At 70.4% G+C, this 57,671-nt stretch carries 52 protein-coding genes and 1 riboswitch (2 of these 53 running past the window's edge); of the genes, 44 read left to right on the top strand and 8 right to left on the bottom strand.

Going from position 1 to position 57,671, the window contains the following annotated elements; genetic code table 11:
* The 8 genes from Q9G87_RS21150 to Q9G87_RS21115 all read left to right on the top strand — a co-directional run.
* A protein-coding gene (locus Q9G87_RS21150) for an NAD(P)/FAD-dependent oxidoreductase (RefSeq protein WP_305918138.1) crosses the window boundary here: on the top strand, positions 1-450 show its end. Its footprint begins 759 nt before the window's first position; only the last 450 of its 1,209 coding nucleotides appear in the window; the start codon falls outside the window, past its left edge; its stop codon occupies positions 448-450.
* Positions 451-459: 9 nt separating this feature from the next.
* Positions 460-1,245 carry an acetoacetate decarboxylase family protein gene (locus tag Q9G87_RS21145; protein ID WP_305918137.1) on the top strand — a complete coding sequence of 262 codons (786 nt, stop codon included), beginning with the start codon at positions 460-462 and terminating at the stop codon, positions 1,243-1,245.
* Positions 1,245-2,717 carry an aldehyde dehydrogenase gene (locus Q9G87_RS21140; RefSeq protein WP_305918136.1) on the top strand — a complete coding sequence of 491 codons (1,473 nt, stop codon included), beginning with the start codon at positions 1,245-1,247 and terminating at the stop codon, positions 2,715-2,717. Before Q9G87_RS21145 ends, Q9G87_RS21140 begins: the two co-directional genes overlap by 1 nt.
* Positions 2,710-3,621, top strand: a complete 912-nt coding sequence (locus Q9G87_RS21135) for a 3,4-dihydroxyphenylacetate 2,3-dioxygenase (protein WP_305918135.1) — start codon at positions 2,710-2,712, stop codon at positions 3,619-3,621. The genes Q9G87_RS21140 and Q9G87_RS21135 overlap by 8 nt, the downstream gene beginning before the upstream one ends.
* Positions 3,614-4,459 (top strand): fumarylacetoacetate hydrolase family protein, encoded by an 846-nt coding sequence (locus Q9G87_RS21130; protein ID WP_305918134.1) that lies wholly within the window; start codon positions 3,614-3,616, stop codon positions 4,457-4,459. The genes Q9G87_RS21135 and Q9G87_RS21130 overlap by 8 nt, the downstream gene beginning before the upstream one ends.
* Positions 4,460-4,558: 99 nt before the next feature.
* Entirely contained in the window at positions 4,559-6,007 is a 1,449-nt protein-coding gene (locus Q9G87_RS21125; RefSeq protein WP_305918133.1) for an APC family permease, read from the top strand.
* Entirely contained in the window at positions 6,004-7,497 is a 1,494-nt protein-coding gene (locus Q9G87_RS21120) for an aldehyde dehydrogenase (protein ID WP_305918132.1), read from the top strand. Before Q9G87_RS21125 ends, Q9G87_RS21120 begins: the two co-directional genes overlap by 4 nt.
* Positions 7,494-8,207, top strand: a complete 714-nt coding sequence (locus Q9G87_RS21115) for a gamma-glutamyl-gamma-aminobutyrate hydrolase family protein (protein WP_305918131.1) — start codon at positions 7,494-7,496, stop codon at positions 8,205-8,207. Before Q9G87_RS21120 ends, Q9G87_RS21115 begins: the two co-directional genes overlap by 4 nt.
* Positions 8,208-8,210: 3 nt before the next feature.
* On the opposite strand, the gene Q9G87_RS21110 is transcribed toward Q9G87_RS21115, so the two are convergent.
* Entirely contained in the window at positions 8,211-8,795 is a 585-nt protein-coding gene (locus tag Q9G87_RS21110) for a MarR family winged helix-turn-helix transcriptional regulator (RefSeq protein ID WP_305918130.1), read from the bottom strand.
* Positions 8,796-9,065: 270 nt separating this feature from the next.
* Between Q9G87_RS21110 and Q9G87_RS21105 the strand changes: the two genes are divergently transcribed.
* Positions 9,066-10,937 (top strand): amidohydrolase, encoded by a 1,872-nt coding sequence (locus tag Q9G87_RS21105; RefSeq protein WP_305918129.1) that lies wholly within the window; start codon positions 9,066-9,068, stop codon positions 10,935-10,937.
* A 37-nt stretch (positions 10,938-10,974) separates the two neighbouring features.
* Positions 10,975-12,792 (top strand): amidohydrolase, encoded by a 1,818-nt coding sequence (locus tag Q9G87_RS21100; RefSeq protein ID WP_305918128.1) that lies wholly within the window; start codon positions 10,975-10,977, stop codon positions 12,790-12,792.
* A gap of 32 nt (positions 12,793-12,824) precedes the next feature.
* On the opposite strand, the gene Q9G87_RS21095 is transcribed toward Q9G87_RS21100, so the two are convergent.
* From Q9G87_RS21095 to Q9G87_RS21085, 3 genes are all read right to left on the bottom strand, one after another.
* Positions 12,825-14,789 carry an FAD-dependent oxidoreductase gene (locus Q9G87_RS21095; protein ID WP_305918127.1) on the bottom strand — a complete coding sequence of 655 codons (1,965 nt, stop codon included), beginning with the start codon at positions 14,787-14,789 and terminating at the stop codon, positions 12,825-12,827.
* Entirely contained in the window at positions 14,786-16,210 is a 1,425-nt protein-coding gene (locus Q9G87_RS21090; protein ID WP_305918126.1) for an alpha/beta hydrolase domain-containing protein, read from the bottom strand. The genes Q9G87_RS21095 and Q9G87_RS21090 overlap by 4 nt, the downstream gene beginning before the upstream one ends.
* A 137-nt stretch (positions 16,211-16,347) precedes the next feature.
* Complete coding sequence (locus Q9G87_RS21085; RefSeq protein WP_305918125.1) at positions 16,348-17,559, bottom strand: MFS transporter; 1,212 nt, start codon at positions 17,557-17,559, stop codon at positions 16,348-16,350.
* Positions 17,560-17,774: 215 nt separating this feature from the next.
* Between Q9G87_RS21085 and Q9G87_RS21080 the strand changes: the two genes are divergently transcribed.
* The gene (locus Q9G87_RS21080) at positions 17,775-19,091 is read left to right on the top strand and encodes a ferredoxin reductase family protein (RefSeq protein WP_305918124.1); all 1,317 of its coding nucleotides are present in this window, start codon (positions 17,775-17,777) and stop codon (positions 19,089-19,091) included.
* 143 nt (positions 19,092-19,234) lie between these two features.
* On the opposite strand, the gene Q9G87_RS21075 is transcribed toward Q9G87_RS21080, so the two are convergent.
* Positions 19,235-20,083, bottom strand: a complete 849-nt coding sequence (locus Q9G87_RS21075; RefSeq protein ID WP_305918123.1) for a tryptophan 2,3-dioxygenase family protein — start codon at positions 20,081-20,083, stop codon at positions 19,235-19,237.
* Positions 20,084-20,568: 485 nt separating this feature from the next.
* Between Q9G87_RS21075 and Q9G87_RS21070 the strand changes: the two genes are divergently transcribed.
* The 21 genes from Q9G87_RS21070 (at position 20,569) to Q9G87_RS20970 (ending at position 41,774) form a co-directional block, all read left to right on the top strand.
* On the top strand, positions 20,569-21,081 hold the full coding sequence (locus tag Q9G87_RS21070) for a flavin reductase family protein (protein ID WP_305918122.1): 513 nt from the start codon (positions 20,569-20,571) through the stop codon (positions 21,079-21,081).
* A 14-nt stretch (positions 21,082-21,095) separates the two neighbouring features.
* A complete protein-coding gene (locus tag Q9G87_RS21065; RefSeq protein ID WP_305918121.1) occupies positions 21,096-22,007 on the top strand; it encodes a glutathione S-transferase C-terminal domain-containing protein in 912 nt (303 codons plus the stop codon).
* Positions 22,004-23,323 (top strand): NtaA/DmoA family FMN-dependent monooxygenase, encoded by a 1,320-nt coding sequence (locus tag Q9G87_RS21060; RefSeq protein WP_305918120.1) that lies wholly within the window; start codon positions 22,004-22,006, stop codon positions 23,321-23,323. The genes Q9G87_RS21065 and Q9G87_RS21060 overlap by 4 nt, the downstream gene beginning before the upstream one ends.
* Positions 23,320-24,486, top strand: a complete 1,167-nt coding sequence (locus tag Q9G87_RS21055) for an LLM class flavin-dependent oxidoreductase (RefSeq protein WP_305918119.1) — start codon at positions 23,320-23,322, stop codon at positions 24,484-24,486. Before Q9G87_RS21060 ends, Q9G87_RS21055 begins: the two co-directional genes overlap by 4 nt.
* Positions 24,483-25,517 carry an LLM class flavin-dependent oxidoreductase gene (locus Q9G87_RS21050; protein WP_305918118.1) on the top strand — a complete coding sequence of 345 codons (1,035 nt, stop codon included), beginning with the start codon at positions 24,483-24,485 and terminating at the stop codon, positions 25,515-25,517. The genes Q9G87_RS21055 and Q9G87_RS21050 overlap by 4 nt, the downstream gene beginning before the upstream one ends.
* A 64-nt stretch (positions 25,518-25,581) precedes the next feature.
* Positions 25,582-26,673: an LLM class flavin-dependent oxidoreductase gene (locus Q9G87_RS21045; protein ID WP_305918117.1), complete on the top strand. Its 1,092-nt coding sequence runs from the start codon at positions 25,582-25,584 to the stop codon at positions 26,671-26,673.
* Positions 26,670-28,265 carry an ABC transporter substrate-binding protein gene (locus tag Q9G87_RS21040; RefSeq protein WP_305918116.1) on the top strand — a complete coding sequence of 532 codons (1,596 nt, stop codon included), beginning with the start codon at positions 26,670-26,672 and terminating at the stop codon, positions 28,263-28,265. Before Q9G87_RS21045 ends, Q9G87_RS21040 begins: the two co-directional genes overlap by 4 nt.
* Entirely contained in the window at positions 28,262-29,167 is a 906-nt protein-coding gene (locus Q9G87_RS21035; RefSeq protein ID WP_305918115.1) for an ABC transporter permease, read from the top strand. The genes Q9G87_RS21040 and Q9G87_RS21035 overlap by 4 nt, the downstream gene beginning before the upstream one ends.
* Before the next feature lie 7 nt (positions 29,168-29,174).
* The gene (locus tag Q9G87_RS21030; RefSeq protein WP_305918114.1) at positions 29,175-30,077 is read left to right on the top strand and encodes an ABC transporter permease; all 903 of its coding nucleotides are present in this window, start codon (positions 29,175-29,177) and stop codon (positions 30,075-30,077) included.
* Positions 30,074-31,651 (top strand): dipeptide ABC transporter ATP-binding protein, encoded by a 1,578-nt coding sequence (locus tag Q9G87_RS21025; protein WP_305918113.1) that lies wholly within the window; start codon positions 30,074-30,076, stop codon positions 31,649-31,651. Before Q9G87_RS21030 ends, Q9G87_RS21025 begins: the two co-directional genes overlap by 4 nt.
* Positions 31,652-31,701: 50 nt before the next feature.
* Positions 31,702-33,321 carry a TIGR04028 family ABC transporter substrate-binding protein gene (locus tag Q9G87_RS21020; protein ID WP_305918112.1) on the top strand — a complete coding sequence of 540 codons (1,620 nt, stop codon included), beginning with the start codon at positions 31,702-31,704 and terminating at the stop codon, positions 33,319-33,321.
* Complete coding sequence (locus Q9G87_RS21015; protein WP_305918111.1) at positions 33,318-34,247, top strand: ABC transporter permease; 930 nt, start codon at positions 33,318-33,320, stop codon at positions 34,245-34,247. The genes Q9G87_RS21020 and Q9G87_RS21015 overlap by 4 nt, the downstream gene beginning before the upstream one ends.
* Positions 34,244-35,032, top strand: a complete 789-nt coding sequence (locus Q9G87_RS21010) for an ABC transporter permease (RefSeq protein WP_305918110.1) — start codon at positions 34,244-34,246, stop codon at positions 35,030-35,032. Before Q9G87_RS21015 ends, Q9G87_RS21010 begins: the two co-directional genes overlap by 4 nt.
* Positions 35,029-36,576: a dipeptide ABC transporter ATP-binding protein gene (locus Q9G87_RS21005; RefSeq protein WP_305918109.1), complete on the top strand. Its 1,548-nt coding sequence runs from the start codon at positions 35,029-35,031 to the stop codon at positions 36,574-36,576. The genes Q9G87_RS21010 and Q9G87_RS21005 overlap by 4 nt, the downstream gene beginning before the upstream one ends.
* Positions 36,573-37,577 carry a putative FMN-dependent luciferase-like monooxygenase gene (locus Q9G87_RS21000; protein WP_305918108.1) on the top strand — a complete coding sequence of 335 codons (1,005 nt, stop codon included), beginning with the start codon at positions 36,573-36,575 and terminating at the stop codon, positions 37,575-37,577. The genes Q9G87_RS21005 and Q9G87_RS21000 overlap by 4 nt, the downstream gene beginning before the upstream one ends.
* Positions 37,574-38,164, top strand: a complete 591-nt coding sequence (locus tag Q9G87_RS20995) for a CMD domain protein (protein ID WP_305918107.1) — start codon at positions 37,574-37,576, stop codon at positions 38,162-38,164. The genes Q9G87_RS21000 and Q9G87_RS20995 overlap by 4 nt, the downstream gene beginning before the upstream one ends.
* Complete coding sequence (locus tag Q9G87_RS20990; RefSeq protein WP_305918106.1) at positions 38,161-38,730, top strand: alkylhydroperoxidase domain protein; 570 nt, start codon at positions 38,161-38,163, stop codon at positions 38,728-38,730. Before Q9G87_RS20995 ends, Q9G87_RS20990 begins: the two co-directional genes overlap by 4 nt.
* The gene (locus Q9G87_RS20985; protein ID WP_305918105.1) at positions 38,727-39,347 is read left to right on the top strand and encodes a VOC family protein; all 621 of its coding nucleotides are present in this window, start codon (positions 38,727-38,729) and stop codon (positions 39,345-39,347) included. Before Q9G87_RS20990 ends, Q9G87_RS20985 begins: the two co-directional genes overlap by 4 nt.
* A gap of 16 nt (positions 39,348-39,363) precedes the next feature.
* On the top strand, positions 39,364-39,897 hold the full coding sequence (locus Q9G87_RS20980; RefSeq protein WP_305918104.1) for an OsmC family protein: 534 nt from the start codon (positions 39,364-39,366) through the stop codon (positions 39,895-39,897).
* Between the two features lie 93 nt (positions 39,898-39,990).
* Entirely contained in the window at positions 39,991-40,929 is a 939-nt protein-coding gene (locus Q9G87_RS20975) for a sulfite exporter TauE/SafE family protein (RefSeq protein WP_305918103.1), read from the top strand.
* 203 nt (positions 40,930-41,132) lie between these two features.
* Complete coding sequence (locus Q9G87_RS20970; protein ID WP_305918102.1) at positions 41,133-41,774, top strand: gamma carbonic anhydrase family protein; 642 nt, start codon at positions 41,133-41,135, stop codon at positions 41,772-41,774.
* Between the two features lie 137 nt (positions 41,775-41,911).
* On the opposite strand, the gene Q9G87_RS20965 is transcribed toward Q9G87_RS20970, so the two are convergent.
* The gene (locus Q9G87_RS20965; RefSeq protein WP_305918101.1) at positions 41,912-42,355 is read right to left on the bottom strand and encodes an MFS transporter; all 444 of its coding nucleotides are present in this window, start codon (positions 42,353-42,355) and stop codon (positions 41,912-41,914) included.
* A gap of 223 nt (positions 42,356-42,578) precedes the next feature.
* On the opposite strand from Q9G87_RS20965, the gene Q9G87_RS20960 reads away from it, so the two are divergent.
* The 5 genes from Q9G87_RS20960 to Q9G87_RS20940 all read left to right on the top strand — a co-directional run bounded on the left by Q9G87_RS20960 (position 42,579) and on the right by Q9G87_RS20940 (position 47,161).
* Positions 42,579-43,559 carry an ABC transporter ATP-binding protein gene (locus Q9G87_RS20960; RefSeq protein WP_305918100.1) on the top strand — a complete coding sequence of 327 codons (981 nt, stop codon included), beginning with the start codon at positions 42,579-42,581 and terminating at the stop codon, positions 43,557-43,559.
* The gene (locus tag Q9G87_RS20955; RefSeq protein WP_305918099.1) at positions 43,556-44,293 is read left to right on the top strand and encodes an ABC transporter permease; all 738 of its coding nucleotides are present in this window, start codon (positions 43,556-43,558) and stop codon (positions 44,291-44,293) included. Before Q9G87_RS20960 ends, Q9G87_RS20955 begins: the two co-directional genes overlap by 4 nt.
* A 62-nt stretch (positions 44,294-44,355) precedes the next feature.
* Positions 44,356-45,522, top strand: coding sequence for a sensor histidine kinase (locus Q9G87_RS20950; protein ID WP_305918098.1), 1,167 nt, complete (start codon positions 44,356-44,358; stop codon positions 45,520-45,522).
* A complete protein-coding gene (locus tag Q9G87_RS20945; RefSeq protein WP_305918097.1) occupies positions 45,519-46,124 on the top strand; it encodes a response regulator transcription factor in 606 nt (201 codons plus the stop codon). The genes Q9G87_RS20950 and Q9G87_RS20945 overlap by 4 nt, the downstream gene beginning before the upstream one ends.
* 158 nt (positions 46,125-46,282) lie before the next feature.
* Positions 46,283-46,418: riboswitch (cyclic di-AMP (ydaO/yuaA leader) on the top strand.
* A gap of 14 nt (positions 46,419-46,432) precedes the next feature.
* A complete protein-coding gene (locus Q9G87_RS20940; RefSeq protein ID WP_305918096.1) occupies positions 46,433-47,161 on the top strand; it encodes a glycoside hydrolase family 25 protein in 729 nt (242 codons plus the stop codon).
* Positions 47,162-47,226: 65 nt separating this feature from the next.
* On the opposite strand, the gene Q9G87_RS20935 is transcribed toward Q9G87_RS20940, so the two are convergent.
* Entirely contained in the window at positions 47,227-48,816 is a 1,590-nt protein-coding gene (locus Q9G87_RS20935; protein WP_305918095.1) for a hypothetical protein, read from the bottom strand.
* 277 nt (positions 48,817-49,093) lie between these two features.
* On the opposite strand from Q9G87_RS20935, the gene Q9G87_RS20930 reads away from it, so the two are divergent.
* The 3 genes from Q9G87_RS20930 (at position 49,094) to Q9G87_RS20920 (ending at position 52,155) form a co-directional block, all read left to right on the top strand.
* Positions 49,094-49,981 carry a Gfo/Idh/MocA family protein gene (locus tag Q9G87_RS20930; protein WP_305918094.1) on the top strand — a complete coding sequence of 296 codons (888 nt, stop codon included), beginning with the start codon at positions 49,094-49,096 and terminating at the stop codon, positions 49,979-49,981.
* A gap of 72 nt (positions 49,982-50,053) precedes the next feature.
* Entirely contained in the window at positions 50,054-51,061 is a 1,008-nt protein-coding gene (locus Q9G87_RS20925; RefSeq protein WP_305918093.1) for an NAD-dependent epimerase/dehydratase family protein, read from the top strand.
* A gap of 38 nt (positions 51,062-51,099) precedes the next feature.
* On the top strand, positions 51,100-52,155 hold the full coding sequence (locus Q9G87_RS20920; protein ID WP_305918092.1) for a dihydrodipicolinate synthase family protein: 1,056 nt from the start codon (positions 51,100-51,102) through the stop codon (positions 52,153-52,155).
* Between the two features lie 58 nt (positions 52,156-52,213).
* Here the strand turns inward: Q9G87_RS20920 and Q9G87_RS20915 are convergent, their stop codons facing one another.
* Entirely contained in the window at positions 52,214-53,419 is a 1,206-nt protein-coding gene (locus tag Q9G87_RS20915) for a hypothetical protein (RefSeq protein ID WP_305918091.1), read from the bottom strand.
* Positions 53,420-53,467: 48 nt separating this feature from the next.
* Between Q9G87_RS20915 and Q9G87_RS20910 the strand changes: the two genes are divergently transcribed.
* The 4 genes from Q9G87_RS20910 to Q9G87_RS20895 form a co-directional block, all read left to right on the top strand.
* A complete protein-coding gene (locus Q9G87_RS20910; protein WP_305918090.1) occupies positions 53,468-54,679 on the top strand; it encodes a DegT/DnrJ/EryC1/StrS family aminotransferase in 1,212 nt (403 codons plus the stop codon).
* A gap of 85 nt (positions 54,680-54,764) precedes the next feature.
* The gene (locus Q9G87_RS20905) at positions 54,765-56,012 is read left to right on the top strand and encodes an ABC transporter substrate-binding protein (protein WP_305918089.1); all 1,248 of its coding nucleotides are present in this window, start codon (positions 54,765-54,767) and stop codon (positions 56,010-56,012) included.
* 56 nt (positions 56,013-56,068) lie between these two features.
* Positions 56,069-56,935 carry a carbohydrate ABC transporter permease gene (locus Q9G87_RS20900; protein ID WP_305918088.1) on the top strand — a complete coding sequence of 289 codons (867 nt, stop codon included), beginning with the start codon at positions 56,069-56,071 and terminating at the stop codon, positions 56,933-56,935.
* Positions 56,935-57,671: the 5' portion of a carbohydrate ABC transporter permease gene (locus Q9G87_RS20895; protein ID WP_305918087.1), read on the top strand. Its footprint extends 127 nt past the window's final position; only the first 737 of its 864 coding nucleotides appear in the window; the start codon lies at positions 56,935-56,937; its stop codon lies beyond the right edge, outside the window. The genes Q9G87_RS20900 and Q9G87_RS20895 overlap by 1 nt, the downstream gene beginning before the upstream one ends.

Below are 57,671 nucleotides of genomic sequence, written 5' to 3'. Positions count from 1 at the left end.
GCCGACGGCGTGCGCACCGACGAGCTGCTGCGCGTGGGCGGTCTGCCGCACGTGGTGGCCGTCGGCGACGTCGCCCGCTTCCCCAACGCCCGCTACGACGGTGTGCCGCGCCGCATCGAGCATTGGTCGATGCCCGCCGACACCGCCAAGCGCGCCGCGAGAACCCTGGCCGCGCATCTCGCCGGTGCCGAGCCCGACCCTGAGCCGTTCGCGCCGCTGCCCACCTTCTGGAGCGACCAGCACGACTTCCGCCTGCAGTGCTTCGGCGCCCCGGCGCTCGGCCTGGACGACGTCCGCGTCCTCGAGGGCGAGCCCGGCGGTGACGTCGTCGCCGGCTACCACTCGGCCGGACGGCTGGTCGGCGTCGTCGCCCTGGGCGGCCCCGCCGCCACCGCCGCGGCCGCCCGTCACCGCTCCGGCCTGCTCAAGCCGCCCGCTCTCACCGCCTAGAGGAAACGCATGACCTTCTGGTATCCGCACACGGCCACTGGCCGGTCCTCCTTGATCCCCGCACCGCCGTGGCGCTACTCCGGCGACCTGCTCACCGTCGAGTACCGCACGGACCCGGCCCGGGTCCGGGAGCTGCTGCCCGAGCCGCTGGAGCTCGCCCCCGAGGACCCCGGCGCGGTCGCGCTCATCTGGGCCGACTGGCAATCCTGCTCCGCCTCGGGGGAGGAGCTGCTCGATCCGGTACGCGCCCAGTACAAGGAGGCGTTCGCGGTCGTGCGCTGCTCCTATCGGGGGCGTACGTACTCCCGCTGTGTCTACATCTGGGTGGACAAGGACTTCGCGATCGCCCGCGGCCTCCATCAGGGCTACCCCAAGAAGCTCGGCTCCATCCACCTGACCCGTCCCCACCCGTACGGGCCCGCGCCGCGCATCGAACCGGGCGCCCGTTTCGGCGCGACGCTCGCCGCCGCCGACCGGAGGCTCGCGCAGGTCGTGGTGACGCTGCGCGAGCCGGCGGAGAGCAACGGGTTCGTCAACGGCCATCCGATGGCGCACCACCGCCGGCTGCCCTCCGTCGAGAAGGGCGGCGGGCTCGCGCTCGACGAGCTCATCGAGTCCGGCGCGGCCTCCTTCGAAGGCGGGACGCCCTGGCGGGGAGAGGCCGACCTGGAGCTGTTCGAGGCGCCTACCGAGGAACTCGCCCAGTTGGAGATCCACGAGCCGATCGGCGCCTACTACCGCCAGGTCGGCGTCGTGTGGGACGGCGGCACGGTACTCGAAGGAAAGGAACGCTGATGACCGCGCACACCGCGACCGTCGCCGGGATCGCCGTCGACACCCGGCACTGGATCGGCGGCGCCCGCGTCGCCTCCGCCACGACCTTCACCGACGAGTCACCCATCGACGGCCACGTCCTCGCCGAGATCGCCCGCGGCGGGGAGGCCGAGGCCGAAGCGGCCGTCGCCGCGGCCCAGGCCGCCTTCCCCGCCTGGGCGGCCACGCCGCCCGCCGAGCGCGCCCGCCTCCTGCGCGCGATCGCCGACGGCGTCGACAAACGCCTCGAGGAGCTGGCGATCGTCGAGACGACCGACAACGGCGCGCTGCTGCGCTCGCACCGGCGCGGCGTGATGCCGCGGGTCGCGCACAACTTCCGCTTCTTCGCCGACTGGCTGGAACGCCTCGGGCACGAGGACTTCGACACCCGCGGCCACGCCAACCACGTCTCCTGGGACCCGGCGGGCCCGTGCGTCCTGATCACGCCGTGGAACGCGCCGCTGATGCTGTCCACCTGGAAGGTGGCCCCCGCGCTGGCCGCCGGGAACACCGTGGTGCTCAAGCCCGCCGAGTGGTCGCCGCTCACCGCCTCGCTGCTGGCCGACATCGCCTCCGAGGCCGGGCTGCCGGCGGGGGTCCTCAACGTCGTCCAGGGATACGGCGCGGAGGCGGGCGCCGCCCTGGTGGCCCATCCGGGCGTCCGCCGCATCAGCTTCACCGGCTCGGTGCCCACCGCCAAGCACATCGCCCGAGCCGCCGCCGCCAACCTCGTCCCCACCAGCTTCGAGCTGGGCGGGAAGTCGCCGCTGCTGGTCTTCGCCGACGCCGACCTCGACCTTGCCGTGGAGCTGGCGGTCGAGCAGTACGACAACGCCGGGCAGGTGTGCCTGGCCGCGACCCGGCTGCTCGTCGAGTCCTCGATCGCCGAGGAGTTCACCCGCCGCTTCACCGCCAAGGCGGCGGAACTGCGCCAGGGCGACCCGCGGGACGAGGCCACCGACATCGGGCCCAACATCCACGCCCGTCAGCTCGACAAGATCGACGGGTTCGTGCGGCGGGCGCTGGCCGCAGGAGCGCGAGCCGTCATCGGCGGCGGCCCGAACACCGGCCTCGGCGGCCTGTACTACCGGCCGACGCTGCTCACCGATGTGGCCCAGGACAGCGAGATCGTCCAGGAGGAGGTGTTCGGCCCGGTGCTGACCCTGCAGACCTTCGACACCGAGGAGGAAGCGGTCCGGCTGGCCAACGACACCCGCTTCGGCCTGGCCGCCACCGTCGCCACGGGCGACCGCGCCCGCGCCGAGCGGGTCACCGCCCGGCTCGTCGCCGGGACGGTCTGGGTGAACTGCTTCTTCGTTCGCGACCTGCAGGCGCCCTTCGGCGGCTCCCGCGCATCCGGCGTCGGCCGCGAGGGCGGCACCTGGAGCTTCGACTTCTACTGCGACCTGAAGAACACCGTCACCGCGCCGAAGGGATGGAACGGCCATGGGTGAGATCGTCGGGGCGGGCCTGCTGGCGCACGTCCCCACCATCGTGCTGCCGGAGGAGGAACGCAGGGAGCTGAACGAGGGCAAGGAGATCACCCTCGTCACCGGCCTGCGCGAGCTGCGCCAGGAGGTCTTCGAGACCCTCGACTACGACACCGTCGTGGTGCTGGACTCGCACTGGGCCACCACCGTGGAGTTCGTGGTCACCGCGCACGACCGCCGCGCGGGGCTGTTCACCTCCGAGGAGCTGCCGCGCGGCATGTGCCGGATGCTGTACGACTTCCCGGGCGACCCCGAGCTGGCTCACAACGTGGCCTCCTTCGCCGACAAGCACGGCACCTGGATCACCCCGATCGACGACACGTACCTGCCGATCTACTACGCCACCATCAACCTGTGGAAGTTCCTCGGCGAGGGCCTGCCGGACAAGCGGTGGGTCACGATCGGGGTGTGCCAGACCGGCGACATGGAGGACCACCTGCGCCTGGGCCGCGCCCTGGCCGACGGCATCGCGGCCACCCCCGGCCGCAAGGTGCTGATCATCGCCTCCGGCGCGCTGTCGCACACGTTCTGGCCGCTGCGCGAGCTACGCGACCACGAGGCCAGCGACCCGCGCCACATCTTCACCCCCGAGGCGCGTGCGGCCGATGAGCAGCGCATCGCCTGGTTCAAGCAGGGCCGCCACGACCGGGTCCTGGAGACGATGCCGGAGTTCTGGCGGTTCAAGCCGGAGGCCCGCTTCTCCCACTACCTCATGATGTCCGGCGCACTCGGGGAGACGGCCTGCACCGCGCCCGCCCGCCAGTACGGGGAGTACGAGAACTCCGTCGGCACCGGCCAGGTCCACCTCTGGTTCGACCGCCCCGCCGGCGGCTGGACCGTCCCCCGACAGGAGCACACCCATGCCTGAGTACCGCCGGATCCTGATCAACGGCGCCGTCGTCGAGACGGTTCGCGAGGGGGACGAGCTCATGGCCGGCGACGGCCGCCGTGTGAAGATCGACGACGCGGTCCATCTGCCGCCGGTCGTCCCCTCGAAGATCATCGCGGTGCACCTCAACCACCGCAGCCGGGTCGAGGAGTTCCAGATCAAGCTCTCGGCCACGCCGACGTACTTCCACAAGCCGACCTCATCGCTCAACGCCCACCGGGGCGAGGTCGTGCGCCCCGAGGGCTGCAAGTGGCTCAACTACGAGGGCGAGGTGGCCATCGTCATCGGCCGGACCTGCCGCAACATCGCTCCCGCCGACGCGGAGGAGTACATCGCCGGTTACACCGTCGCCAACGACTTCGGCCTGCACGACTTCCGTGACACCGACGCCGGCTCCATGCTGCGGGTCAAGGGCTCCGACACCCTCTGCCCGCTCGGTCCGGGCCTGGTCACCGACTGGGACTTCCACGGCAAGCACCTGCGCACGTACGTCAACGGCGAGCTCGCCCAGGACGGCTCCACCGACGAGATGACGTGGGACATGCACTACCTGGTTGCCGACATCGCCCGCACCATCACCCTCTACCCCGGCGACGTCCTGCTGTCCGGCACGCCCGCCAACTCCCGTCCCGTCCAGCCGGGCGACCTGGTGGAGGTCGAGGTGGAGGGCCTGGGACGGCTCGCCAACCGCGTCGTCACCGGCCCGGCTCCGATCCGCACCGACGTCGGCGCGCAGCCCACCGAATCGGAGGAGGTCCTCTCCACTGCCCTCGGCGGCGACTGGGAGTTCCGCGGCATCCGCCCACCGCGACGCTGACCCTCTTGCCAGACGACGACTCACGCTTCATGATGAGGCGCAACTCGTTTGAGTACAAACGAAACCCCCCTTTTCTCTCTGCACCGGCAGGTGACTTCAGTGGACTCTTCAACGACGGCCGCGAGCAGCGTGGCCCAGGACCCACCCGCAGCGGGCAGGCTCAAGCCCAACGCGCTCGGCGTGCTCGGCATCTTGTTCTTCGTCCTCTCCGCGCAGGCCCCGCTGACCGGCATCGCCGGTGCGTTGCCCATCGCCGTGGCACTGGGCAACGGCCCCGCCGCTCCCGCCGCATACCTCGGAGCGGGACTGATCATCCTGCTGTTCTCGGTCGGCTTCGTGGCCATGGGCCGGCACGTCGTCGGCGCCGGGGCCTTCTACGTCTACATCGGCAAGGGACTCGGCCGGACGGCGGGCACCGCCAGCGCCGCGGTCGCGCTGTTCGCCTACTGCACCATCCAGGCCGCCATGTACGGCCTGTACGGCGCCATCGTCTCCGGCCTCGTCGCCCAGTACACCGGCCTGAACGCCCCCTGGTGGGTCTGGTCCCTGGTCACGATCGCCGTGGTGCAGGCGCTCGGGCAGGCCGGCATCGAGATCGGCGCCAGGGTGCTGGCGGTGCTGGTGCTCGCGGAGTTCAGCATCCTGCTCGCCTTCGCCCTGGTCAGCCTGGTCAAGGGAGGCGGTGCCGAAGGGCTCGGCGTCGTCGAGACGTTCTCGCCGGCCGCCGTCCTCGCGGGCGCGCCGGGCGTGGCGCTGATGTTCGCCGTGGCGTCGCTGTTCGGCTTCGAGGCCACCGCCATCTACGGCGAGGAGGCGCGCGACGCCAAGCGCACCGTCCCGAGGGCCACCTATCTGGCGGTGGCCGTGGTCAGCGCCTTCTTCGTGCTCACCTCCTGGATGCTGATCAGTTCGTACGGCCCCTCGAAGGCGGTCGAGGCGGCGGGCAAGGCCCTGGAGTCCGGCGACTCGGCCGGTTTCGTCTTCGCCCCCGTGGTGGCGGCATTCGGCGGCTGGGCCGGCGAGGTGTTGCCGGTTCTCCTGGCCACGTCGCTGTTCGCGGGCCTGCTCGCCTTCCACAACTCCGCCAACCGCTACCTGTACTCGCTCGGCCGCGAAGCGGTGCTCCCGCGCAGGCTCGGCTCTCTCAACCGGCGCCACTCGCCGTCCGTGGCGGGCTGGGTGCAGACCACGATCGCGGTGCTCCTGGTCCTGCCGTTCGCCGCCACCGGGCAGGATCCGGTGCTCACCCTCTTCTCCTGGTTCAGCGGCGTGGCGGTGCTGGCCATGATGGTGATGTACCTGCTCACCTCCGTCTCGGTGGTGGCGTTCTTCCGGCGGGAACGGCTGGACCCGCGGCCGTGGAACACGCTGGTCGCACCGGTCCTCGGAGCGCTCGGCATCGCGGCCGCCATCTGGCTCATCCTCGCCAACTTCCCCACCCTCATCGGCGGCTCGGCGACCACGGCGGTGTGGCTGGCCTGCGCCGTACCGGTCGTCTTCCTCCTCGGGTTGCTCGCCGCCAGACGCGTACGAAAGGAAGCTCATTGATCCCCGATGTCGGGCGCGAGGACTGGGCCGCTCGCGCCGAGCGACTGACCCTGCCCTCCCACCACCACATCGACGGCGCCGGCGAGCCCGGCGGGGGCGCGACCTTCAAGGTCGTGTCCCCCCGGGACGGGCGGATCCTGGGCGAGGTCGCCGACGCCGGGCAGGCCGAGGTGGACCTCGCCGTCGCCGCCGCGCGCCACGCCTTCGACCACGGCCCGTGGCCGCGCCTGGCGCCGGCCGACCGCGGCCGCGCGCTGCTCCGGTTCGCCGACCTGATCGAGGAGCACCGCGCGGACCTGGCGCTGACCATCAGCCTGGAGATGGGCAAACCCGTCAAGGACGCGTACGAGATCGAGCTGCGTGCCGCCATCTCCACCTTCCGCTGGTACGGCCAGCTCGCCGGCAAGCTCACCGACGAATCCCCGCATACCGCGCCCGACGCCCTGGCACTGGTCACCCGTGAGCCCGCCGGTGTGGTGGGCGCGGTCGTGCCGTGGAACTTCCCGCTCACCATCGCGTCGTGGAAGGTCGCCCCCGCCCTGGCGGCCGGCTGCACGGTCGTGCTCAAACCCTCGGAGCACTCGCCGCTGTCAGCGCTCGCGCTGGCGCGGCTGGCCACCGAGGCCGGCCTTCCGCCCGGCGTGCTCAACGTCGTCACCGGCGACGGCCCGGCCGCCGGACGGGCTCTCGGGCTGCACCCGGACGTGGACGTCCTCGCCTTCACCGGCTCCACCGCCGTCGGCCGCCACTTCCTGCGCTACTCCGCCGACTCCAACCTCAAGCGCGTCTGGCTGGAGCTCGGCGGGAAATCGCCGAACATCATCCTGCCCGACGCCCCCGACCTCGACCGGGCCGCGGCCACCGCCGCCTGGGGGATCTTCTTCAACCAGGGCGAAATGTGCACCGCGCCCTCCCGCCTGCTCGTCCACTCCTCCATCGCCGGCCGCGTGACCGAGGCCATCGTCGCCCGGGCCCGCGACCTGCGCATCGGCGACCCGCTCGACCCCGGGACCGAGATGGGCCCCCTCGTCCGCGAGGCCCACGTGGAACGGGTGCTCGACCACGTACAGTCCGGAGTCGCGGCGGGCGCCCGGCTGCTGACCGGCGGATCACGCACCTTGACCGGCACGGGCGGCAGCTACCTGGAGCCCACCGTGTTCGACCGGGTCACCCCCGGCATGCGACTGGCCCGCGAGGAGATCTTCGGGCCTGTCCTGTCCGTGCTGACCTTTGACGATGTGGACGAGGCGGTCGAGCTCGCCAACGCCACCGACTACGGCTTGGCGGCCGGTTTGTGGACCGCCGACCTGTCCACCGCCCACAAGGTGTCCCGCGCCCTGCGCGCCGGAACGGTCTGGGTGAACTGCTACGAGGAGGGCGACCTGACCGTGCCGTTCGGCGGCATGAAGCAGTCGGGCAACGGCCGGGACAAATCAGCCCACGCCTTGGAGAAGTACACCGAGCTCAAGACCACCTGGATCCAGCTGTGAGACCGCTGATCGCCATTCCCGCCCGCTTCTCCGCATCGGCCTCGGCGCTGCGCCACCGCGCGGAGGTGAACGCCCGCGCGCTGGTCGAGGCCGTATGGCGCGCAGGAGGCGAACCCGTCTCACTGCACCCGCACGCCCCCGGAGGCGTCAGCGATCCGGTGGAGGTCGCCGGCCGCCTGGCCCGCTTCGACGCCGTCCTGCTTCCCGGCGGCGGCGACCTCGCCCCGCACCGGTACGGCGACCTTGCCGCGCACGAGAGCGTCTACGACGTGGACGACGAGCAGGATGGCTTCGACCTGGAGGTGGCCCGCCAGGCCCTGGCCGCCGGTGTGCCGGTCCTGGCCGTCTGCCGTGGCCTCCATGTGGTCAACACGGTGCTGGGCGGGACCCTGGAGCAGGACATGGGCGGTACGGACCTGGAGCACCGCCACGTGCTGCACCCCGTCGCGGTGCTGACGGGATCGCTCCTGGAGCGGACGACCGGAGCGCAGAAGGTGAACGCGTCCTGCTACCACCACCAGCGCGTATCGCGGGTCGGCGAAGGGCTGGTCGTCACGGCCGAGGCGGCGGACGGGACGATCGAAGCGCTCGAAGCCCCTGGCCTGGCCTCCTGGTTCGTCGCCGTGCAGTGGCATCCCGAGGACAACGCGCACGAGGAGAGCGCCCAGCAGTCGATCTTCGACGCCTTCGTCGGTGCGGCCCGATCCTGACCGTCATCCCTTCTCAGCCTGCTGGCGGCGGCGTCCGCTGCGCCGGGGGGCCGGCTCGGCGCCGTCGAGCAGCGCGATCCTGCGCTCCTCACCCTGCTCCTCCACCTGCAGCACGACCTGGCGCAGCCCGCTGGCCAAGGCCCGGCAGGCGTCGTCGTCGAGCCGGGCGGTGACGAAGCTCTCCTCGGCGTTGAAGTCGGGGAAGACGCGCCGCATGAGCTCCTCGCCCGCGTCGGTGAGGCTGAGCAGCAGGAGTCTGCCGTCGGAGGGATGCTCGGCGCGCTTGACCAGGCCCCGCGACTCCAGCGTGCGGATGACCCCGGTCAGCGTGCCCTTGGAGATACCGGCCTCCTCGGCCACGTGACGGCTCTCCGACTCGCCCCAGATCCAGATCACCCAGAGCACCACGAACGCGGTCCAGGTCAGGTCGCTGCTCCTCAGGACCGCGTTCTCCAGATGCTGGCGGACGGCCGCGGCGGCGCGGTAGATGTTGGCCACCACCGCCATGCGCTCGTGGCTGATCGGCGTGCCGCCGAGCTTCGCCTCGACCAGCTTCTCCGCCTCGGTGATGGACCGTTGCCCGGGCACGCGGCCCTCCCTACGCCATGAAAACGAAAGTCGTTCGGATCCAAAGTATACGTGCGGGATCCCCGTCGAGAGCCTAAATCGCGAACGGCAGGCTGAAGGGCCTCATGCCGGGCATTGAGGCATCGTTTGGGTCCGTACGATATGCCGCCGATCGGTGATACGCAAGTCTTGACTTATCGTTTGGACCCGAACATTCTATGGATCCCATAGCGGACGACGTGGGCGAAACGAGCCCCTGGTGCTTCGGCCGTCCGCTCGTGAGGAGTCCGCATGGCAAGCAATGCAGTCAGTCGGCGGCAAGTGATGCGGGTGGCGGCGGCCGGAGCCGTTGGTGCCACCCTGCAGGTGAGCCCGGCCCATGCCGGGCAGGAAAGGGAATCCGGCCGTGACGGGGCGGCGGACCTGGTGCTGCACGGCGGCCGGATCATGACCATGACCGCGGACGGCGCCGTCGCCCAGGCCATCGCGATCAAGGGCGGCGTGGTGGTCCAGGTCGGTGACGACGCGTCCGTCCGGCGCCTCATCGGGCGGCGTACGGAGGTGGTCGCCCTGCGCGGGCGGACGGTCCTCCCGGGGATCAACGACGCGCACCTGCACGGCCTGCGCACGGGGCTGGCCCTGCCGCCGTACAACGTCGACGTCAGCGAGTCCGCGGTGCGCTCCATCGCGGACGTCGCCCAGAAGGTCGCGGCGGCCGTCGCGCAGGCGGGCGCCGGCGCCTGGATCCGCGGCAAGGGCTGGAACGAGACCGCGTTCGCCGAAGGAAGGCCGCCCACCCGAAAGGATCTCGATCCGGTGTCGCCGGGGAATCCCGTCGCGCTGCTGGACTGGTCCAACCATCAACTCTGGGTGAACAGCAAGGCCCTGGAACTGTCCGGCATCGACAGGAACACGCCCGAGCCCAGCGGCGGCGTCATCGTCAAGGACGCGGACGGGGAACCCACCGGAGTGCTCCGCGAGACCGCCATGGCGCTGGTGAACGCGCACATTCCCGCGTTCACCGAGCAGGAGCAGGCCGATGCCATCGACAAGAACATCGCGCTGCTGCTGAGCCACGGCATCACCAGCTACACCGAACCCGGCATCGGCACGGTCGCACAGCGGCTCTACGCGGACAAAGCGCGCTCCGGCGTCCTGCGCATGCGGGTCACCGCGCTGCTCAGCCGTGCCAACGACACGTATCCAGTGTCCGCGGCCCAGGTGGGGGAGATCCTGGCGGCCTACCGCCCGCTTCGCGACGTCGATCCGCGCTGGTTCGCCGTCGCCGGGGTGAAACTCCGGGCCGACGGCGTGCCGATCGCCAGCCGCACGGCGTGGATGCGCGAGCCGTACACCGGAGGCGGGCGAGGCAGTCTGGTCACCGTCGGCTCGACCGACGAGGAGAGGGTCGCCGAGCTCACCGCCATGATCGCCCTCGTGCACCGGGCCGGCCTGCAGCTCGGCACCCACGCCACCGGGGACGCCGCCATCGACGCGGTGGCCACGGCGTACGCGGCGGCGATACGGTCGCGGCGGCACGGCGATCCGCGGCACTACGTCATCCACGGCGACTTCGCCTGGCCGGAGACCCTCCGCTCGCTCGCGGAGCACGGGTGCGGCGTCAGCCTCAACCCGAACATCAAGCAGCTGATCGCCGACACCCAGCCCGGCGTCGTGGGTGACGCCAGAGCCGCCTACCAGACGCCGTACCGCTCGGCGCTGCGCGCCGGAGTGCGGGTGACCAGCGCGTCGGACTCGCCGAACGTGACACCGGACTGGCGGCAAGGGCTGGAGACCGCACTCCTGCGTGAAGGGCGTTCCGGGACGGTCTCGGGCCCGGACGAGCGCATCGGCCTGTACGAGGCGCTGCGGACCTACACCACGTCGGCGGCCTGGCAGGACCACGCCGAACACTGGAAGGGCTCGCTGCGCCACGGGATGGCAGGCGACCTCTGCGTCCTGGACGGCCACCTGATCGACGAACGCGGCCGGCTCGCGATGGACGCGCACGACATCTCGGCCCTGCCCGTGGCGCTGACGGTGGTGGACGGCGCGGTCGCGTACGACGCCGCCGACGCCTCCGCCCGAGCGGCCGCCGCCGCGGCGCAGGGCGTGGGCTGGGCGAGCCGCCCGAACCCCGCGCACCTGTGCGCCAGTTGCTGACCCCTCCCTGCCTCGAACTCCCCAAAAGGTGATGGACATGCACAACCGATTCGACCGCCGGCGGTTCTTGCAGGGCGGAGCCGCCCTCGCCGCCGCGGGGCTGCTGCCCGCCCAGACGGCGCAGGCGAACGCCTCCCAAGGGGGCGCCGACCTGGTGATCCACAACGCGCGAGTCCTCGTCCTGGACAAGCGATTCCGCATCGCCGAGGCGGTCGCCGTGAAGAACGGCGTCGTGCAGGCGCTCGGGCAAAGCAGGGAGGTGCTCCGGCTCGCCGACAGGCGTACCGAGGTGATCGACGCGGGCGGAGGGACGGTGCTGCCCGGCATCAACGACTCCCACCTGCACCTCGGCGGCTTCGGCCTGGACTTCCCGCCTTTCACCTACGAGGTCGACACCGCGACCGTCGAGGAGCTCGTCGAGGTGGTGCGCGGCGCCGCCCAGGCGGCGGCCACCCCCGACTCGTGGATCCGGGGGCAAGGCTGGAACGACAACCGCCTGCCCCGTCCACCGCGCCGAGCCGACCTCGACCCGGTGTCCGGGAACCACCCGGTGGTCCTGACCGATTTCTCCGGGCACGCGATGGCGGTCAACTCGGTCGTCCTGAGACTGGCCGGGATCACGCGGGACACGGTGCCGCCCGCCGGCGGCGTCATCGAGAAGGACGCGGACGGCGAGCCCACGGGCGTGCTCCGTGAGACCGCACAGGCCCTGGTGAGCCGGCTGATCCCGCCGTTCACCGACGAGGAGATCTCGCAGGGCATCGACACCGGAATCCGCATCCTGCACAGCCTGGGCATCACCAGTATCACCGAGCCCGGCATCGGGCCCGACCGGCTCGCGATGTACGAGAAGAAAGCCCGCGAAGGCGCCCTCGGCGTCCGCCTCACGGCCCTGCTCTCGGCCGGTGTGGAGCCGCGGCTGCTCCGCGAGACGCTCGCCGCCTACCGGCCGCTCCAAGGCGTGGACCCGCGCCGGCTACGGGTCGCGGGCGTCAAGATCTTCGCCGACGGCATCCCGACCGCGGCCAAGACCGCCTGGTTGCACGAGCCCTACCTCGACGGCAGCAACGGGAGCCTGGTCATCGCCGGCTCCACTGTGCAAGAACAGGTGGCGAACCTGCACGAGCTCATCGCCATCGCCCACGCCAAGGGGCTCCAGGTCGGTACACACGCCACCGGGGACGCCACCATCGACGCGGTCGTCGCGGGATACCTGAAGGCGATGGGACGGCGTGGCGGGGACCCGCGCCACTACGTCATCCACGGTGACCTCACCCCCGAGGCGACGCTCCGGACGATGGCCGGGCGCGGCATCGGCGTGAACATGAACGCGACGATCAAGTATCTGCTGGGCCGCACCCTCGATCCCGTCCTCGGCACCGCCCGCACCGACTACCAATGGCCCTATCGCACCGCACTCGACCTCGGCGTCAACGTGACCAGCGCCTCGGACGCGCCGGTGACGTTCCCGACCTGGCTGCAGGGCGTCCAGAGCGCGGTGCTGCGCGAGGGGCGCTTCGGCGGCGTGGCGGGCGAGGCGGAGCGCATCACCGTCCGCCAGGCCCTGGCGACGTACACGCGGACGCCCGCCTGGCAGGATCATGCGGACCGCTGGAAGGGCACGCTCGACGTCGGCAAGGCCGCCGACATCTGCGTGGTCGGCGGCGACGTCCTGGGCGTCGACCCGCACGAGCTGATCAACCTGCCCATCGACGCGACCGTGCTGGGTGGGGAGGTGGTGTACCGGCGCGAGGCATCCGCCGCCGCGTACACCACGGCCGCCTCACGACGGCACGCCCGCGGCACTGCCTGCCTGGAGGGCGGGAACTGCTGCTGCCGGATAGCGCACGCATAGGGACGCGGTTCAGCTCGAGAGCCGTGAACGGATCACGAGCTGAGGGCCTCGGCGATGGAGCGGGCCGCCTCCTCCGCCGACAGGAAGCACCGATGGATCGAGCCGCCGTTGCCGCCGGCGTCTCCGACGGTGTACACGCCGAGCGGGGGCCGCCGGGCCTGGCAGGCGGCGAGCAGGTCGGTCCGCGGGGTGACGCCGTGGGAGACCAGCAGTGGACCGGATGCCGGCAGCCATGTCTCGCGCCCATCGGTGCGGATCAGCAGCCGGTCCGGTTCGATCGCCAGGATCGCGGCCTCTAGCAGGATGCGTACGCTCGCGTTGCCGGTCAGCCGCGACACCGTGAGCATCTTGGCGCGACGACCCACGCCGGGCGCGAGAGACGGCTGCGGGCCGATCAACAGCACGTGTGATCCAGCGGCGGCGAGATGGTCGGCGACGGCCACGCCTTCGCGGTCGGCGCCCCAGACGACGCAACTGCCGGGTGTGTCCTGACCGAGGGCGAGCCAGTCCCGGATGTCGATCACGTGGGGCAGCCGTATGCCGGGGATCTCGGGCCGGTGGCCGGTGCCTCCGGTGGCCAGCACGATGGCGTCCGGGTCATACCGCGCGAGCTCCTCCTCGGTGACGAGGATGCCGGTGCGGACCGGGACGCCGAGCCGGGTCAGCTCGGCGGCGCACCACTGCAGGATGCCGTGATATTCCGGGAATGCGTGGAGGCGGGAGGCGAGAGCGAACTGCCCGCCGACCTGTTGCCCGCGCTCCAGCACCTGCACGCGGTGGCCGTGCTCGGCCAGGCGTCGCGCCGTCTCCAGACCGGCCGGGCCGGCGCCGATCACCAGCACCGATGCCTTGACGGCGGGGGCGCTCGGCATCCCGAGATACTCCAGGCCGGCTTCGGAGTTGACCGAGCAGGGGATGGGCTCACCGGTGCCGAGCTGGTCGATGCAGGAGTTGCAGGCGATGCACGGCCGGTAGGACTCGTTCGCGAGGGCCCGGCGCGGGAAGTCGGGGTCGGCGTGGAGCGTGCGGGCGAGGGAGACGAAGTCGGCCTTGCCGCCGGCCACGATGGCCTCGGCGGTCTCGGGGGTGCTGATCCGGCCGGCGACGCCGACCGGCAGTCCCAACGTGCGGTAGCGCTCGGCGTGCGGAGCGAGCAGGCCACGCTCCCACTCGCCGGGCTGGACGATCCACTGCCCGGCCTCGTAGCAGCCCGCCGAGACGTCGAGGAAGTCCAGCAGGTCCAGGCGGGCGCGGGAGATCAGCTCGAAGGTGCGCTCGGCGGTCAGGCCGCCGTCGAACCCCTCGTGGGCGGACAGCCGCAGGCCGACGGCCAGGTCATGACCCGCCTGCTTGCGGACCGTCTCGACGACCAGGTTGAGGAAGCGGACGGGGTCGGCGAACTCGTCGGTACGCAGGTTGAAGGCGGGGGACAGAAACTGGTGCACCAGGTAGCCGTGCGCCCCGTGGAGGGAGATCACGTCCACGCCCGCCTCACGGCACCGCCGGGCCGCCTGGCCATACGCCTCGACGAGGTCGTACACCTCCTCGGCGGCCAGTTCCCGAGGCATCTCGCCGCCGGCCGGACCACACGGGACAGGGGAAGGGGCGACCGGCTGATAGCCGTTGACGGCGGCCTGGGCGGTGCGGCCGCCGTGGTTCAGCTCCACACCGAGCAGGGCGCCGGCGGCGCGGACGGCGACGGCCAGCCGGGTGATGCCGGGGATACGCGCGTCGTCGTCGACCCCCATCTGCCGCAGCCTGCCCCTGCCGTCCGCTCGGACGTAGCTCGCCTCGGTGAACACCAGGGCCGCGCCGCCACGGGCCCGCCGGACCAGGTACTCGACGTAGCGGTCGGTGACGGTGCCGTCGGTCTGGCAATAGTTGCGTTCATCGGTGCCGCGACGAACCGGTTGCGCAGGCGCAGGCGCCCGATCGTCAAGGGAGAGCCGACGGCCGATGCGCTCCCGGTCATGGTCGTCCTTTCGGCACGGGGTCACCGCCCCACGCGGGAGCGTTCGGCGTCGCGGATGGTGCGGTCGGCGTCCCGCCTGGTGATGAAGCCGTCGCGGAGGTTCCGCTCGGTGACCTGGCGCACCTTGGCCACGTAGTCGCGGTGGCTCGGATACAGCTCGCCGAGGGTGGTCTCGTCGAAGGGGATCCAGGTTCCGCCCTGGCGGCAGGCGCTGGCAGTGGCGTCGGTCAGGCCGAGGTTCCAGCCGGTGTTGCGTTCGGTCGGCGCGTCGACGGCCGCGAGCCTGATACCGCCGCGGACGATCTGGTAGGCGTCCCTGCTCACGGTGGCGGGGCTGGTGGTGACGTCGGTGGTCTCGAGCTTGGGGCCTGCGGGCGGCCGCCGGTTCTCCCGCGCCCAGCGTACGGAGTGGTCGAACATCGCGTTCAGCACGTACTCGTACGGGACGTTGCTGCGCGCCGGGGACACGCATGGTGCGGTGGGCCCGGCCAGCAGGCCGGACACGCCGGCGTCCCGGCGCCGGATCGGGTTGTTGACAAGGTAGGCGTGCCGGTCGGAATGCGAGGCGCCGGCGATCTCCCAGTACGTGTAGCGGTCGCTGTCGGGCTGGCGGCGGGCGGCCTGGTTGGCGAGCACGTCGTACTCACTGGCCGTTTTGAAGACCTTCGTGGTCAGGTCGGTGCGGATCTGGGTGCCGCCGTCCACGACGGTGATCACGTCGTAGACGGGCGCGAGCGGGTGCACCGAGTTGGCGTAGACCGCCAGCCTCGAGGCCGATTGGGACTGACCCGTCGCGATCAGCGTCCTGACCTTCAGGTTGCCGAGGGGACGCGCGCCCCGTGGCTCGGTCAAGGCCTTGGCGGCCTGGCTGAAGACGTCGTAGGCGAGACCGTCGTCGGTGACGGCGCCGCCGGCGGTCAGGTCGAGGCTGCCGTAGCGGGCCGGGTTCCACGCCTTCAGGCCTGTGGGGGAGTGGACGCCATTGCGCTGGGCGCTCACGCCCACCCACGCGTATCCCTCGTCCAGGATGTGGCGGAACGAGCGGGACCACATGACCTCGTAGTCGAAGTTGTTGGTCACGTTGTACCACTCGACGATGGCCGTGCCGTTGAACTTCGCCGGTGAGATCGGCCGGCGGACCACGATGCGCGTCCTGTAGTGGTGACCGCTGTCGACCACCGTGCCGGTGGCCTGGTCGGGTGTGGTGTAGCGGCTGGCCGTGCCGTCGATGAAGTACTCCTCCTCGATATACCCGGCCTTGCCGAGATCCTGGTCGGTGGCGAAGAAGGGGTGGTCGCGGGGCTGGCCGGTGGACGGGATCGGGCCGGTCACGGTGGGAAGGGCGGCAGGTCCGCCGACGTGGGCATTCGCGGGAAGGGCGGGTGTAGTGATCAGCGCGAGGAATAACGCACCGGTCAGGGCGGCGATCGACAGTTTGCTGCGCATGTGCACCTCGAGGCCAGGTCCGCCAGGTGGACCATATGATCCGCTGAGAGGTTTTGAGCGTAACCAGCGCGGCGAACCCAGACAAGCCCTTGCCTTCACGGCGGCTTCCGGGCATGGCTCACCTGCCCACGCGTGGTTCAGGGAATGTCGTCAGCGTGTACGGCTGCTGCCGCGGCGGAACGGCGGCGTGTGTCGACCGCAGGTGCCAGGAAGGCGACGGAGGCGACGAAGGCGAGCACCACCAGCATGGCTGAGCGCAGGCCCCACTGCTCGCCGAGGAAGCCGAGCCCGGGCGGGCCGACGAGGAAGGCGATATAGCCGATCACGGCCACCAGGCTGACACGGGCGGTCTGATCCGGGCCCGATTCTCCCGCGGCCGACAGCGCGACGGGGAAGCCCAGTGAGGCGCCGAGTCCCCAGAACAGAACGGCCGCTCCGGCCAGCACGGCGTTGTCCGAGAAGATCACCAGGATCAGGCCCAGCGCCCCCGAGACGGCGCTGGCCCGCACGACGGTGGTCCGGCCGAAGCGGTCGAGAAAGAACGTGCCGCTGAAGCGGCCGATGGTCATGGCGGCGGCGAACCCGGTGAAGACCAGAGATCCGGACGCGGCGTCCAGGCCGTGTCCGTCCACCATGAGCAGCGGCAGCCAATCGTTGGCGGATCCCTCCGCCAGGGCCATCGCCAGCACGATCACACCGATCAGGAGGAGTTTGCGGTCCTTCCAGACTTTCGGCCGTGGGTGGCCGGCGCCGGCGCCGGCTTGGTCTGGTGCGAGGACTCCGGTGCCTGCGGGGATGGAGCGGATGGCGTAGCAGAAGATCGCGGCCGCGATCAGGGTGACCGCTGCCAGATGCCAGTGCACCGGGAGGCGGGCGGCCGTGGCGGCGATGCCCGCACAGGCGCCGATGACGGTGCCCAGGCTCCAGCAGCCGTGCAGGGTGGGCAGCGTCGTCGTGTCACTGATCCGTTCGACGTCGGCGCCGTCGACGTTGACGGCGACGTCACCCGCCCCCATGCCCGCGCCGAACCCGCAGAGCCCCGCCATGACCAGCGGCGCGGACGAGAGGAGAGTGCCGACGCTGATGACGGCCATGCTCACGATGACCAGCGCGGTTCCCACGCCGATGACGGGCCTGGTCCCGTAACGGGAGACGAGACGTCCGGAGCACAGAATTCCGATCATGGAGCCGAGCGACAGGCCGAACAGCACCCAGCCCATCTGCCCGGTGGACGCCTCCAGCCGGTCGCGGATGTCCGGGGTGCGGGTCACCCACGACGACATCGCGATTCCTGGAAGGAAGAAGAACAGGAACAGCGCTTGCCGGCGCCGGCGCGTGGCGAGGTCCATGTAGACAGGTCTCCGTGGGAGTTCGGATGTCCGGGCAGTTCTGGAGTCCGCGCGATAGGGGAGCGGCGCCCCTCCAGCCGGTCCGCTGGGGAATCGGTGGATCCCGGGGTACGTGGGGATTTGTATCGCCTTTAAGGCTTACGGGGCGTTGGCCATGTGAGCAAAGGGTAGGCCCTGGCCATACGGTCGTGCCGGGCAGGGGGGAGTCCGTTGCGATGTCGCTGGCCGCCCGGGGAGTTTTCTGGACCGGAACGTACGTGGCCGTGGCCGTCGTCCCTCTGGTCTTCGCGCTGCTTGGCGACAGTCCGCCCGGGCGCGGGTTCCTCATCGATTTCTCGGTGGCCCTGGGCTTCGTCGGGCTGTCGATGATGGGACTGCAGTTCGCCCTCGTTGCGCGTTTCCAATCCGCCAACGCGCCATTCGGCGAAGACGCGGTGGTGCAATTCCACCGGCAAATATCCTACGTCGCGACCCTCTTCATTCTGGCTCATCCGGCGCTGCTGCTGATCCAGGACATCAGCCTGATCGCCCTGTTCAATCCGGTGACGGCGCCCTGGCGGGCCCGCTTCGCGGTCATCTCCACCGTCTGCGTGCTGGCCATCATGCTCACCTCCGTCTGGAGGCGGCAGTTCCGCCTGCGCTACGAGGTGTGGCATGGCCTGCACCTGCTGTTGTCCATCGCGTCCGTGCTGTTCGCTCTCACGCACATCGAACTGGTCGGCTACTACGTCGATACGCCGTGGAAGCAGGTGCTGTGGGTGGTCATGACGGCTGCCTTCGCCAGCCTGATCGTTTGGGTGCGCCTCGTCCGCCCGCTTCGCCGCCTCCGGCGGCCATGGGAAGTCGAGAGTGTCACCGCCGGGCGAGGCGCCACCACGACGATCACCTTGCGTCCCATCGGGCACGAGGGCTTCAGATTCGAGCCTGGACAGTTCGGATGGATCACGGTGGGACGCTCTCCCTTCGCCCTCACCCAGCACCCCTTCTCGTTCTCCTCAAGCGCGGAGGCCGACGGCAGGGTGCAGATGAGCATCAAGGCGATCGGCGACTTCACCAACAGCGTGGCGGGACTGCGACCCGGCACCCGGGCCTATGTAGACGGCCCCTACGGCGTCTTCACTCCCGACCGTAACGAGGGCCCGGGCTTCGTACTGATCGCCGGCGGGATCGGCATCGGCCCGATGATGAGCATGCTCCGCACCTTTGCCGACCGCGATGACCAGCGGCCCTGCCGGCTGTTCTATGCCGGCCGCACACTCGAGGACACCCCATTTCTCGAAGAGATCCAGCAGCTGCAACAACGGCTCAACCTCACCCTGGTGCACGTTCTGGAAGACCCGCCGCAGGGCTGGACGGGTGAACGGGGCCGCATCGACCAGGCCTTGCTCCACCGGCACCTCCCCGAACGCTACGCGCGGATGCAGTTCTTCATCTGTGGGCCGCCACCCATGCTCGATGCCATGGAATCCACCCTTGCCGAACTCGGCGTACCGGCGGCGCACATCCACACCGAACGATTCGTCTTCGTCTGATCGGGAGCACGCCGATGCGTCACGTCTACACCACACGCGCGGTCATCCTCATCGGCATCCTGCTCATCGTCGCCTCAGCGGCCTTCGCAGTGGCGAAGAACGTGTAGCGCATCGGCTCCTGAGAGTTCGGCGGATGCGTGGGATCAGACGCGGCTGCGCGCCGTCCACAGCTCGGGGAACACGTACTTCACGGCCCGCTTCTCCAGCCAGGCCACGCCCGCCGAGCCTCCGGTTCCGGTCTTGGCGCCCATCGCGCGCCGGGTCGCCACGAGGTGGTCGTTGCGCCACCGCCACACCAGCTCGCCGACGTCCGTCAGCGCCTCGCCGAGCCGTGCCAGGTCGGCGTCCCAATCGCCGGAGTAGATCTCCGCCCACACCTCCTCGACCTCCGCCGAGGGTTCGTACCGCTGCGACAGATCACGTTCCAGGACGGCCCGCGGTACGGCGTGACCGCGCCGCGCGAGGAACCCCAGCACCTCGTCGTACAGGCTCGGCTGGTGCAGCGCCTTCTCCAGCTCCGCATGGACGCGCGGCGCGCCCCGGTGCGGCACCAGCATGGACGACGACTTCTCGCCGAGCAGGAACTCCATCCGCCGGTACATCGCCGACTGGAAGCCCGAGCCTTCGCCGAGCGCGGCTCGGTAGGCGTTGAACTCGGTGGGGGTGAGCTGTGACAGCGGCCGCCAGGAGGCGTTCAGCGCCTCGAGTTCGCGCACGCTGCGCTTGAGCGCGTCCATCGCGACCGGCAGCCGGTCCTCGCGCAGCGCGCGGCCGGCGGTCTCCCATTCATGGACGATCACGGTGAACCACAACTCCATGACCTGAGTGGTGACCAGGAACACCATCTCTCCGGGGTCGTCGGAGAGGGGGTGCTGGAGGTGGGTGAGGACGTCCGCGCGGACGTAGTCCTCATAGGGGGTTGTGCCCGCGAAGTCGAGGTTCGGGGACTCCGAACCGACACCGGCTTCTCGGGACTCGGGGCGATGCGACATCGCTGTCTCCTTGAGGAGTGCCACCGGGTAGCGGTCCGCTCCCTTCCTCTCGGCACTGGAGCCCCGGTCCCCTCGGGCCCGCCCGTCTCGGTACGGCGTCGAGCCCACCAGGCATGATGCGGGATTGTGTCCCGATATGGCAAGTGCTCCGCCGGCACTAACCCTCTAAACCAGTAGGAAATGTTGACTTATTGGGGATTGCGGCTTAGCGTCGTGAGTATGAGCAAGGGCTTCCTCCTGACCAGGCGCCCCCACGTGGATTACGGCCACGTCGCCAGCGCGCAGTGTCGTTGATCACGGACCCGTAGCCGCCGAATCCCACCCTCTCGCTCCCGGCGTGGCCGACGCCGTCCACGCCCGTCATCCGTCTCCGCGTCCGGACAGCCGCCGAGGCGCCGCGTGAGCATGCCTACTCCCGTGAGGAACTCTCTCGTGATCATTTCATCAGTGACATCCGGCCACCCCGACAGGACGGGGGCGCTCGCATGACCGACACTCTCCCTGACCGCGCCGTCGCGGCCGACCAGTACCGGCAGGCGCTCGCCGTCCATGCCAGCGGCGTCGTGGTCATCACCGCGCAGCACGACGGCATTCCCGTCGGACTCACCGCCACGTCCTTCTCCTCGGTCAGCCTCGAACCGCCCCTGGTGTCCTTCTATGTGGATCGTTCCTCCACCACCTGGCCGCGGCTCGGCGCCGCCGACCACTTCGCGGTCAACATCCTGGCCAGTGACCAGGCCGAGCTGGCGGCCCGGTTCGCCCGCAAGAGCATCGACCGGTTCGCCGCCCCCACCCTCTGGCGGCCCGGACCGCTGGGCGCGCCGCTGCTGCAGGACGTCTCCGCTCACCTGATCTGCCTGCCCTATGAGAGAGCCGAGGTCGGCGACCACCTCCTGGTGGTCGGCCTGGTGGCCGAGGTGGACGTGCAGCGCCCCGGCCGCCCGCTCCTCTACCACCAGGGCCGCTTCGGTCGCTTCCTGGCCCACCCTGACTCCTGACCCCCGGAGGACCCGTGTCCATCACCACGCAGACGCCGGTCTACGCGACCCCCGTCGACCACGCCGCCTACGGCCACTACGGCCCGGGCCGCCTGCACCTCTCGCCCGGCTGGAACCGCCCCCTCTACCCGTTCCAGGGGCGGATCACCGCCGACGGTTCCAGCGGATTCCGCGCTGAGCCCGGCCGCTACCACCTCTACGTCGCCTGGGTCTGCCCGTACGCACACCGCGCCGCGATCGTCCGCAAGCTCAAGGGCCTGGAGGATGTGGTCTCGCTGTCGTACGTGGACGACGAGCGCGACGGCCGTGGCTGGGCGTTCAGAGAGCGCCGGGGCCCAGACCCGGTCAACGGCTTCACCCTGCTGGAGCAGGCCTACGAGGCGACCGAGGAAGGGTACGGCGGCCACATCTCCGTTCCCGTGCTGTGGGACCGGCAGAGCCGCCGGATCGTCAGCAACAATTTCCCCGACATCACGATCGACCTGGCCACCCGGTTCGAGCAGTGGGCCGACCCGTCGCTCGACCTGTACCCCGATGCGCTGCGCCCGGAGATCAACAAGCTGAACGGCTGGATCTACTACGACATCAACGCCGGCGTCTCACGCGTGGCCCGCGCCGCCACCGAGGACGATCGCGAGCAGGAGCGCCACCGGGTCGTCGCCGCGCTGGAACGGCTGGACGAACGCCTGGCCGAGCAGCGCTTCCTGACCGGGGACACGATCACCGAGGCGGATGTGCGGCTCTGGGTGACGCTGGCCAGGTTCGACCGCGAGTACAACCGCGGCCACCTGATCAGCGAGCGTGAGCTGACCGATTTCGCCTACCTCTGGCCGTACGCCCGCGACCTCTACCAGCGCCCGGCCTTCCGGGAGACGACCGAGAGCCTGCCCGCCGCCTGGGACGCCCCGCACGGGCGGGGCCGATGACGCGCAAGCAGGTCCACCTGGCGGCCCACTTCCCGGGCGTGAACAACACCACCGTCTGGGCCGACCCCCGCTCCGGCAGCCAGATCGATTTCGCCTCGTTCGTTCACCTGGCGAAGACGGCCGAGCGGGGCAAGCTCGACTTCTTCTTCCTCGCCGAGGGGCTGCGGCTGCGCGAGCTCAAGGGCCGCATCCACGATCTCGACGTGGTGGGCCGGCCCGAGTCGCTCACCGTGCTCAGCGCTCTGGCCGCGGTGACGGATCGGCTCGGCCTCGCCGGGACCGTGAACGCCACCTTCAACGAGCCGTACGAACTGGCCCGGCGCCTGTCCACGCTCGACCATCTGAGCGAGGGGCGGGCCGCGTGGAACGTGGTGACCACCTCCGACGCGTTCACCGGTGAGAACTTCCGCCGCGGCGGCTTCCTCGACCGCGCCCGGCGCTATGAGCGGGCGGCCGAGTTCGTGCGCCTGGCGCGGGAGCTGTGGGACTCCTGGCAGCCGGACGCGATCGTCGCGGATCCGGCGGCGGGCCGGTTCGTACGGGATGGCGGCATCGGGACGGTCGAGCACCGGGGCGCCCACTTCTCGATCGAGGGCCGGTTCACGCTGCCCCGAAGCCCGCAGGGCCACCCGGTCATCATCCAGGCGGGCGACTCCGAACAGGGCCGCGAGTTCGCCGCCGCCCATGCCGACGTGATCTTCACGCCGCACGGCCGGCTGGAGGAAGGCAAGCGCTTCTATGCCGACGTCAAGCGCCGCCTGGCCAGGTACGGGCGCGAACAGCACCAGCTCAAGATCATGCCCGGGGTGACGTTCGCGCTGGGCGACACCGAGGAGGAGGCCACGGAGAACGCCGCCCGCATCCGCCGCCAGCAGGTCGGGCCGCAGACCGCGATCGCGTTCCTGGAGCAGGTGTGGGGGCGTGACATGTCGGCCTACGACCCGGAGGGTCCGCTGCCGGAGGTCGAGCCCGACCTGTCGGAGGGCGTCTCCCAGGGCCGGGTGCCGATCAAGGACCGCGCCGCCGTGGCCGCCAAGTGGCGGGCCCTGGCCGAGGAGAAGGGGCTGTCGATCCGTGAGCTGGTCATCGAGGTGACCGGGCGGCAGACGTTCATCGGCACCCCCGAGAGCGTGGCCCGGCAGATCGACGAGCACGTGCAGGCGGAGGCCGCCGACGGGTTCATCCTCGTGCCCCATCTGACGCCGGGCGGGCTGGACGAGTTCGTGGACAGCGTGGTGCCGCTGCTGCAGGAACGGGGCGCCTTCCGGGCCGGCTACACCGGCTCCACCCTTCGAGAGCACCTGGAGCTGGCATGACGTTGCACCTGGCCGTGGCGCTGGACGGCGCGGGCTGGCACCCCGCCGCCTGGCGCGAGACGCCGGCGGACATCTTCTCGGCCCGCTACTGGGCGGGACTCGTGGCCGAGGCCGAGCGTGGGCTGCTTGACTTCGTCACCATCGAGGACGCCCTGGGATTGCAGTCCACCCCTTCCGACGGCGACGACGACCGTACTGATCAGGTGCGGGGGCGGTTCGACGCGGTGCTGCTCGCGGCCCGGCTGGCCCCGTTCACCAACGGGATCGGGCTGGTGCCGACGGCCACCACCACGCACACCGAGCCGTTCCACGTGGCCATCGGCATCGCCACGCTCGACCACGTCAGCGGCGGCCGGGCCGGGTGGCGGGCCCAGATCTCCCCGCGGGCCTCGGAGGCGAGGCATTTCGGCCGCCGGGAGTTCCCGCCGCTCGACCGGTTACTGAACCGGCCGGGCGGCGTGGATCTGTCCGCCGACCCGCACGTGCGCGACCTGTTCGCCGAGGCCGCGGACGCGGTGGAGGTGGCGCGGCGGCTCTGGGACAGCTGGGAGGACGACGCCGAGATCCGCGACGTGTCCACCGGCCGGTTCATCGACCGGGACAAGCTCCACTCCATCGACTTCGCCGGCCGGTTCTTCTCGGTGAAGGGGCCGTCGATCACGCCGCGGTCGCCGCAGGGCCGACCGGTGGTGACCGCGCTGGCGCACGCGCGGCTGCCGTACGAGTTCGCCGCGAGCAGCGCCGACCTCGTGTATGTGACGCCGCACTCGGCCGAGCAGGCCCGCGCGATCGTCGAGGAGGTCAGAGAGCTGTCCGGCGAGCTGAAGATCTTCGCTGATCTCGTCGTCTTCCTGGGCGACGACGCGGCCGGGCGCAAGGCCCGGCTCGACGAACTGGACGGGGCCGAGCTCGTCTCCGACGCCGCGATCTTCACCGGGACCGCCGCCGAGCTGGCGGACGTGCTGCTGGAGTGGCGGCGGGCCGGGATCCAGGGGTTCCGGCTGCGCCCAGGGGCGGTGCCGTACGACCTGGAGCAGATCGCCCGGGGACTGACCGCCGAGTTGCGCGGGCGCGCGGCGTTCCGGCACGCGTACGAGGCCGCCACGCTGCGCGGGCTGCTCGGCCTGCCGCGTCCCGCCGGCCGCTACGCGGAGGTGTCATGAAATTCCTGCTCATTACGTTGATCGTGCATAACGACGACCGATCACCCACCGAACGCTTCCGCGAGGTCGTCGACAACGCGGTGCTGGCCGAGGAGCTCGGCTTCGACGGGTTCGGCGTGGGGGAGCGGCACGAGCGGCCGTTCATCTCCTCCTCGCCGCCGGTGGTGCTCAGCCACATCGCGGCCAGGACGTCCAGGATCCGGCTGTTCACCGCGGTGACCACGCTGAGCCTGCTGGACCCGGTGCGGGCCTACGAGGACTACGCCACGCTCGACCACCTGTCCGGGGGCCGGCTCGAGCTGATCATCGGCAAGGGCAACGGCGCGGCGCAGGCCAAGCTCTTCCACGTCACGGCCGAGGACCAATGGGAGCGCAACCGGGAGTCGTACGAGCTGTTCCGCCGCCTGTGGCGGGAGGACAAGGTCACCTGGGAGGGCACGTTCCGCCCGTCTCTCACCGAGGCCGAGACCTGGCCGCGGCCGCTGCAACGCCCGATCCGCGTCTGGCACGGCAGCGCCACCAGCAAGGAGTCGGTGGACCTGGCCGCCAAGTATGGCGATCCGCTGTTCTCCGCCAACGTCACCAACCCCATCGACCCGTACGCCGAGCTGATCGACCACTACCGGGAACGCTGGGCGTACTACGGCCGCGACCCTGCCGACGCGCTCGTGGGGGCGGGCACGGCAGGCTACTACGCCGCCCCAACCTCCCAGGAGGCGATCACCACGTACCGGCCGATCTACGACGCCCGGGTGGAGTTCCAGCGGAAGCTGGGGCTGCCGATCGTGTTCCCGACGCTGGAGGACGCCGTCGAGCGCAGCTCGATCCTGGTCGGCAGCCCGCAGCAGATCATCGACAAGGTGCTGCGCTACCACAAGCGGTTCGGGCACGAGGTCATGCACCTGCACGCCGACGCCGACGGGCTCACCCCGAAGCAGCACCGGGACGCGCTGGAGCTGTTCCAGTCCGAGATCGCGCCCGTCCTGCGGGCAGAGATCCCGAGCCGGGCGTTCCCTGGAGGTGCCTCATGACCGAGCTTGTCGAGGTCATCAATAGAAACAGCACGCTCGTCATGAGACCGACGAAGGAGGTCTCATGACGCTGTCCATCCTGGACCTCGCCCCCATCACCTCGGGGCACACCGCCGCCGACGCCCTCCGCAACACCCTCGACCTCGCCCGGCGGGCCGAGGAGTACGGCTACAGCCGCTACTGGCTCGCCGAGCACCACTTCGCGCCAGGTGTGGCCGGCTCGGCCCCGGCCGTGCTGATCGCCCTGGTGGCGGCGGCCACGTCCACGATCCGGGTCGGATCGGGGGCGGTGCAGCTCGGGCACCAGACGCCGCTGTCGGTGGTCGAGCAGTTCGGCCTCATCGACGCGCTCTACCCGGGCCGCATCGACCTGGGGATAGGCCGCTCGGGGCAGCGCCGCGCCGAGCTCGCCAAGGGCACGACCTTCGAGAAGAAGGATGCCCGCATCGTGGACGGGCTGCTCATCCCGCCGCCGTTCGACTGGTCGCGGCTGGCCAAGCATCCCCATCTCACCCACTATGCGACGCTGCTCCAACAGCCGGGCGCGCAGACGCCGGACTTCGCCGGCCAGATCGACGACGTGCTCGCCTTCCTCAACGGCACCCACGAGGCGCACGCCGTCCCCGGCGAGGGGGCCGACGTGCAGGTGTGGATCCTGGGCAGCAGCGGCGGGCAGAGCGCCCAGGTCGCAGGGGAGCGCGGGCTGCCCTTCGCGGCCAACTACCACGTCAGCCCGTCCAGCGTGCTGGAGGCCGTCGAGGCCTATCGAGAGGCGTTCAAGCCGTCCGAGGCGCTCGCCGAGCCGTATGTGATCGTCTCGGCGGACGCGGTCGTCGCCGAGAGCCAGGCGCGGGCGCGCGACCTCGCCAAGGGGTACGGCTTGTGGGTTCGCAGCATCAGGACCGGCGCGGGTGCGATGCCGTACCCCGCCGCCGAAGAGGCCGACGCGCACGTCTGGACCGACGCCGACCGGGAGCTCGTCAAGGACCGGATCGACACCCAGTTCGTCGGCACGCCCGGCCAGGTGGCCGAGCGGCTGCGCGTCCTGCGCCGCGTGACCGGAGCCGACGAACTGCTCATCACCACCATCACCCACGGACACGACGACCGCGTGCGCTCGTACGAGCTGCTCGCCGAAGCCTGGAACCGCCCGTGAAGCGACTGATCCCCACCCTCCTGCTGGCCCTTGCCGCGTGCGGCGCCCAGCCTGCCGAGATCGCCCAGACCACCACACTGACCTGGGCCATCGAGACGCAGCCGATCACCCTGAACCCGCAGCTGTGGGCGCAGAACAAGGTGCGGCTGCTGGTGTTCAACCAGTTCGACGCGCTGCTGTCGAAGGCCGAGGACGGCACGTTCCGCCCGTGGCTGGCCACGTCGTGGAAGGTGTCGGACGACGGGCTGACCTACACCCTCGACCTGCGCGACGACGTCACCTTCCACGACGGCACGAAGTTCGACGCCGCCGCCGTCAAGGCCAACCTCGACCAGTTCCGCGTGCCCGGCTACAACCCGGCGGTGGCGGGGATCCAGCTCAAGGCCTTCGACAAGGCGGAGGTCGTGGCGCCGTACCAGCTGAAGATCACCCTCAAGGAGCCCGACGGGTTGTTCCTGGACTTCCTCGCCTCGCCCTACGCCGGGCAGATCTCGCCGAAGTCGCTCAAGAGCGCCAAGGACCTCAAGTTCGGCGGACCCGACCTGGTCGGCACCGGGCCGTTCATCCTCGACCGGTACGTCCAGGGCCAAGAGATCCATTACCGCCGCAACCCCGCCTACAACTGGCCGCCCGCCGGAGCCGCGCACCAGGGCCCCGCCCACCTGTCAGAGATCACCTACCGGTTCCTGCCCGAGGCCGCCGTCCGGGTCGGCGCGCTCACCTCCGGCCAGGTGCAGGTCATCGAAGGCGTCCCCGCCACCGAGGTCGCCCTGATCAAGAAGGATCCGACCCTGACCCTGCAGACCTCGCTCAACTCCGGCACCGCCTACTCCTACTACTTCAACACCTCCCACGCCCCCTTCGACGACAAGCGCGTGCGCGAGGCGTTCCGCGAGGCCGTGGACGTCGACGCCGTCCTGAAGTCCGTCTACCAGGGCACCGCCACCCGGGCGTGGAGCATCGTCGGTAACGGGAGCCCCTTCTACGACGCCACGCTGGAGAGCTCCTTCGGTGGCGACGTGGCCAAGGCCAACGGCCTGCTCGACGCGGCAGGGTGGAAGGAGCGCGACGCCGAGGGCTTCCGGGTCAAGGACGGCAAGCGGCTCACGGTCCGCGAGGTCGCCTCCGCGCCCTTCGTCCGGGACCGCCGCGACATCCTCGCCCAGGCCATCCAGGCCCAGGTCAAGCAGAACGCCGGCATCGACTTCCAGGTCAAGATCGTGGACCAGGGCAGCGCCCAGAAGGCCTTGGACGAGAACGCCTACGAGCTCTTCGGCAACTCCCGCGGCGACTCCGACGTCGGTGCCGCGCTCAACCTCATCCTGCCGGCCAAGGGCGCCATCAACCGCACCCGCTTCGCCGACCCGCAGGTGGACAAGTGGCTCGCCGCCGCCTCCGCCAGCTCCGGCCAGGCCGAACGCAAGGAGCTCTACGCCAAGGTCCAGCGCGCGGCCGTGGCGGAGAACGCCATCGTGTTCCCGCTCTACGTGCCCGCCGATCAGGTCGCGGCGCACAAGAGCGTGCAGGGGCTCGGCTTCGACCCCGCGTCGGGCACCCCGGCGAGCGCGTACGACGTGCGGATCGGCACATGATCAAGCGATTGGGCACCGGGCTGGCGGTGCTGTGGGCCGCCGCCACGGCCTCGTACGTGGCGCTGCTGCTGGCCCCGGGCGACACCGTCGACATCCTGGTCGGCGACGGCCCCGACACCCCAGAGATCCGGACCAGGATCGTCGCGGAATGGGGGCTCGACCGGCCGGAGATCGTCCAATACCTGGACTACCTGTGGCGGCTGCTGCACGGCGACCTTGGCCGCTCCTACCAGCTCCAACGCGGCGTCGGCGAGGTCCTCGCCACCCAGATCGGCCCGACCGTCCAGCTCACGCTCGCCGCCGCTGGGACCGGGGTGGCGCTGGCAGGCGTCATCGCGGTCGTCACGGCCGGCAGAGGGCGGTGGTCGCGCGCGGCCGCCTCCGCCGCCGAGCTGGTGTCGGTGTCCGTTCCGCCGTTCCTCATCGGGATCGTGCTGCTGTCGGTGTTCTCGTTCACGCTCGGCTGGTTCCCCGTCTCCGGGGCGCAGGGGCCGCAAGCGCTGGTGCTGCCCGCTCTCGCGCTGGGCCTGCCCATCGCGGGCGTGCTCGGCCAGGTGCTGCGCGGCGGCCTGGAACGGGCGCTGGAGCAGCCGTTCGCGGTGACGGCCCGGGCGCGCGGTCTCACCGAACGCGCCCTGGTCGCCCGGCACGCCCTGCGGCACGCGCTGATCCCGGTCGTGACGCTGGCCGGGTGGTTCACCGGGACGCTGCTGGGCGGCGCGGTGATCACCGAGGTGCTGTTCGGCCGGCCCGGGCTGGGCCAGGTGGCCATGCAGGCCGTGACCGGCCGGGACATGCCCGTCGTCATGGCCGTCGTGCTGCTGGCGGCCGTCGTGTACGTCACCATCAGTACGCTGCTCGACCTGGCCTACCGCGTCATCGACCCCCGGATACGAGGCTGACCCGGCGATGCGCGTGCTCACCCGCGGGGAGTCCCGCCCCGCCCGCAAGCCCCCGCCCCGGCCCGCCCGCCGCCCCTACCTGCAGGCCCTCGGCCGGTCGGGCGCGGCGACGCTCCTGCGCCGGTCCGCGCCGGTGGCATTCCTCGCCGTCCTCGCCCTGGCCGTGGCCGCCCCGGGCCTGATCACCGCCGCTGATCCGCTGGCCGCAGACCCGTTGAACGCGCTCGCCCCGCCGGGGGACGCCTACTGGTTCGGGAGCGACCACCTCGGCCGCGACGTGCTGGCCAGGGTCGTGTACGGCGCCCGCCACTCCATCAGCATCGGCGTCACCGCCACCGCCCTGGCCGTCACCGCGGGTGTGCTGCTCGGCCTGGCCGCCGGGTTGTCGCCGAAATGGCTGGACGAGGCACTCGCCCGCTCGTTCGACGTGCTGTCCACCCTGCCCGAGCTGCTGCTCGCCCTCCTCGTCGTGGCGATCACCGGACCCGGCACCGGCAATGTCATCCTCGCCATCGCCGTCGCCCAGGTCCCGAACTATGCCCGTGTCATCCGCGCCCAGACCTTCGTCGTCCGCCGCGCGGGTTACGTCGAGCAGGCGCTCACCTTCGGCCGCTCCCGTGTGGCGATCGTCGCCGGGCACGTGCTGCCCAACGTGCTGGGTCCGATCCCCGTGCTGGCCACGATCGGGCTCGGCCAGGCCGTGATCGCCGGCTCCGGGCTGAGCTTCCTCGGCATGGGGCCGCAGCCGCCGGCCGCAGAGTGGGGCGCGATGCTCTCCGAAGCCCGCAACTACCTGAGAGTCGCCTGGTGGGAAGCTCTCTTCCCGGGCCTGGCGATCACCCTCACCGTCGTCTGCCTGACCATCGCCGGACGCCGCCTGCAACGCCGCTTCGAGGGGAGAACACCGTGACCTCACTGGTGACCGTGGAGAACCTGCGTGTGAGCTTCGGCGGCACCGAGGCCGTACACGGGGTCTCCCTGTCGGTGGCGCCCGGCGAGTGCGTGGCGATCGTCGGCGAGTCCGGCTCCGGCAAGAGCGTCACCGCCCGCACCCTGCTGGGCCTGGCCGGACCCGGCTCGGCGGTGCGGGCCTCGGCGTTCCGCGTCAACGGCCGGGACGCCCTCGCCTTCGCCGCGGCCGATTGGCGGCGACTGCGCGGCAGGTTCGCCGGACTCGTCCTGCAGGACGCGCTGGTCTCGCTCGACCCGCTGCGTACTGTGGGCGCCGAGATCGCCGAGGTGCTCGCCGTCCACGACGTCGTCCCGCGGTCCCGCCGTGGGGACCGGGTGCTGGAGCTGCTCGACGCGGTAGGCATACCCGACCCGGAGCTCCGGGCCGGGCAGCGCCCGCACCAGCTCTCCGGCGGGCTGCGGCAGCGGGCGCTGATCGCCTCAGCCATCGCCGCCGACCCCGAGCTGATCATCGCCGACGAGCCCACCACCGCCCTCGACGTCACGATCCAGGCCCAGATCCTGCGGCTGCTCGCCGAGCGCAAGGCCGCCGGGACCGCGCTGCTGCTGATCAGCCACGACCTCGCCGTGGTCGCCTCGATCGCCGACCGCGTCCTCGTCCTGCGGGACGGTTCCATCGTCGAGGAGGGGCCCGTCCGGGAGGTGCTGGCCACGCCCGCGCACGACTACACCAGCGCGTTGCTGGCCGCCGTCCCGTCCGCGGCCTCCCGCGGCACCCGCCTCACCAGCGGCGCTCCACGGACCCGGCCGGCCCCGGACATGTCAGTCCAGGTCCTCGCCGGCGCCGGGCTCACCCGCTCGTACGGCCCGCGCCGCGTCGTCGACGACGTCTCCTTCGCCCTCCATGAGGGCGAAACCCTTGGCATCGTGGGGGAGTCCGGCTCGGGCAAGACCACGCTCGCCCGCCTCGCCCTCGGCCTGCTCCGACCCGACGCCGGCCACGTCACCCTGCACCAGCAGCCATGGAGCCACCTGCGGGAACGCGAGCGCCGCCCGCTACGGCCCAGCATCCAGCTCATCTCCCAGAACCCGCTCGACTCCTTCGACCCTCGCCACACCGTCGGCCGCCTCATCGCCGAGCCGCTCCGCCTGCCCAGGATGGAACGCCGCGAACGCGTCCACGACCTGCTCGCCCGCGTCGGCCTACCGCCCGAGACGGCCGCCCGCCACCCCCGCGAGCTTTCCGGCGGCCAGCGCCAGCGCGTCGCCATCGCCCGCGCCCTCGGTCCTCGCCCCGACGTGCTGGTGTGCGACGAGCCGGTCTCCGCTCTCGACGTCTCCATCCAGGCGCAGGTGCTCGACCTGCTCGCCGACCTCCAGGCCGAGTACGGCACCGCGATGGTGTTCATCTCCCACGACCTGGGTGTCGTTCATCACATCGCCGACCGCGTGCTGGTCATGAAGGACGGCCGGGTCGTGGAGGAGGGCGACGTCGACGACGTGTTCACGCGGCCCCGCCACCCCTACACGCAAGCACTGGTCGCCGCCGTGCCGCAATTCTCCACTATTTAGGTAGGTTATGCTGGCTATAACGCCAGACGTTCATGAAAGGCAGTACCCCCATGGCTCCATCCAGACCACTGTTCGCCGCCGTCATGCTCACCACCGTGGGCCTTCTCGGCGCCTGTGGCGGCGGGGGCGCGACCGGAACGACGCAAGGAGATGGCAAGCCCGTCTACGGCGGCACGCTGACCTATCTAGAGCATCAGCCCCCGACCTGCCTCTACCTGCCGGCCGCCGGCTTCTATCCCAATGGCGGGATCCTCAACCAGATCACCGACAAGCTGACCTGGCAGAACCCTGAGACGCTGAAGATCGAGCCATGGATCGCCACCAAGTGGGAGGTCAATGCCGACGCCACGGAATACACCTTCCACCTGCGCGATGGCGTCACCTTCAGCGACGGAAGCCCGCTCGACGCCTCCGCCGTGGCGGCCAACTTCGACGTGTACGGCCTCGGGAACCCCAAGCTGAAGCTGCCGGTCGCGGAGTTCGTCAACAACTACGAGCGCAGCGAGGTCATCGACACCAAGACCGTCAGGTTCCACTTCAAGAAGTCCTCGCCCGGCTTCCTCCAGGGCACCTCCGTGATCGGCGCCGGACTGGTGTCCAAGAAGTCGATCTCCCTGCCGTACGAGCAGCAGTGCCAGCTCAAGAACGTCATCGGCTCGGGACCCTTCACCGTGAAGAGCCAGGTCGTCGACAAGGAGGTGGACCTGGTCGCGCGCAAGGACTACAACTGGGCGCCGCCGTCGTCGAAACACCAGGGCCGGGCCTACCTGGACGAAATCAAGATCATCGTCACGCCCGAGGACAATGTGCGCGTCGGCGCGCTGACCTCCGGCCAGGCTGACATGGTGCGCTACGTCCAGGCGTACGACGAGAAGACGGTGAAGGACGCGGGCTTCCAGATCTACGCCGAGCCCACCCGCGGCGTGAACAACGGCCTCTACCTGCGGCCAGCCAACGGCATCCTGAAGGACCCCGACGTCCGCAAGGCGCTGCAGGCGGGCACGAACGCTAAGGAGGTCGTCGACACCCTGTTCACCGAGAGCTACCCGGTCGCGACCTCCGTGCTCAGCCACCTCGCCCAGGGCTACGTGGACCTGTCGAAGGAGCTCGCCTACGACCCGGCCAAGGCCAACACCCTGCTGGACAAGGCGGGCTGGACCCGGGGCGCCGACGGCGTGCGCGTCAAGGACGGCAGGAGGCTGGAGCTCGGCGTGTTCGTCTCCGGCCCGCAGCCCCTGTCGAAGCAGACGCTCGAGCTCGTTGCCCAGCAGTGGGCCAAGCTCGGCGTGAAGCTGGACATCCGCCCCGCCGACGCCGGCACGCAGGCCGTGGACATCAAGAACGCCGAGAAGACCGCCATCCAGCACGGCATGGTCGGCCGCGCCGACCAGGACGTGATCAAGAGCCACTTCCACAGCCAGAATCGCGACGTCATCCTCCACGACGACGCGAAGCTGGACCGGATCCTGGAGGAGGAGTCCGCCGAGCCCGATGTGACCAAGCGCAACGCCAAGGTCGCCGAGATCCAGCGGTACGTGATCGAGCAGGGCTACGCGATCCCGCTGTTCGAGGAGCCCCAGGTGTACGGCGCCGCGCCCCATGTCCAGGGCGTGGCCTTCGAGGCGGTCGCCCGGCCGTGGTTCTACTCGGTGTGGAAGTCGCAGCAGTGACGAGATATCTGCTGTCGAGGACCGGGCAGGCGGCGCTCGTGTTGTGGGCCGCCTTCACGGCGAGCTACGTGCTCCTGCAGTTGCTGCCCGGCGACTCGATCCTGATCAAGTTTCAGAACCCCGAGCTCGGCCTGTCACCGCAGCAGATCGCCGAGATCCGCACCTACTATGGCACGGGCTCGCCGATCATCGAGTACGTCCAAACCCTGCTCGGCTTTCTGGCCGGCCGCTTCGGCTACTCGATCGACACCGGCACCCCGGTGATCGAGCGGCTGGCCGAGGCGCTGCCCGAGACGGCCCGGCTGGCCTCGGCCGCGTTCCTGGTGGCGGTGCTGATCGCCGTGGTGATCGCGTTCGCGGCGAGCTACAGCAGGACCTCGTGGCTGCGGGGCGCGCTGCTGTCGGTGCCGTCGTTGTTCATCTCGGTGCCCGCGTTCTGGCTGGGCATCCTGCTGATCCAGGTCTTCTCGTTCCGGCTGAAGCTGGTGCCGGTGATCGGTGGCAGTGACGTGCAGCAATTGATCTTGCCGGTGCTGACGCTGGCCGTGCCGATCTCGGCACCCATCGCGCAGGTGCTCGCCCGGAGCATCGACCAGGTCTACGCGCAGCCATTCGTGCCCGTGATCGCGGCCAAGGGCGCGACGCGCTGGTGGATCCTCTGGCGGCACGTGGCCCGCAACGCCGTGCTCCCCACGCTGACCGTGGCCGGGCTGATGCTCGGCGAGCTGATCGCGGGCTCCGTCGTCACCGAGACCGTTTTCGGCCGGGCCGGCGTCGGCAGACTCACCGAGCAGGCCGTCAACGCGCAGGACACGCCCGTGATGCTGGCCGTCGTGGTGCTCGCCGCAGCCGTGTTCGTGCTGGTCAACCTGGTCGTGGACGTGCTGTTCCCGATCCTCGACCCCCGGCTGAAGGCGGCGCTGTGAAGGGCGGGCTCATTCTCGCCTGGGCGGTGATCGGCCTCGTGCTGTTCTGGGCGATCGTGCCCGGCCTGTTCTCCGGCTACGACCCCATCGCGGGCGTGCCCGCCGACAAGCTCCAGGCGCCGAGCGGGCAGCACCTGTTCGGCACCGACGCCGTCGGGCGCGACGTGTTCGCCCGCGTGGTGCACGGGTCCGTGCACTCGCTGTCGGGAGCACTCGTGGCCGTCTCGGTGGGCCTGCTGCTCGGCACCCTGTCCGGCCTGCTCGCCGGCTCGGTGGGCGGCGTGGTCGACGCGGCGGTCATGCGGGTCGTGGACGTCATGCTGTCCGTGCCCGGCCTGCTCCTGGCCCTGACCGTGATCATCCTGCTCGGTCCCGGCACGGTCAACGTGGCCATCGCGGTGGGCATCGGCTCGGTGGCGGCCTTCGCCCGGCTGGCCCGCGCCGAGGTGGTACGGGTCCGGCGCGCCGACTACGTGGAGGCCGCGTTCGGCAGCGGCGGCAGGTTCCCGGCGGTGTTGTGGCGGCACGTGCTGCCGAACTCGCTCGGCCCCGTCATCGCGCTCGCCGCCTTGCAGTTCGGCGCGGCCATCCTCGCCATCTCGACGCTCGGCTTCCTCGGTTACGGCGCCGAGCCGCCCACCCCGGAATGGGGGCTGCTCATCTCCGAGGGACGCAACTACCTGGCCACCTCGTGGTGGCTGACCACGCTGCCCGGCGCGGTGGTGGTCGCGGTGGTGCTGGCCGCCGGCCGCATCAGCCGCTCGATCGGAAAGGAACGGGCATGACCTTGCTGGACGTCCGCGACCTGGCCGCCTCCTACGACGGTCGGCGCGCGGTAGAGGGTGTCTCGTTCTCGATCGAGCCGGGCGAGGTCGTGGCGGTCGTCGGCGAGTCGGGATCCGGCAAGTCCACCACCGCGCACGCGATCATCGGCTTGCTGCCCGGCAACGCCTCTGTCGACTCCGGCCGGATCCTGTTCGGCGAGGCCGACCTGGCGGGCTGGTCCGAGCGCCGCCTGCGGTCCGTGCGCGGCACGCAGATCGGCTTGGTCCCGCAGGACCCGGCCAACTCCCTGGATCCGGTCAAGACCGTCGGCGACCAGATCGCGGAGGTGCTGCGCATCCACCGATACGGCGACCGCCGGACGATCCGCCGCCAAGTCCTCGACCTGCTGGCCCGCGTCGGCCTGCCCGACCCGGAGACACGGGCCCGCCAGTACCCGCACGAGCTGTCGGGCGGCATGCGCCAGCGCGTGCTCATCGCCATCGCCATCGCCCTGCGTCCCCGGCTCGTCATCGCCGACGAGCCCACCAGCGCCCTCGACGTCACCGTGCAGCGGCGCATCCTGGACCTCATCGACGACCTGCGCACCGAGTACGGCACCGCCGTGCTGCTGGTGACCCACGACCTCGGCGTCGCCGCCGGCCGCTCGGACCGCCTCGTGGTGATGAAGGACGGACGCGTCGTGGAGCAGGGAGCGACCGCCGCCGTGCTGGCCGCCCCTGAGGCGGACTACACCAAGCGGCTGCTGAACGACGCGCCTGCGCTGTCGGCGCGCCCGTTCCTGGACCCGCCCGAGACGGAACCCGCGATCGTGGTCCGCGACCTGGTCAAGGAGTTCCGCGTGGGGCGGCGCCCGTTCCGGGCCGTGGACGGGGTCTCCTTCGAGGTGGCGCGCGGCGCCACACACGCGCTGGTGGGCGAGTCCGGCTCCGGCAAGACCACCACGGCCAGGATGGTGGCGCGGTTCGCCAGGCCCACCTCGGGAACGGTGAGCATCGCCGGGGCGCCGGACGACCGCCGGTTCCGCCGGCACGTGCAACTCGTCTACCAGAACCCGTACGGGTCGCTCGACCCGCGCCAGTCCATCGGGGAGATCGTGGAGGAGCCGCTGCGGAACTTCACGTTCGGCGACCGAGCCGCCCGCCGAACCCGGGTCGCCGACCTGCTGGAGCGGGTGGCGCTGCCGAAGGACGTGCTGGCGCGCCGGCCGCGCGAGTTGTCCGGCGGGCAGCGGCAGCGGGTGGCCATCGCCCGCGCGCTGGCCGCGGATCCCGAGGTGATCGTGCTGGACGAGGCCGTTTCGGCCCTTGACGTCACCGTGCAGGCGCAGATCCTCGACCTGCTCGAACAGCTCCAGCGCGACCTGGGGCTCACCTACCTGTTCATCTCGCACGATCTGGCCGTGGTGCGCCAGATCTCGCACACCGTCTCCGTCATGAGCAAAGGACGCATCGTGGAAACCGGAACCACCCGGCAGGTGTTCACCGAGCCGCGGCACGACTACACCCGCGAACTGCTGGCCGCGATCCCGGAGCGGGTGCGATGAGGCCTGCTCTTCAACTGGGCTTCTTCACCCGGCTGCTGGACGACGTGCCGCCGGGCGAGCGCTATCGACTGGCCGCCGAGCAGATTGAGCACGCCGAGGCGTACGGGTTCGACACGGCATGGGTAGCGCAGCATCACTTCGACGGCGAGGAGGGCGGCCTGCCCGCTCCCCTGGTGTTCCTCGCCCACGTCGCGGCCAAGACCAGCCGCATCCGGCTCGGCACCGGCATCATCACGCTGCCCCTGGACCACCCGGTGCGGGTGGCCGAGGACACCGCCGTGCTGGACCTGCTGACCGGCGGCCGGCTGGAGGTGGGCGTGGGCGGCGGCGGGACGCCGTCGTCGTTCGCGCCCTTCGGGCACGACAGCGCCGACCGCGCGGCTCTCTACGCCGAGCACCTGGCCGTGCTGGTCCGCGCCTGGACAGGGGAGGACCTCGGCGGCGGCAACCGGCTCTATCCGCCCGCGCCCCGGCTGCTGGACGCGATCTGGGAGGCGACGTTCTCGGTGCCCGGCGGCGCTCGGGCGGGCCGGTCCGGCCATGGGCTGATGTTGTCGCGCACTCAGCCGCGGCCCGCGGAGAACCCGCAGGCCACGCTGGCCGACCTGCAGTTGCCGATCGTGGACGCGTACCACGAGAACCTGCCGCCCGGCGTCGCGCCGCGCATCGTGGCCTCGCGGACCGCGTTCGTGGCCGACAGCCGGGCGGACGCCCTGCGCTACGCCGAGCTCGGCCTCGGTCGGGGCAGGCTGCCGTTCGAGCTGCCCGATAGCGATCTCGACCGCCGCATCGCCGCTTTCGACGTGCACCTGGGCACCCCTGACGATGTCATCGAGAGCCTCCGGGCCGACCCGACCCTCGACCGGGTCAGCGACCTGGTCTTCCAAGTGCACTCGGTCGACCCGCCGCCCCCGCTCATCCTCCGCTCGATCGAGCTGCTGGCGACCGAGGTCGCACCCGCACTCGGCTGGCTCCCCTCCACAGAAGTGAGCACAAAATGATCAACGATGTCATCGACCAGCTGGCCGGGATAACACCCGGCTCCCCGCTTGACCGGCTGCGCGCCCGGCGGCCGGTCGCCCGCGAGCACGCCCAGCGCAGCTTCGACGCGCTCTTCACTCCGGACGACGACAGCGAGGTCACGCTCGTCGAACGGGACGCGATCGCAGCCTTCGTGGCCGGGCTGCACCAGGACGCCGAGATCGCCTCCTTCTACGCCGACCGGCTGGCCGAGCTCTCACCGGGCCTGCTGAAAGCCGTGGTGTCCGAGATCGAGGCGAGCGGCACCACCGGTCCCTACGGCGTCTACCCAGACGGCGGCCCCCTGGCGAAGGAGAGCGACGAGGGACTGCGCTACCGGGTGCGGAACCCCGGTGACCTGGGCGTCCGGCTTGCCGCCGCGGTCGAGCACGCCCACCTGCTCGTGTTCCGGCCGCGCGAGGCTCGCCAGGACGATCTGGACGCCCTGGACCGAGCGGGCTGGAGCGCCACGGCCATCGTGACGCTGTCGCAGCTCGTCGCCTTCCTCACCTTTCAGATACGCGTGGTGGCCGGGCTGCGGCTACTGCGGAAGGGATCGGACTCATGACCGGCTTCACCCAGGACCAGCTCGGCTGGGAGCCATGGCTTTCGCCGCTGACGGCCGATGAGCTGACCGACGAGCACTACGAGGCGCTGGTAGACAAGGCGCGCGCCGCTTCCCCGTACTTCCTGCTGCTCGCCCGCGACCCGGACATCCTGCACGCCCGCACGAAGACCGACAACGACATCTTCTACAACACCGACGGCGGGCTGCCGCGCGCCGAGCGCGAGCTGGCCGCCACCGCGACCTCGCGCCGCAACGGCTGCGTGTTCTGCGCGTCCGTACACTCCCGCTTCGCCGCTCACTACTCCAAGCGCCCCGGCGACGTGCAGCGCCTGCTGGACGAGGGCGTCGACGCACCGCAGGAGGGAACCTGGCGGGCCGTCATCGACGCCTCGGCAGCGATCGCCGCCACCCCGGCCGAGTTCCGTCCCGAGCACGTCGCCGCGCTCCGCGCCGCCGGGCTCGACGACCTGGCCATCAGCGACACCATCCACGCCGCCGCGTTCTTCAACTGGGCCAACCGGCTCATGCTCTCACTCGGCGAACCCACCCCGAAGGAGGACCAGTGACCGAACCACAGCTCGACCACCTCGTCTACGCGGTGCCCGACCTCGCTGCGGGGATCGCCGAATTCGCCGAGCGCACCGGGGTCCGTCCGGTGGCCGGCGGCAGCCACCCCGGCGGCACCGCCAACTACCTCGTCCGCTTCGGCCCCACCTCCTACCTGGAGATCATCGGCCCCGACCCGGAGGCCACCGCCCGGCCCCGGGCGTTCGGCCTGGAGACCCTGACCGCGCCCCGGCTCGCCGCCTGGGCCGTTCGCCCGGAGGACATCGACAAGGCCGTGTGGCAGGCCCGCGAGCAGGGCTACGATCCCGGCGACGTACAACCCCTTTCCCGCCGCACCCCGGCCGGCGAGCTGCTGGAGTGGCGGCTCACCCGGCGCGAGGACCCGGCGGCGGTCAGGCCGGTGCCGTTCCTCATCGACTGGGGCGACACACCTCACCCCGCCGCTTCGGACCTGCCCCTTGTGAGCCTGACCTCCCTTTCCGCCGTGCACCCCGACCCGGACGCGCTGCGGCGCGACCTGGCCGCCCTCGGCGTCCGGCTCGACGTCTCACCAGGACCCGAACCGGCGCTGCGCGCCGTCATCGACACCCCGCTCGGCTCCGTGACCCTGCGCTGACCAGACGAGAAAGACCATGAGCACCCTTCGCGAGTACCTGTCACACAAGCGCGCGGCCCTGCTGGCCCGCCGGGAGTCCCCCACCGCCGGGCCGGTCCCGCTGCACGCCCATGTCACCGCCGAGGGCCGCAGTGGGATCCGGCGCATCAGGATCAGGGACTTCCAGATCATCAGCGACAGCGGTCCCGACTTCGCCGGCTACGACCTCGGTCCCACCTCACCCGAACTCCAGGCCGGCGTTCTGGGCAGCTGTGTCACGCACATCTTTCTGATCAAGGCGGCCGAGCTGGCGGTGTCCATCGATGCGCTGGAGGTGGACGTGCGCGCCGAATACGACCCCCGAGCCCAGCAACCGGGCGACCGCGGCGTCCCGGTGCACCCGCACAACTTCCGCTACGAGGTGCTGATCGACTCGCCGGCCTCCGATGAGGAGCTGGCGAACCTGCATGCCGAGGTCGAGCGGGTCTGCCCGATACTCAATCTGATCCGCAACCCACAGCCGGTCAGTGGAACGGTGGTCCGGACCCGAGCGGGAGCATCACCGGTCTGACGGGCAAGCCGCGGCATTCCAGGAGGTGACTTGACGAAACCACGAGACTCATAAATGATTATCCCTACTTAAAAAGTAGAGAAAGGGGAGATCGTGCGAGCGCTCATCCTGCTCGGCCTGGTCGGGTTCGCGGCCCAGCTCGTCGACGGCAGCCTCGGCATGGCCTACGGCGTCACCTCCAGCACGCTGCTGCTGGCCGTCGGCACCAACGCGGCCGCGGCCTCGGCCACCGTGCACCTGGCCGAGATCGGCACCACGCTCGCCTCGGGCATCTCCCACTGGCGCTTCGGCAACGTGGACTGGAAGGTGGTCGCCAGGATCGGCGTCCCGGGGGCCGTCGGCGCCTTCGCCGGGGCGACGTTCCTGTCCAGCCTGTCGACCGAGATCGCCGCGCCGGTCATGTCGATCATCCTGCTGGTGCTGGGCGCGTACATCCTGGTCCGCTTCACCGCTTTCGGGCTGCCGCGCGGCAATCTCGGCAAGCCGCTGCGCCGGCGCTTCCTGGCCCCGCTCGGTGTCCTGGCCGGCTTCGTCGACGCCACCGGCGGTGGGGGCTGGGGGCCGGTCGGCACCCCCGCCATCCTGGCCAGCGGCCGGCTGGCGCCGCGCAAGGTGATCGGGTCCGTCGACGCCAGCGAGTTCCTCGTCGCGATCGCCGCGAGCGTCGGCTTCTTCGTCGGCATCGGCTCCGAAAGCATCGACTTCGCGTGGGTCGCCGTCCTGCTGCTCGGCGGCGTCATCGCCGCGCCGATCGCGGCCTGGCTGGTCCGCCACATCCCGCCACGCATCCTCGGCTCGGCCGTGGGCGGTGTGATCATCCTGACGAACGTGCGGACCCTGCTGCGCAGTGACTGGATCGACGCCTCCGGTGGTGTTCAGACCGTCGCCTACATCGCCATCGCCGTGGTCTGGGCCGCCGCCATCGCCTACTCCGTCCGCGAATACCGCCGCGACAAGGCCACCGAGTCGGTCGAGGCGGTCGAGACCGAGCTACGCGGCCGGACCCCCGAGGAGGAGCAGGCCTCCGCATGAGGGCCGTACACACGGGGCCCGGCCCCCGAACGGGAGTCGGGCCGCGGTGATTGCATGCCTCTGAGAATCTCCGCCCGCACCTAGTGCCGTATCAGCCAACGTTCGCCCTGTAGTGCCTCAGATCGCGGATGGCACAGGTCTCGGCGAACGCAACGTCTGAAATCCGCCAGCATGCTCGCGGTCGGTCGGGCGAGAATCCGCTCATGATCGCTGAAGCGCAGGGAATCCGCATCCGGCACCGCGGGTATGAACCGCAGGTCCATCCCAGCGCGTACGTCGCCCCGACGGCCACGCTCGTTGGTGATGTCCGCGTGGGGCCGAGGGCGCGGGTGATGTACGGTGCGGTGCTCGATGCCGAGGGGTCTCGGATCGAGGTCGGGGAGGCGGCGGTGATCTGCGAGAACGCAGTGTTGCGCGGGTCTGCGGTCGCCGGCGATCAGCCGGTGCTTGTCGACGACCACGTCTTCGTGGGGCCGCATGCCACGCTGCTGGGCTGCGAGGTCGGCAGGTGCGTCTATGTGGCGACCGCGGCGACGGTCCTGCAGTGCGCACGGTTGGGGGCCGGCTCGGTTGTCGCTGTCGGCGCTCTCGTCCATGCGCGCACCGTTTTGCCGGACGAGTACTTCGTGCCGCCGCACACCGTGGCGCTTGACGCGCCGGTGCGGCTGCTGGCACCTGGCGATCCGGGCCTGGCCGAGGCCGTCAGGCGGGTGGGCTTCGCGCAGGTGGCGTTCGGCGTCGACGCGGAGTGGACCGACCGGATCAGCCGGTACGAGCGCATCGCGGAGGTGCGCGTCGCCGAGTTCGGCACGCACGCGGACGATGAGGTTCTGAATCTCGGCTAGCGAACAGCTCGGGCAGCGGGCGAGTGAGGCCGCGGCGGTCGATCCAGTCGTAGACCTTCGCCTGGTTGCGCCTGGTGCCGATGAGCGCCTGCGCCACGATGATCGGGATCCCCAGGAGCGGGATGAGCAGGAAGGCCTCACGCCAGCCGGCGAACCCGAGGACGGCGCCGATGAGGGCACCGGTGAGAAACTGGCCGGCTGATCCCCATCGGAATCCGCAGCAGCAGGAATGCCACGAAGCTGCCGGCGAATCCGAACGTCAGGGCGCCGCCCAGGATGGCAAGCAGCATCGCGACGTTCCACGTCCACGTCCGCCGGTACCCGGTGCCGATCCGGTCCGAGACCCAGCCGAACAGCAGGGCGCCGACGATCAGGCCGCCGAAGAACACCGAGTTGACCAATCCCGCCTGCGTGGAGCTCAGTTCGAACTCCTCCTGGATGGCGGGCAGGACAGCGGGCAAGATGCCGCCGTCCACGGCGGTCATCAGGATCGCGCCGGTGGTCACCGCGAGCGTTGCCCACGACAGCGGATGCCCGCGCGGTATCCATGATCTGGGTGTCGGCGCCGGCGTTTCAGACACAACGACCTCGCTGAGTGTCGGACCGGAGCGGGCGCGCCGACACGCCTTCGCACGACAACCGTGTGTTTGGTGGGGGCTCGTCCGGTGCACACGGTTGGATCTTCGGTGCCGTCATTGTTTGTGGCGGTTTGTTCAAGGTCAACAGGACCATGACAGGTGTCACGAGGAGGTAGTGACACACGGGCTAGGCATTCGGCACCCCGTGTCCGCCATTCTTTATCGCATGGCAAACAGGCCTATCCCCGAATCCGCCGAGGAGCGGCAGCCGGCGCGGACGTTGGCCGTCCACGCCGCGGGACTGCGCAAGCGCTACGGAGACGTCGACGCCGTGGCCGGCGTGGACGTCTCGATCGCGCCGGGCGAGGTCGTCACGCTACTCGGGCCGAACGGCGCCGGAAAATCCACGACGATCGACATGATCCTGGGGCTGACCAAGCCGGACAGCGGTGAGGTGTCGGTGTTCGGCCGGCGGCCCCCGGAGGCCGTCAAGGACGGGCGTATCGGTGCGATGCTCCAGGAAGGCGCATTGCTGGACGACGCGACCGTCGACGAGATCGTCGGGATGGTGGCCTCGCTGCACCGCAAGCCGCTGCCGGTCCGGGAGGCTCTTAGCCGAGCCGGGATCGAGGACCTGGGAAAGCGGAGGTCGACCAAGCTTTCGGGCGGTCAGAAGCAGCGGGTGCGATTCGCCGTCGCCCTGGTCTCCGACCCCGATCTCCTGCTGCTCGACGAGCCGACCGCCGGAATGGACGTGACCACGCGCCGCGAGTTCTGGAAGTCGATGCGTGAATTCACCGCCCCGGGCCGTACGGTGATCTTCGCGACCCACTACCTGGAGGAGGCCGAGGAGTACGCCGACAGGGTCGTCTTCCTCAAGAGGGGACGCGTGGTCGCCGACGGCTCGATCGAGCACATGCGCATGCTGGCGGCCAGCCGCACACTGCGCGCCGTGATCCCCGGAGTCGCCAGGAGCGCTGTGCTGGCCCTGCCCGAGGTGCTCAATGTCGAGGTCATGGGGGAGAAGGTTCAGGTCGTCAGTTCGGACTCGGACGTGACGCTGCGTGCGTTGCTGGCCGCCTTTCCGCAGGCTCGCAGCGTCGAAGTGGTCGGTGTCGGGCTGGACGAGGTGTTCTTCGCCATCGCCGGTGACGAGGATCCACCCGTGGACCAGGCACTCACCGCAGAGGAGGGCCAGACGCGATGAAACTCGGATACCTGGGGCTGGAGGTTCGCAGGATTCTGCGGCAGCCCGGAACGCTCCTGTTCGTCCTGGGTTTTCCCGGCGGGTTCTATCTCCTCGAGGCGCTGATCTTCGAGTCGCAGATGCCGCAGGACATCCCCTTCTCGGCCGCGCTCATCATCCTGCCGGCCATGACCGCGTGGGGCGTGCTGATGGCGGGCATGCTCGTCGGCACGCAGGTGGTGAACGAGCGGGCCACGGGCTGGCAGCGTCAGCTCCGGTTGACGCCGCTCTCCGGAGCCGGCTACCTGCTCGGCAAGGCGGCCGTGGGCATGCTCGTCGCGCTGCCCCCGCCGATGGCCGTCGCGGCCCTCGCGATGGTCGTCAGAGGCGTCCGGCTCGAGCCCCTCGCCTGGCTCACGCTGATCGGCCTGGTCTGGATCGGCGGGTTGCCCTTCGCGATCATGGGACTGCTGATCGGCCAGATGGCCAAAAAGGAGAACGTCCAGGAGATCACCATCATCGGGATGATGGTGCTGGCGATCTTCGGTGGCATGTTCATGCCGCTGGACTCGCTTCCGTCGTGGTTCACCTACGCCGGCTACGCCACGCCCAGCTACTGGCTGGTCGAGATCGCCCGGTCGGTGGTCCTGCCGGACCGGCAGCTGCTGCCGGCGGCCGGGGCGCTCGTAGGATGGGCGGTGATCCTGGCCGCCGCCGTGATGTGGCGTTATCGCCATGATTCCGGCCGGAGCTAGCCTTTCGGCAAGGAGGGATTCACCTGGCTCAGAGCGGTGGTGACACCCGGACGCGCGGGCGGGTGACGAGCCTGGGCGAGCGTCTGTTCCTCCCCGCGTCGCCGAGGTGGGACAGACGGGCCCTCGCGATCTCGGTGGGGCTGACCCTGCTGTTCAGCGCCCTCATGATCCCGACGTGGCTGCGTGCGCTGGAGGAGTTGGAGCCGCACCGGACCTCCTGGGCGGCAGGGGTGGGCATCGCCTACACGATCGCCTACCTGGTCTGCGTGGCCGTCGGCCCGTGGGAGGCCTGGGTCGTGCGGGCGGTGATGTGCCTGACCCTCATGGGCCTGGGCACGGTCCTCATCCTCCTCATGGGGCTGACCAACTCGTGGGTTCTCATGTTCGCCCTGTGCGTCATCGCGGTGACGGCCAGCCGTGAGGTCGCCGTCGTCGTCACGGTGCTGGCGCTGGCCGGGATCGCGGTGGGCGCCCTGCTGACCGGTATCTTCGTCGAGCAGCTGACCAACCTCGTCGTCCTCGGCTCGGTCAGCAGCGCGATCGCCCTGCTGGCGCGGCTGGTGGACGCCAACGACGAGCTGAAGCGCACGCGCGACCAGATCGCCCTGCTCGCGGTGGATCGGGAGAGGGAACGTGTCGCCCGCGACCTTCACGACATCCTGGGCCACAGCCTCACGACCATCACGGTGAAGGCCGGCCTGGTCCGTCGGCTCCTCGAGAGCTCCGATGATCTCGGCGCGGCCGCCCGCGAGGCCGGTGACGTCGAGCGCCTATCCCGGCAGGCGCTCGCGGACGTGCGCGCCACCGTGTCGGGATATCGGCAGATCACGCTCTCGGGAGAGCTCGCCTCGGCGCGCGAGGTCCTGCGCGCCGCAGGCATCCAGGACCGGCTTCCGCAGGCGGTCGATGACGTCCATCCGTCACTTCAGGAGGTCTTCGGGCACATCCTGCGCGAAGCGGTGACCAATGCGGTCCGGCACTCCTCGGCCCAGCGGGTCACCGTCGCCATCGGGACGAACTGGCTGCGGGTGGACGACGACGGAGTCGGCCCGGCGGCGGTGCCGTGGGGGAACGGGCTGCGTGGCCTGGAGGAACGCATGCAGGCCGTGGAGGGCACACTGGCGGCGGGTGCGCGCCCGCAAGGCGGGTTTTTCGTCCACGCGGTCGTGCCCGCACTGGCGAGCGGGTCCGGTCCGGAGCAGCCAAAGACAGGGATGAGAAGGGGATGATCAGGATCCTTCTCGCCGACGACCAGGCGCTGGTGCGGGGCGCCTTGGCGGCGATGCTGGAGCTGGAGCCGGACATCACCGTGGTCGCGCAGGTCGGCTCCGGCGACGAGGTCCTTGCCGCGGCCCGCGAGACCTCGCCCGATGTGGCGCTGCTCGATGTGCAGATGCCCGGAAAGGACGGGCTGACCGCGGCCGAGGAGCTCCACAGGGAGCTTCCGGCGTGCCGCATCCTCGTCTGCACCACCTTCGGCCGCCCCGGCTACCTCGCGCGTGCCATGGCGGCGGGCGCCTCAGGTTTCATCGTCAAGGACGCGCCCCCCGAAGACCTCGCCGACGCGGTACGCAAGGTCTATCGGGGCATCCGGGTCGTCGACCCGGTCCTTGCCACCGAGTCGTTGATCCACGGGATCAACCCGCTGACGGCGCGCGAGCGGGAAGTGCTGGTCGCGGTCGGCGCCGGCCACGCCATCGCCGAGGTCGCCAAGCTGCTGCGGCTCTCCGAGGGCACCGTGCGCAACCACCTTTCGGCGGCGATCGGAAAGACCGGCACCCGCAGCAGGAGCGAGGCCGCGGCGGTGGCCAGGGAACGCGGCTGGCTGTAGGCAGGTGGAGGACGTTGGAGAGCGTCGTTTCCAGCCCTTGACTGGTAATCTATCCGTTTGTAGCCTGACTGTCAGATATGTACCCACATTGGGTATTTGGGGTATACGTCCGACTTGTCGGTTCGTTACCTGACCATCGCCAGACGCATCACAGGACGGACCTGTGACCGCTGAATCCGCCTTGCGCGGAACCGGGGACCCACATCCCTCGGGGTGAATCGGCATGCCATGCCGTAGGGCAGCTTCCACGCCCGAACCCGTCAGCTAACCCGGTAAGCGGTATGGAAGCAAGGAGAATCCCCTTCACGATGGCCAAGCATCGTACGATCCATGCCCCCAAGATCAACGCCCCCACCTCCGGCACCTCCCGCGCTCTGCGCAAGATCACGGCAACCGTGTCACTGGCTCTGGTCACCGCCCTGGCGGGTGCCGGTCTCGCGGGTCCCGCACACGCGGACGGCTTCATCGAGGGGCGCGACATGTCCCACTACGAAGCCACCTACGACTGGGCCGGCAGCGGCGTCCAGTTCGGCATCGTCAAGGCGACCGAAGGCACCGACTTCATCGACAGTTCGTTCGCGCGTCACTGGGCGGAGATCGGCAAACTTCCCATGGTCCGCGGTGCGTACCACTTCGGGCACCCGGCCAACGATCCCGTCACCGAGGCCGACTTCTTCCTCTCCGTGCTGGACAAGCAGCCCGCCAAGGCCGGAGACCTGCTCGTCCTCGACCTGGAGACCACGGACGGTCAGTCAGCGGAGCGCGTGAACACCTGGGCCAAGACGTGGCTGGAACGGGTGAAGTCCAAGACCGGCGTCACGCCGCTGTTCTACGCCAACTACAACTTCGCCGAGCAGTACGGCCAGGGGCTGGGCGAGTACCCGCTGTGGGTGGCGCACTACAGCAAGGCCAAGGGCACGGTCGCCACGCCGACGCACTGGAAGACGTGGGCCATCCACCAGTACACCGACGACCCGTGGGACCAGAACGTCTCCTCCCTGCGCCAGGACCAGCTCCGCGCCCTCGGCCGGAAGTAGCCGGAGGCCTGCTCGTCGGTCGCGGACCCCGGTGCCGGGGCCGCGACCGTGGCCGGATCATCCCCTCATGATGGGCACGGAGCGGTCGTGGTGGAGAAGCGGAAGGCCGTGCGTGCAGGGGCGCTCACCAGGTTGTCCCAGAATCGGCGCGGGGTCAGCGGGGCTCTTGTGGCGTCGAGCAGATCCCGGAACCGGCCGGTGGCCAGCTCGCTCCTGATCCGCTCCACCTCGGCCTGGAGCCGTTCGTCCGGCAGCCGAGTGCCGGGGGCCATGTAGTCGGCGAGGACGTACGCGGCGGGAAGCGGCTTCTCATGCCCGACCCGCTGCCCGCACGCCAGCGCCATGTGACTGCCGAGGGCGTTGGCCAAGCCGAGCTGGTCCACGACGAGGACGTCCAGCGGGAACGACGCCCCCAGCGTGCCGAGGACCTTGCCCGCCACGGCCAGGCGTGCGGGCTGGTCGGGCCGGAGCGGCACCGGCACCGTGTCCGGCACATGCAGACCGGTGGCGTTCGCGGCGTTCAGCGCGTTCGGACTGGCGCGAACATAGGGCGTGGCGGTGACCGGATGCGGGTCCTTGGTCTGGACTACGTAAAAGCCGCGCTCGTCTGCGATTCCGTCCGGCCCGACGGCTTGTTCGTACGGCACGTCGAATGCCACGGCGCAGACCACGGCCCACAGCGTCACGACCGTGCACGTGAGCGCGGTTATGGCACGCAGGGGGAGGACCATGGCGGGGAGCAGGACAAGCAGCAGCACCGGCAGCATCATCCGGCCGTGCATGAAGTCGCCGCCGACGCGCAGGACATAAAGCAACATCAAAACCCCCGCCAGGAGCGGGGCCATCGACACGATGAGATCGCGGCGCGTGCGGAAGGCCCACAAAGACAGCGGGATGACCGCCAGCAGGGGGCCGACCAGCTGATAGGTCAGCACGGTGTCTCCGGCATAGAGGAGACCACGTGCCCACCGGGCCTCGCCGGCCTCTTTGGCGAGGGCGGTGTTGGGCACGACAAGCCCGTAGTAGCCCATCCGGAAGATTTGATAGGCGGCCGGCAGGGCCAGGGACATCGCGAACCAGCGGGCGGCGGGCCACCATCCCGGCCACCGCAGGACGAGCAACGCACCGAAGAAGATCGGGTAGACGAGGGCCAGCTCCGGCCGGACCAGAGGCGCCAGACCGAGGACGAACACCAGTGGCAGCACCGGCCCGCCGGAAGCCGCCCGGACCAGCAGCCACCACGACACACTGATCCACAGAAAAGCCAACCCGGTCTCCAGACCGGAGGTCGCGTACTCCCAGAACGGCGGCAACGCGAGGACGACCAGCACTCCGGCCGGCAGGAACCAGCGCGAGCCGCCATGCAGGAGCATGGCGCCGACGACGGCGAACGTCACGGCGCCGACCGCGCACACCAGGCCGAGCAGCACGGAGACGTAGGCCACGTCCCCCTGGGTCAGCCAGGAGATCAACGCGATCAGATAGGTCCAGGCGGTGCTGGTGTTGGCCTCGACGCGCTCACCGATGTTGAAGACCGGCCCATGACCCGACAGCAGCTGCTGGACGGTCCGCACAGCGATCAGGCCATCGTCGCTGATCCAGCGGTTCTGCCACCCCGCGAAGGCCATCACGGCCGCGGCCGCCACCGTGATCACGCGGTTCCATAGCCGTGCCCGTCGCGGTGATCGCGTGGCTGCGGGAGCGCGATCGGCGTAGATGAGCGGGGGCACGGCATCCTCCATACATCGCATCCACCACGGGGCTTCCACCCCTGGGTGTGGAGACCGCCCGTTGAACAACGATTGCCACCGTAGTTGACCCCTCTTTGTGCGGTGCCGTGTCCTCCGTTCAGCGCAGGCCCTGGTGTCGGCGTCCCGAGCTGCCATGATGTCTGAGTTTCTCGAAGCCGTCGCCGGAAACGGAGAACAGACCGTGCGCATCGCTCTCGCCGGGCTCGCCACCAGCCATCCCTACACCGACGCCCGCACCCTGGCCCGCCACGCCGAGCTCGTCGTGTGGGAGCAGGATCCGGAGCGGCTGCGGCGGTTCACCGATGAGCATCCGCGAGCGAAGGTGGCGGAGAGCCTGGCCGAGATGCTGGCTGGCCCGCTCGACGGGGTGGTGCTGACCGTGCCCAACCCTCAGGTGCCGCAGGCGCTGGCCAAGGTGCTGGAGACGGGCGTGGCCTGCTTCGTGAACAAGCCTGCCGCCGCCAGCCGGGCCCAGCTGGAGCAGCTCGATCGGCTGCCGGTCCACGACCGCGTGCTGTCCAGCTCGGTGCTGCGGTTCGCGCCGGCCTTCGCGGGAACTCGGGTCGATCGGGGCGAGGTGCTGGCCGTGCGGGCGACCGTACGGCATGACGTGGGGATCTGGGCGACCGGCTACAACGCCTGGCAGGACACGCCCGGCGAGGGCGGCGGGACGATGGTCACCATGGGGATCCACGGGGTGGAGCTGCTGGTGGCGCTGCTCGGTCCCGATGTGCGGCTGGCAGGCGCCGCGGGGGCGAGGCGGCACTACGCGACGCTTCGGTCGGAGGACACCGCGGTGATGGCGCTGCGCTGGGAAGACGGCATCACCGGCACGGTGGAGATCCTCGGCGTCTCGGAGTCCGAGTCCTACAGCGTCACGCTGCACAAGCGCGACACCACCGAGACGATCGTGATCGAGGGCGGGGACGATCCGGTTCAGGGGCTCGGGTACGAAGGGACGATCGAGGCCTTCCTCGCGATGGTGGGCGGCGCGCCCAGCCCTGTGCCGTGGCGGCACACGAGGGCTGTGCTCGAGGTGCTGGTCTCCGCACGCGAGATGACCGCCTGACCAACCCTCCCGCCCGTTGACAGGCGGACTCTGTCCCAGTTACGGTCTGGACCGTAAATGAGAGGAGACCGCGTGCGGACGACAGCGGAACTCGAGGAGCGGCTGGCACGGCCGACTCCCGGGCTCGTCGACGATTTGGGCAAGCTCGAAGGCGACATCTTGATCCTCGGCGCCGGCGGCAAGCTCGGCCCCAGCCTGGTACGCCTGGCCTTGAACGCGGTCCAGGGCGAGCGGCGGATCATCGCGGTGTCCCGCTTCTCCGAGCCGGGCCTCGCCCAGGCGCTCCAGGACGAGGGCGCCACCGTGGTCGCCGCCGACGTCGCCGACGAGCGGGCGCTGCGCGAGCTGCCGGACGCGCCCAACGTGGTGTTCCTGGTCGGCGCCAAGTTCGGCACGCAGGGCCGCGAGCACGCCACCTGGTTCACCAACGCCTACCTGCCGGGCCGCGTCGCCGACCGGTTCGCCGGCAGCAGGATCGCCGCGCTGTCCACCGGGAACGTCTACCCCCTCGTTCCCGTCGCCGGAGGCGGCAGCACCGAGGATTCGCCCGTTGGGCCCGTGGGCGACTACGCGATGAGCTGCCTGGGCAGGGAGCGCGTGCTGACGCACTTCGCCGAGACGAACCGCACGCCCATGTCGCTGATCCGCCTCAACTACGCGGTCGAGCTCCGCTACGGCGTGCTCGTCGACCTCGCCCAGAAGGTGCTCGCGGGCACGCCCATCGACCTGGCGACAGGCCAGGTGAACGTGGTCTGGCAGGGCTACGCCAACGAGGTCGCGCTCCGGTCCCTGCTGCTCGCCGACGTGCCGCCGTACGTGCTCAACGTCACGGGCCCCGAGCTGATCTCGGTCCGGCAGGCGGCGCGGGCGCTCGGCGCGGCGCTCGGCAAGGAGCCGGTGTTCACCGGCGAGGAGGCGCCGACGGCGCTGCTGTCGAACGCCTCCCGCTGCCATCGCCTGTTCGGCTACCCCGAGCTGACCCCCGCCGAGCTCATCGAGCACACGGCGCGCTGGGTCGCCGGCGGCGGGCCGCTGCTGGGCAAGCCCACCAAGTTCGAACGCCGCGACGGACGCTTCTGATCCGCGTGCTCACTTCTCACGACCAAGGGGGATCTCACGTGCTCGGCACGGCTCCGCAGGCGCAGACGTCTGTGCGCGACCTGTTCAGGCGCGGTCTGGTGATCCCGGCGCATCCCCTGGCCCTGACCGAGGACAGGAAGCTGGACGAGCGGCGCCAGCGCGCGCTGACGCGCTACTACGTCGAGGCCGGTGCGGGCGGGCTGGCGGTGGGCGTGCACACCACGCAGTTCGCCATCCACGGCACCGGCCTGCTGGCGCCTGTGCTCGAACTGGCCGCAGGCACGGCCAGGGAGTCCGGGCGCGAGGTGGTGCTGGTGGCCGGCGCGACCGGGTCCACGGCGCAGGCGGTGGCGGAGGCGGAGCTGGCCAGGTCGCTCGGCTATCACATGGTGCTCCTCAGCCCGTACCGGGAGCTCGACGAGGACGGGCTGATCGAGCGGGCGCGGGCCGTGGGCGACGTGCTGCCGGTGATCGGCTTCTACCTGCAACCCGCGGTGGGCGGACGCCCTCTGTCACGCGATTTCTGGACGAGGCTGGCGGCGATCGAGTCCGTGGTGGGCGTCAAGGTCGCGCCCTTCGACCGCTACCGCACCCTCGACGTGCTCCACGGCGTCGTGCGGGCGGGCCGGGCCGGGGAGGTGGCGCTCTACACGGGCAACGACGACCACATCCTGGCCGATCTCATCACCTCACACCGGGTGGTCGTGGACGGGCGGGAGGTGCAGGTGGAGTTCGTCGGCGGCCTGCTCGGCCAGTGGGCCGTCTGGGTGCGGCGGGCGGTGGAACTGCTGGAAGAGGCCACGCTGGCCCGGTCGGGAGACGACGCGGCGGTACGCCGGCTGCTCGGCCTCGACGGCCACCTCACCGATGCCAACGCGGCCATCTTCGACTCCGCGAACGGCTTCCGCGGCTGCATCCCGGGCATCCATGAGGTGCTGCGCCGCCAGGGGCTGCTGGCGGGCCGCTGGTGCCTGGACCCCGCGGAGGAACTGTCGCCGGGGCAGCTGGCGGAGATCGACCGCATCTGGGCCGCCTACCCATGGCTGCGTGACGACGACTTCGTGGCCCAAGGGCTGGACCGGTGGCTCGCCTGACGGGCCGAGCCGCCCTCGAGGCCGTGAAGCCTCGAGGAGCATCACGCGAGGGAGCGAGCTAGAGGGTGAGGCGGTAGAGGGTGAGGGGACGGCCGCTGGAGCCGCTGGTCAGGTTGCCGGTGCGTTCGGCCAGCCCGGCCAGCTCCAGCCGGTGCAGCATCCGCCGGGCGGTGCGCTGCTGGACGGCGAGCCGCTCAGCGATCTCCCGCGTGGTCAGCGCCTCGCCGCCGGCCGCGTCGCGGGCCTCCAGCAGCTTCTCCAGGGTCGGCACCGACAGGCCCACGCGGCGGGCGAGCACCGACAGGTTCTGCTCGCCGGAGGGCGTGCTGATCACCGACTCCAGCACGATGTCGGTGTCGGCCCGCAAGGACAGCACGGCGGCCACGTCCCCGATGCGCCTGGCCCTGGCCAGCGCCCGGCGGGCCAGGCTCTCGGCCTCCGCAGCGCTGCGCCCGAGGCCGAAACCCACCCGCGCCACGCTGCTGTGACCGGCCAGCCGCGCCAGCATGGGCAGCCCGGTGAAGCCGCCGGTGGCGTCGAAGAGCGGGCCGCGGGTGGTCACCAGCAGGTGGGTACCGCCACGGAAGGCGGCCAGCGTGCCGCCCAGCGCGGCGGCCTCGCGCAGCAGACCTTCCTCGCCGTCCACCTCCACCAGGCCGAGCGCGATCTGCGCGTCCTCCTGGGCCTGGCCTTCGGCCGTCAGCAGGAGCTGGCGCAGCGCCACGCGGACCGAGTGCTCCGACGGCGCCAGGCGCAGCACGTGCATCTCGCCGCGCAGCGCCTCGTGCACCGAGCTCAGGCAGGTGATCACCGGGTGGACCGCGTCACGGCGGTGGAAGGAGACGATCTTCTTGGAGGTCGTCTCCGGCCGGTAGCCGAGCGTGCGCAGCCGGTCGGTGGGCAGCCCGGCCTCGATGAACGTGGCGATGACGTCGGCGGGGGCGATGGTGTCGATGGACAGCCGCGTGATGTCGTGGCCCTCGTGCTGCAGCCGCACCAGGGCGCTGAGCAGGGTCGCGCCCGAGTAGTCGACGAACACGCCGGGGCGGGTGAGCGCGTCGGCGCCGCGGGCCAGCATGTAGGGCACGATGCCGGTGAACAGCCAGCCCTCGACCGAGCCGGCGTGGGCCTCCACGATGGCCGGAGCCTGCGACTCGTGGTCGTAGTCGAGCCGGAGCGTGCTCACGCCGGGCTGCTCCTCGCAGGTGGCCGCGACGTCGTCGACCAGATCATGCGGGCCGACGACTCCGATGACGATACCCACCCGCGTCTCCCTTCCCCTTCTTTACGGTCTAGACCGAAAGGTTATCCGGTGACCCTGCACTTTCCCAACATGGCCGAACCCGCAGGCCGCACGCTCGGCGACGAGGAGGTGGCGGCGCTGGATCGGGTCATCCGCTCCGGCATGCTCAACTCCGTGTGGGGGACCGAGGCGCGGGCGCTCGAACACGAGGTCGCCGAGCTTTACGGCTCCCGCCACGCGATCGCGTGCGCGTCCGGCACCGCGGCCCTCCACCTGTCGGTCGTGGCGGCGGCGCCGGATCCCGGTGACGAGATCATCACGACGCCGATCACGGACTTCGGGACCGTGGCCCCCATCTTGGCGCAGAACGCCGTTCCTGTCTTCGCCGACGTCGACCCGTCCGACGGCAACCTCGATCCGGACGCCGTGGCCGCGCTCATCGGACCGCGCACCCGCGCGATCATGGCGGTGCACCTGTTCGGCGCGCCCGCCCGGATCGGCGCGCTGCGCGCCCTCGCGGACGAGCACGGTCTCACGCTCATCGAGGACTGCGCCCAGGCCTGGCTGACCGAGCTGCCCGGCGGCGGCCGGTACGCGGGCACGGCCGGCCACGTGGGAACCTTGAGCCTGCAGCAGTGGAAGCACATCACCTGCGGCGACGGCGGCCTGGCCATCACCGGCGACGACGAGCTCGCCAGGCGCATGCGGCTGTTCGCGGACAAGGGATGGGACCGGGCCGCGGGCCGTTCCCATGAGAGCCTGGGACTGAACTACCGGATGACCGAGCTGCAGGCCGCGGTGGCCAGGGCCCAGCTCGCGAAACTGCCGGGGGTCGTGGAGTCCAGGCGCCGCACCGCCGTGGAGCTCATCGAGGCGTTGCGCAGGATGGACCCGGGGAGCGGGGCCACGATACGGCCGGCCCGGCCGGACGGATCCCAGGTCGAGATCGGGCTGCCCCGGCCGGACGGGCACGCCTGGTGGTTGTTCCCGCTCGTGCTGCCCGGCGGGGACGCGCCCGAGCTGGCGGCGCACCTGAGCGCGGCCGGGATTCCGGCACGGCCCGGTTATCTGAAGGAGCCCCTCAATCGGGCCCCGCTGTGGGACAGGCCGGTTTACGGCGCCTCCCGCTACCCCCTCGAGGGCTACCGTCCCGCTCCCTGTCCCGAGGCCGAACGGCTGGTCGGCAGCACGCTCCTGATCATCGACTGGAACGAGCACTACACGTCGGAGCATGTCAGCGTCATCGCCGACGCCATCGCGAGCTATCCAGGCAAGGCGTAGTTACGTTCATGTATCAGGCATTGACCGGGCTCCGCTCGATCATTAGGTTTCGGTCAGGACCGGTATTCAGGAAAGGAAGCCGCCGATGAAGAAGGTAGCGGCAGCCGGCTTCGCGGCCGCCCTCAGCGTCGTGATCGCCGGGTGCGGATCCGGTGGCTCGGGTTCGGACAAGAGCACGGTGACGCTCTGGATGTATCCCGTGATCGCGGACCAGGCCGGGAACAAGGCGTTCTGGGACAAGGTCGAGAAGGACTTCGAGGCCAAGAACCCCGCGATCGACGTCACGATCGACCAGCAGCCCTGGGACGGCCGTCAGGAGAAGATCACCACGGCGCTGGCCTCCAAGAAGGGCTTCGACCTGGTCGTGCTCGGCCCGGACCAGATCCCGCAGTACGCCCAGCAGGGCACACTGGAGCCCGTGGACGACGTGATCGCCGCCGACAAGAGCGCCTACCTGCCCAATGCGCTCACCGCGCTGACGGTGAGCGGCAAGCTCTACGGCGTGCCCATCTACCAGACGATCACCGCCCCCATCTACAACAAGAAGCTCTTCGCCGACGCGGGCGTCACCAAGGTGCCGGAAACGCTGGCCGAGCTGAAGGAGGCCGCACCCAAGCTGGCCGCCAAGAAGGTGGCCATCCTCGACTACCCCGGCAAACCCGAGGTCTCGCTCAACCAGAGCTTCTATCCCATCCTGTGGGCCAACGGCGGCTCGGTGTTCTCGCCCGACGGCAAGAGCGTGACCGTCAACAACCAGCAGGGCATCGACAGCCTGCAGTTCCTGCTCGACCTGAAGGCGGTCGGCGGCCTGCCCGAGAACACCGCCAGCAAGAGCAACGACGTCGAGGGCGGCGCGCTCGCCGCCGGCAAGACCGCGATGTACCACGCGGCCACGGCCCTCAACGCCGACCAGCTCGGCGCCGCCATCGGCGCGGAGAACGTGGGCGTCGGCCTGCCGCTGGAAGGCAGCAAGCGGGTCGCGTTCGGCATCCCGGGCGGTCTGGTCCTGGCCAAGCACTCCGAGGTCAAGGATGCGGCCAAGAAGTTCGCCGCCTACGTCGCCGCTCCCGAGGTTGCCGCGTCGCTGGCCAAGGAGTCCGGCTTCTTCTCCGCGCGTACCGACGTGACGATCCCCGACCAGTCGGCGACCTCCAAGGAGTTCGCCAAGTCGCTGCAGTACGCCTACCCCGGCGACGCCCACCCCAAGGCCCGCCAGGTCATGGCGATGATCTCGGCCCACATCCAGGCGGCGCTGATCGGCAAGGAGGACGCCAAGACAGCACTGGACGCCGCCGCCAAGGAGGGCAACGAGCTGCTGGCCACCGGCGGCTGACACGATCCGGGCCTCCTCCAGGGGAGGCGCGTCTTCTCGGAAAGGTGTGAAACCCGGTGCGCCATCGCCTGCGTGATCCGGTCACGGGACTGCTGTTCGTCCTCCCCATGCTCGTGCTGTTCCTGATCTTCAGGATCTTCCCCACGCTCGGCGCGGCGGGCATGAGCCTGACGAACTGGAACATCGGCGGCGAGTGGAGCTTCATCGGCGCCGACAACTACACGCGGCTGGTGAACGACCCGAACTTCTGGTCCAGCCTGCGGGCCACGCTGGTGTACACCGTCGTCTACGTGCCGCTCGTCATGGCGGTTTCGCTCGGCACCGCACTGCTGCTCAATTCGATCGTCTTCATGCGCGGGCTGTTCCGCGGCATGCTCTTCCTGCCGTACGTGACCAGCTTCGTCTTCGCCGGGATCATCTGGCGCTGGATCTACGAGTTCGACGGCCTGATCAACGGCGTGCTGGCCAAGCTGGACCTCGGACCCGTCGGCTTCATGGAACGCTCGGAGCTGGTGCTGCCCGCCCTGGCCCTCGTCTCCTGCTGGAAGGGCTTCGGCTACTCGATGCTGATCCTGCTCGCCGGTTTGAAGGCCATTCCGGGCTCGTACCTGGAGGCGGCCAAGGTCGACGGCGCCGGCCCCTGGCAGCGCTTCCGCGGCATCACGCTGCCCCTGCTCAAGCCCGCGCTCTTCTTCGTGCTGGTGATCGAGACGATCGCCTCGTTCCAGGTCTTCGACACGATCTACGTGATGACCGGCGGCGGGCCCGCCAAGGCCAGCTACACCCTGATCTACGGCATTTTCGAACGCGGCTTCAGGTTCTGGGAGTTCGGCTACGCGGCCACCTGGGGGATGGTGCTCTTCGCCATTGTGCTGGTCGTCTCGCTGATCCAGCGGCGCTTCGTCGGCAAGGAGAACACCTGATGACGCTGACGGCCACGCGCCCCGCCGCCACCCGGGTCCGGCCGGGCGCCACGCCGCGCCGGCCCGGTAAGAGGTGGACCCTCTACACGCTGCTCGCTGTCATGTCGCTGCTGACCCTGGGCCCGTTCATCGCCATGGTGATCGTGGCGCTCTCGCCCCGGGGCGAGCCGACCGTGCCCGCGCAGTGGCCGGACTCGCTCACCTTCGACAACATCATGCAGGTCCTGAGCGCCTCCGGGTTCGCCGAGTGGACGCTCAACTCGCTGATCTACTCGGCCGTCTCCGTGGTGATCATCCTGCTCACGGCGTCGATGGCGGGCTACGCGTTCGCCAAGAAGCGGTTTCCCGGTCGCGACACCATGTTGTGGACGTTCCTCGCCACGATGATGGTGCCGTTCCAGGCCACGCTCATCCCGCTGTACGTGCTCATCTCCGACTTCGGTGGCGCGGACACCTTCTGGGGGCTGATCGTCCCGACGCTGGCGAACTCGCAGGCGGTCTTCCTGATGCGGCAGTTCATCCTGGGGCTGCCCGACGAGCTGTTCGACGCGGCCAAGGTGGACGGGGCCTCGGAGCTGCGCATCTACTGGACGATCGTGGTGCCGCTGACCAAGCCGATCCTGGCAACGTTGGGGGTGTTCGTCTTCCTGTGGCACTGGAACGACTTCCTGTGGCCCCTGGTGATCTCGCAGAGCGACGCCACCCGGACGCTGACCGTTGGGCTGACGGTGCTCAA

The sequence above is a fragment of the Nonomuraea turcica genome (genome assembly GCF_030718205.1).
Lineage (GTDB): Bacteria > Actinomycetota > Actinomycetes > Streptosporangiales > Streptosporangiaceae > Nonomuraea.
This window is presented reverse-complemented; position numbering and strand designations above follow the sequence as displayed.

Bases quoted from the DNA above. Each gene is read 5' to 3' on its own strand.
- Q9G87_RS21145 (WP_305918137.1), top strand. From the start codon at position 460: ATGACCTTCTGGTATCCGCACACGGCCACTGGCCGGTCCTCCTTGATC.
- Q9G87_RS21140 (WP_305918136.1), top strand. From the start codon at position 1,245: ATGACCGCGCACACCGCGACCGTCGCCGGGATCGCCGTCGACACCCGG.
- Q9G87_RS21135 (WP_305918135.1), top strand. From the start codon at position 2,710: ATGGGTGAGATCGTCGGGGCGGGCCTGCTGGCGCACGTCCCCACCATC.
- Q9G87_RS21130 (WP_305918134.1), top strand. From the start codon at position 3,614: ATGCCTGAGTACCGCCGGATCCTGATCAACGGCGCCGTCGTCGAGACG.
- Q9G87_RS21105 (WP_305918129.1), top strand. From the start codon at position 9,066: ATGGCAAGCAATGCAGTCAGTCGGCGGCAAGTGATGCGGGTGGCGGCG.
- Q9G87_RS21100 (WP_305918128.1), top strand. From the start codon at position 10,975: ATGCACAACCGATTCGACCGCCGGCGGTTCTTGCAGGGCGGAGCCGCC.
- Q9G87_RS21090 (WP_305918126.1), bottom strand. From the start codon at position 16,210: ATGCGCAGCAAACTGTCGATCGCCGCCCTGACCGGTGCGTTATTCCTC.
- Q9G87_RS21085 (WP_305918125.1), bottom strand. From the start codon at position 17,559: ATGGACCTCGCCACGCGCCGGCGCCGGCAAGCGCTGTTCCTGTTCTTC.
- Q9G87_RS21080 (WP_305918124.1), top strand. From the start codon at position 17,775: ATGTCGCTGGCCGCCCGGGGAGTTTTCTGGACCGGAACGTACGTGGCC.
- Q9G87_RS21075 (WP_305918123.1), bottom strand. From the start codon at position 20,083: ATGTCGCATCGCCCCGAGTCCCGAGAAGCCGGTGTCGGTTCGGAGTCC.
- Q9G87_RS21070 (WP_305918122.1), top strand. From the start codon at position 20,569: ATGACCGACACTCTCCCTGACCGCGCCGTCGCGGCCGACCAGTACCGG.
- Q9G87_RS21060 (WP_305918120.1), top strand. From the start codon at position 22,004: ATGACGCGCAAGCAGGTCCACCTGGCGGCCCACTTCCCGGGCGTGAAC.
- Q9G87_RS21055 (WP_305918119.1), top strand. From the start codon at position 23,320: ATGACGTTGCACCTGGCCGTGGCGCTGGACGGCGCGGGCTGGCACCCC.
- Q9G87_RS21050 (WP_305918118.1), top strand. From the start codon at position 24,483: ATGAAATTCCTGCTCATTACGTTGATCGTGCATAACGACGACCGATCA.
- Q9G87_RS21045 (WP_305918117.1), top strand. From the start codon at position 25,582: ATGACGCTGTCCATCCTGGACCTCGCCCCCATCACCTCGGGGCACACC.
- Q9G87_RS21035 (WP_305918115.1), top strand. From the start codon at position 28,262: ATGATCAAGCGATTGGGCACCGGGCTGGCGGTGCTGTGGGCCGCCGCC.
- Q9G87_RS21030 (WP_305918114.1), top strand. From the start codon at position 29,175: ATGCGCGTGCTCACCCGCGGGGAGTCCCGCCCCGCCCGCAAGCCCCCG.
- Q9G87_RS21020 (WP_305918112.1), top strand. From the start codon at position 31,702: ATGGCTCCATCCAGACCACTGTTCGCCGCCGTCATGCTCACCACCGTG.
- Q9G87_RS21005 (WP_305918109.1), top strand. From the start codon at position 35,029: ATGACCTTGCTGGACGTCCGCGACCTGGCCGCCTCCTACGACGGTCGG.
- Q9G87_RS21000 (WP_305918108.1), top strand. From the start codon at position 36,573: ATGAGGCCTGCTCTTCAACTGGGCTTCTTCACCCGGCTGCTGGACGAC.
- Q9G87_RS20995 (WP_305918107.1), top strand. From the start codon at position 37,574: ATGATCAACGATGTCATCGACCAGCTGGCCGGGATAACACCCGGCTCC.
- Q9G87_RS20990 (WP_305918106.1), top strand. From the start codon at position 38,161: ATGACCGGCTTCACCCAGGACCAGCTCGGCTGGGAGCCATGGCTTTCG.
- Q9G87_RS20980 (WP_305918104.1), top strand. From the start codon at position 39,364: ATGAGCACCCTTCGCGAGTACCTGTCACACAAGCGCGCGGCCCTGCTG.
- Q9G87_RS20970 (WP_305918102.1), top strand. From the start codon at position 41,133: ATGATCGCTGAAGCGCAGGGAATCCGCATCCGGCACCGCGGGTATGAA.
- Q9G87_RS20960 (WP_305918100.1), top strand. From the start codon at position 42,579: ATGGCAAACAGGCCTATCCCCGAATCCGCCGAGGAGCGGCAGCCGGCG.
- Q9G87_RS20955 (WP_305918099.1), top strand. From the start codon at position 43,556: ATGAAACTCGGATACCTGGGGCTGGAGGTTCGCAGGATTCTGCGGCAG.
- Q9G87_RS20945 (WP_305918097.1), top strand. From the start codon at position 45,519: ATGATCAGGATCCTTCTCGCCGACGACCAGGCGCTGGTGCGGGGCGCC.
- Q9G87_RS20940 (WP_305918096.1), top strand. From the start codon at position 46,433: ATGGCCAAGCATCGTACGATCCATGCCCCCAAGATCAACGCCCCCACC.
- Q9G87_RS20905 (WP_305918089.1), top strand. From the start codon at position 54,765: ATGAAGAAGGTAGCGGCAGCCGGCTTCGCGGCCGCCCTCAGCGTCGTG.